Genomic DNA, 56,259 nt, shown 5'->3' with positions numbered 1-56,259 from the left:
GATCGGGCGATTTGGAGCCGAATTTCCGGATGAATTTGCTGACGACTGGTTTCGTGTTGGCGCTGAAGAAGCGATGCATTTTGTACTTTTGGACCGGCGATTGCGTGAAATGGGCAGCTTTTATGGTGATCTGCCGGCTCATGACGGCCTTTGGGATACTGCAAAAGAGACAGCCTATGATGCTTCCGCAAGGCTGGCGATCGTCCCGATGGTTCTGGAAGCGCGTGGTTTGGATATCACGTTAGACACGGTCGAACGCTTCAAGACACAGGGTGATCTGCTGACCGCGAAAGTATTAAATCGTATTTATCACGACGAGATAAATCACGTCTTTTTTGGAACAAAATGGTTTGAATATTGCTGTGAACGGCAAAAAACCGACCCTCATCGCCACTGGAAAAATCTTGTAAAAACGCACTTCAGAGGCGGTTTGAAGCCTCCATTCAACGACTCAGCGCGCCTTGCAGCCGGTTTAACCCAAGAATATTATCTTGGTATTGAATAATTAACCAAAATAAACCTACTTCTTTTCTCACAGGAACGGGGCAGACTTTCTGTCAAAAAAACAGAGCCGGGATGTATTTTTGGTTCGTAGTAGCAGGATTCGATCAGTTTATGACCGATAGCGTAGTAGGTTTGTATCAAGGGGTTGTGAAAAAAGTCACAGCAGTTGCGATTTTAGGATCGGCAATAACTTTTTCTTCCACAGCAATGGCAGCCGAGGCGGCGGATGCGGACTCAAGTCTTCCGCTTGATGTCCTCAAAGGCAAAACGGATAGCTCCGACAATGTCCTGGGTGAAGCAGATCCGGCCTTTCGGCTCCTTTTTAACAAATGGTCTGGTCAAGGCAAAAAGCAACCCGTCAAACTGACCATTCCTTCCCGCAAACCCGTTGAAAATTATAGACTAACCAGTTCTTTTGGTTTCCGGTCTGATCCCTTCAAAGGTCGCCGCGCCCGTCATAAGGGCATTGATATGGCTGGACCAGTGGGTACGCCAATCTATGCGACAGCCGATGGCATTGTTGGCCGATCCCAATGGGTTCGCGGTTATGGCAACTATATTGAAATCAATCACGGCAATGAAATTCAAACACGCTATGGTCACATGTCGCGACTGAATGTCAAAGCCAATGCCCGCGTAAAGAGCGGCGATCTTATCGGCTTTATGGGCTCTACCGGCCGTTCAACCGGTAGCCATCTGCACTATGAAGTGCGTATTGCGGGCGAAGCGGTTAACCCGGTCCCGTTCATGCAATCAAATGATTTCCTGCTGGCAGAAAAGGCGACGCCGGGCGTTGCACTTGGTGGTCCGGCCGAGTAATTTCATTCCGACACACCTTTGGGAGAGGGTGCCTAAGAGGGCTGGTGACGCTGAAACGCTTGCCGGCCCTTTTTAATTCCCAGCTTCTTTTGACAGTGAGCTATGCAATCCCTATCTTAAGATCATGACCCAAACTGCAGAACAAACCTCTTCCCAGGACATCATCCTGACTCCCAACGCGGCCAAGCGCGTCGCAGCTATTGCCGACAAGCAAGAGAAACCGGCGATATTGCGCCTAGCGGTGGAAGGTGGCGGTTGTTCGGGCTTTCAATATCGTTTTGGCTTGGCTGAAGAAGTAGAGTCTGATGATGTTGCTGTTCAGGAATCCGGTGTGACGCTGGTCGTCGATGAAATCAGCCTTGATCTCGTTCGCGGAAGTGCAGTGGACTTTGTTGAATCCCTGGGTGGTAGTGCGTTTCAGGTGACAAACCCCAACGCGGCCTCTGGTTGTGGTTGCGGCTCCAGCTTTTCTGTCTGATTGCTGCATCGGTGAGAATAGCCAGTTTTAACATTAACGGCATAAAAGCGCGCCTGCCGCGCTTGCTCGAATGGCTCGAAGAGACCAAGCCGGATGTCGCCTGTTTGCAGGAAATCAAAACGCAGGATGAGGGCTTTCCAGCGGCGGAATTCGAGAAAATTGGTTATGGTGCCATCTGGCATGGCCAAAAGAGTTTTAACGGTGTGGCTATATTGACCCGGGATCAGCAACCCGAAGAGACCAAACGCGGCCTTGATGGCGAACCGGAAGACGAACATAGCCGTTACCTTGAAGCCAATGTGAAGAGTGCGAATGGCGAAACAGTGCGCGTGGCCAGTATTTACCTGCCTAATGGCAATCCGCAGCCGGGTCCCAAATTCGATTTCAAACTCCGCTGGATGAAACGCCTTCGTGATCGCGCGGCTGAAATCTGGCAGGAGGAAATTCCTGCGATCTTGGCAGGTGATTACAATGTCATCCCGCGCGATAATGACGTGTTTTCGGTTAAGGCGATGGAAAATGATGCCTTGATGCAGCCGGAAAGTCGGCAGGCCTATCAGCGGATCGTTAATGACGGCTGGACGGACGCGCTGGGTGTTACTTATCCTGCAGGCAAAATCTGGACTTATTGGGACTATCGCAGCGGTGGTTGGCAGCGCGATCAGGGCTTCCGGATTGATCACCTGCTTCTCAGCCCTCCGGCTGCTGATCAGCTTACCCGTTGCGGCGTTGATAAAGAACATCGCGGGCGAGAAAAGGCCAGCGATCATGCACCAACCTGGATTGAACTCAACATCTGATGCGCGCCTTGCTGGCTAGTCTGGCCATTTCTGCGGGGCTCTATTTTGCAATCGTGGCATTGGCTTACAGTTTCCAGCGTGATCTGCTCTATTTTCCTAGTCAAATTGTTCTTTCAGAAAAACAATTGGAGGAGGCGGACTTTGAAGCTGTAAAAATAGCGTCAAAAGGCGCCGCCGAACTATTGTCTCTGTGGCGCCCTCCTGCCGATCCGACGAAACCGGTTGTCATCCACTTCCATGGCAATGCCGGTTCGCTAGCGGTTCGCTTGCCCATTTATCAGGCGATGGCGCAAGATGGCGCAGGCGTGCTGGCTGTCGGATATCCGGGTTATGGCGGCAATCCCGGCGTGCCGAGCGAAGAGACCTTCTACGCGGCGGCACAGGCCCATTATGACTGGTTGCTCGTCCAGGGCTATGGTGCTGACCGGATTGTCGTTGCGGCTCAGTCTTTGGGGACCGGTGTAGCGATATGGCTCGCATCCCGCAACGAAGCATCTGGGCTCATTCTGGAAGCGGCCTATACTGGCATGGATGAGATGGCCCAGCGACAATTCCCGATCCTCCCAGCGAAACTGCTGATAAAGGACCGTTATCGTTCCATCGAGCGGATAGACCAAATTGATATGCCGCTAATCTGGATACATGGCACGAATGATGAATTGATACCCTTTGAGATGGGACAAAGACTGTTTGACGCTGCCAAAGAGCCCAAAATAGCGCAACCCATTGAGAATGGCGGGCACAATGATCTTTGGATGCGCGGGATTGACGCGGTAGTGCGCAATGGTGCCCAGAGCTTTGTGTCCGGAGGCTAACGTTCTGGCTGGGGAGCGGAAGCCTTTTGCCACTCCCGCAACATATTATAGGCCACGGCGCTGGCCGGACCGTCACCCGTCAGCGCAACGGCGGCATATTGGAGTGATGCCGGGTCGATCATTACAAAAGCTTTTATCCCCGGCATTCCGCCTGCATGGCCAATCCAGATAGCCGGTTCACCCTTAGGCCCTGGTGCTCGCATGGCCATGACGCCGAGCCCGTAAAACATGTTCTTGTCAAACATAGGGTAGAGGGTAGAAAACATTACACTGCGCGTGTCAGGGCTAACCAAATCCCCATTTAGAAATGCGCGCCAGAAAAGAACCATGTCTGAAGATGTTGCAGCCATTGGTCCGGCCGCGCCTGGCGTACGGATATCAGACTTTTGGTCGCCACTTGGTCGAGGCTCAGCTATGTCTGATATATTATCATCTACATTGACCATATAGCTGTTTTTAAGACCAATTTTATCGATGATCTTGTTCTGAATAATCTGTGATAACGGTTGTCCATAAACCTGTTCTGCAATTTTACCGAGAAACAGATAGCCGGTGTTGGAATAGCGCCAATATTGCCCCGGACAGAAAAGCGGGCCGTGTTTTTTGAGGATACTGACACTGTCTTTCAGGCTGAGCGCTGCCGGTTCGTTTTTGGCGACGTCCCGATCTTCATTTGCGCTGTAAAGGCCGGAGGTGTGATTGAGCAGCATTCTGACGGTGATCAAGTCACCATTGGGCACGCCATCAATCCAGTTAGACAGTTTGGCGTCCAGTGACAGGCGGCCATCTTCGACCAGCTGCATGATAACTATGGCAGTAAGCTCTTGCCGACACTGGCCCAATAATGGAGTTTTTCAGTATCCTGCAAACCTTGTGTTTTGGTCCAGATGGAACCAGTTTGATTGGCCAGCGCAACAGTCAAGCTGGTTGCTTTGGACTTTGTCAGCATATCCGTGAACAGGGCTGCAAAAGCGCCATGATCCGTTGGTGATGGCCTTGGAGATGCTGCAACCACGGTTGGTATCGCCACCGAAATCGGAGCCGGGCCCACATACTTCATTTCGGCGGAACATTTTTCTGGTTTTTTTTGCAAAAACCTGAATGGGCAGGGCTACTAACGCAGCGGCTGGAACAAGGTGAGAAGCAGCTTTGAAAGCAATCATATGATTTTCTCTTGAAAAAAGCGGGGCAGAGTTGCTTTGATGCGTAATATGATTGCGCTGAAACCGGGATGAATGGGTCGGTTAAATTGCTTTCTCATAAAGTGTATAGACCCGATTGATCTTGGACTCGATGGCATCGGCAATTGCCACCATCCCCTTGTTATCATCCAATATCCATCCGATTTCCCCGCGCGTCGCGCCATAGTTGGCAACGGCTTCCCGGCGGATATATTCGATCATCATAAATGCCATTTGACTGGCCATCCGACTGTTTTGCAAGTCTTTGACGACACCCATTAGCGGTACGCGCATGGTCGGCGACGTCGGAAACTTAAGCCACCAAAGCAGTTTAGCCCAATTGAAGGGCAGCAAACTGCCTTTCATTTTTTTAATTCGGTCATTGAGGTCGGGTAACGACATCATAAAAGCTACCGGTTTGCCTTCCAGCTCGGCGATCATGATCAGGTCTTCATATACAATCGGCTTCAATTTGACGCCAACATGGTCAATCTCATGATCTGTTAGCGGAACAAATCCCCAATTGTCCGACCAGGCATCATTGAGGATATTCATGATGATTTTGGCATCGCGGTCAAAATGTCTCTTATCGACTTTGCGCAATCTCAGCTTGCTGCTGCGTTCTCCCGATTTCACAATTCGTTCAATGAGCGGCGGGAAACCGTCTGTGATGGGCAGATCATAGGTGATCAGTTCTTTTACGCTTTTGTAACCGTCTGCCTCAATCCAGCCTTGATATTCTGCCTTATGATGCCCCATCATCACGGTCGGGCTATGATCATGCCCCATGGTGAGCAGGCCGGGCTCGTCCCATACAGACAGGCTCATGGGAGCGATGATGCGATGCATGCCTTGTTCTTTCAACCATTTTTCCGCTGCAGTGATCAATGCTTTTGTCGTCGCTTCATTCTCTGCTTCCAGCAGACCCCAATTGCCTGTGCCGGGTCCCAAGCCCTGTTCGACGGGCTGTTTCAAAGCCAGATGATCGATATGTGCGCTAATCCGGCCTACGATTCTTCCATCTTGTTCTGCGAGGAAAAGTTGGACCGTTGCATGTTCAAAAAAAGGGTTCTTTTTGGGAGTCAGAAGTGCGTAAACCTCAGATTTTAGAGGCGGCACCCAATGCGGATCATTTGCATTTAAACGATAGGCGAGTTCGACAAAGCTTTTGAGCTGGGCCTTGGTGGTAACGGGTTTTATGATTATATGCGACGACACTGTAATTATTTGCACCTTTTGCGTGATAATTTGCACTTAGCTTTGCCATGCTGTGGCGTTATTCAGACTAGCATGTCAAGCGCTTGGGCCTGTCTCGTCTGTGTTGAAGGCCGGAGCGAGAAACCATAGCAATGCCATCATCTCGCCATGATGTACTGCTGTAGGCATCACATTACGAAGACAGGATATTATGAAACATTCTCCCCCTCAGGCTACAGACGCCGCGAAAGCCCCGGCTTTTGATGACAATGAGCTGATCCGCACTGCCGCGAAAGTCACGCGTGACCTTAATGCCGCTCGCCCGGTGATCTATTGGTCCGATTTGCTAGCTTCCACTGTAATTGGCTATGCTGCCATGGTTGCCGCAGTCATGCTGGACAATATCGGTTTAGCAATACTGTCAGCTATTGTCTCGGTTCTGGCGCTGTATCGGGCAGGCAGCTTCATTCATGAACTGACCCATATCCGACGTGGTGCGCTGCCAGGTTTCCGCTTCGCTTGGAATGCCCTGATAGGTGTTCCGCTATTGCTTCCGTCTTTCATGTACGAAGGGATCCACAATCTCCACCATGCTCGCACGCGCTATGGTACCGTTGAAGATCCGGAATATTTGCCGCTGGCCCTTATGAAACCCTACACTGTGCCGTTGTTTGTGCTGGTATCGGCATTGGCCCCGGTTGGTCTGTTTATTCGCTATGGGCTGCTGGCGCCGTTATCCGCAGTGATTCCGCCACTTCGAAAACTGGTTGTTGAGCGTTATTCCGGTCTGATTATCAATCCGGAATTCCGTCGCCGTCCACCTGAGGGCGAGTTTAAAAAGCAGTGGTATGCGCAGGAAATTGCGGCAAGCATCTGGGCCATTGTTGTCTTGACCGCCGTGGCTACCGGGTTTTTGCCATTAAGAGCATTTTTGATTGCTGTTGCGATTGCCGCGGGCTCGGTGGTGCTCAACCAGATTCGCACGCTGGTTGCTCATCTCTGGGAAAATGATGGCGAAGTCATGAGTGTGACCGAGCAATATCTCGACAGCGTCAATGTTCCACCTCCCGGACTTCTGCCAGCTTTGTGGGCGCCAGTTGGACTGCGCTATCATGCGTTACACCACTTGTTGCCGGGCGTTCCTTATCATGGACTGGGTGAGGCACATCGGCGTATTGCCGAAGCGTTGCCGAAAGGATCGACCTACTATCGGGCCAATCATACCAGCTTATGGGGTCTGGTGATGGGATTGGTGCGGGGCAGTTCTGGTCACGCGGCGTCGAGCCAGTCAACCGCCGCCAACTAAGCTTATTCTTCAGTTCTTATCAGTACTGTTTCGCCGATCAGAAAGAACAGAATGAACGGCGCCCAGGCCGCCAATATCGGCGGGTAGGCGCCAATTGTTCCCATGGCCAGCGAGAAGTTATCTGCGACAAAATAGGCAAAGCCAAGCGCCATCCCGAGTACCGCGCGGACGAATAACTGTCCTGATCGCGCCAGGCCAAAAGCGGCCACTGCGCCAAGTAGCGGCATCAATACCGCAGACAAGGGCCCTGAAATCTTGTGCCATAGACTGGCCTCCAGCGCCATTGTTGGCCGTCCCGCCTCTTTCAATTCCGCAATAGCGGATCTCAACTGCGGGAAGGACAAGCCATCTGCTTTAACATCGGCAAGCGTGAACTGGTCAGGGCGCAAAGTATCGCCGACTGTGATGCTGTCCCTTTTTTCCTCCGTGCCGGTCAGCACGTTAAACTGTGTCACCCCCGTCACGGTCCAGGATGACCCAGTGAACCGTGCTTCGTCACCCTGCATCAGGTTGCGCAGGCCGCTGTTGGTCCGGTTATAGACAGTTATGTCTTCCAGAACCACATCCGTACCGCGGCCGGTCACGGTCTTTGCGTTGATCAGATTGTCTCCGTCTTTGACCCAAACGTTGGTCCGGACATTGCTCGCGGCCGGTACTGGTCCATAATCAACCTTCTCCCAGGCTGAGAGCTTGGCTGTAGCCGGTGCCACGACAATTTCGTTGAACAGAAAAGATATAATGGCGACGAACAGGCTCGTAATGATTAAAGGCGCCAGAATTTGATGCGCGGAGAGTCCGCCAGCTTTCATCGAAATAACTTCGCTATTCTGGTTTAGCGTCGCGGCAGTTATGATTGTACCCAACAGCACTGCAAAGGGTAAAAAACGTTGGATGAGCTGTGGTGCCCGCCAAGTAACGTAAGTCCACAGTTCACTCTGCCCATTTCCTTCCTGCGCGAGAATGCGCCCGCTTTCACCGAGTAGGTCCAGCGCCTGCAGCACCAGCACCAAAAGCGCGAGCACGGCCAAGGTTCGTAACATCAGCATTTTTGCCATGTAAAGGGCGAGCGTTCGCGACGGGAAAAAATCCATGTCTATGCGTCTCCGTTCATGTCGCTGAGGCCATAAGGTCTAATCCCGAACATCGGCGCGCTTTCGATTGAAATTGAGAATGCTTTTGAACACACCGCCAAACTTTGAAAAAGCCTTTTCCAGTGCAGCGATTGGCTGTCCGCCTGGAACATTCGCGACCATATGATACATCCAGATAATGAGCCCGCCGAACAGCGCGAATGGAACCCACAGAGCGATAATGGGGTCAACAATGCCGAGCGCTCCCAAGTCTTCGCCATATTGGTTGACCTTGTGATAAGTCACGATCATTACGATCGAAATGAAGACACCAAGCGCGGAATTGGATCTTTTTGGCGGTATTGCCAAGGCCACAGCCAATAGTGGCATCAACAACATCATGACCACTTCGACCATCCGGAAATGGAAGTTTGCGCGGCTTTGATTGCGCTCGGTCTCGGAGCGATCTTGATCCAGTCCCACTCTGACAAGCTCCGGAATTGTATATTCCAAGTCAGCACCACCTCTCGACCGAAAGGCTTCGATATCCGGAAGGTCGATAGGAAGATCATGGCTGCTGAAGCTTAATATCCTCGGTTTTTCGTAAGTTGGCGCATCATGGATCAGCACACCTTGAGACAAACGCAATATGATTGTATCGGGATCATCAGTCGCCAGAAACTGGCCATTTTCTGCGGTTACGGATACGATTTGACCGGATTTGTTTTCAGCCCGGACAAACATACCGCTTAATTTGGTTCCGTTATCACGGCTTTCTTCGATCCGCATCGTCATTCTGGAGCCCAAATTGGTGAATTCACCGACTTTTATCGACGCTCCCAGCGCACCGGAGCGCAATTCAAAGCGCAGTTCTTCATAATAATAGCGCGACAGCGGCTGGATGAATCCGACCAATGCAAGATTCACCAGCATCAGTGACACTGCGAACATGTACGGCACTTTCAAAAGACGGGCATATCCCTGACCAACCGCCCGAAAAACATCTAGTTCGGAGCTTAGGGCCAGTTTTCGAAAGGCTAGCAATATTCCCAGCAGCAGGCCGATAGGAATTCCGAGTGAGAGATATTCTGGAATAAGGTTGGCCAGCATTCGCCAGACCACACTGACCGGTCCGCCCTCTGCCGCAACAAAGTCAAATAGCCGCAACATCTTTTCGAGTACGAGCAACATAGCCGCGATAACCAGCGTGCTAAAGAGCGGAACGGCGATCAAACGGGCTATGTAGCGATCAGTGGAACTGAGAAATTTCAACTTATCGTCGCCCTCTTACCATGTTTCTGCCGCAAATCATTTTCATAACCACATTTATATCAGGGGGTTGATTCTCTATCCGCAGCAGTTTGAACGCGGGTATAACGACTAGGAGTATTTTCGTCATGTTGAAAATTGCAGCGTCTTTTGCGCTTTCAACCGCCCTTTTGGCCATGCCAGTATCGGCAGCGACCGCTGGACAGAAAATTTCGAATGATTTGAGCAGATGTCAGGCCGGAAATGGTCCTGCCGTCCTGGTGAATATAAGTGGCGTCAAGGCGGCATCCGGAAAAATCCGGGTGCAAAGTTATCGCGGGACCAAGGCAGAATGGCTAAAGAAAGGCGCCTGGATCAACCGGATTGAAGCGCCGGCAAAGAACAACAATATGACCTTTTGCGTGCCCGTCCCATCCAGTGGGATGTATGGCATTGCCGTGCGCCATGACGTGAATGGCAATGGCAAGACCGATATTTCCAAAGATGGTGGCGGTATGTCGAACAATCCGAGCATCAATATCTTTAACCTGGGGAAACCCAGTTACAAGAAGACCAAATTTGCGGTCGGTGACGAAGTGAAATCTATCAGTATCAAAATGAAATATCTGTGATGGGCAGATATTAAAGAGAAACAGGCAATCGAATAATGGCCAATGTAGCGCTACTTTCTAATCCAAATTCCACGGGTAACCGTGCGATATTGCCGGAAGTGCGCTCTTATTGCGTCAAAAACTGCGATGTTTTCCACTATGAGGTGGATGCTGTTGATGAGATCACCAAGGCGCTGCAAACCATCGCCAGAGTGAAACCCAAGGTTCTCGTGATTAACGGTGGTGATGGCACCGTTCAGGCCGCTCTCACCGAATTGTATCAGGGCGGGCATTTTGGCGACAATCCGCCGCCAGTTGCTGTACTGCCCAATGGCAAAACCAACTTGATCGCCCTGGACCTTGGCGCAGAGGGTAATCCATTAAAGGCGCTGGAACGTATTGTCGAAATGGCAAAACATGATCTGCATGAGCATCTGGTCGACCGCGAACTGATTGCCTTGTCCGATGGCAACAAAGATAGCAAGGTCGTGCTTGGCATGTTCTTGGGCGGCGCTGGCCTGTCGGAGTTTATTCTTTATTGCCGTCACAAAATCTATCCTCTGGGGCTGCCCAATGCGGCTTCCCATGTTTTGACGGTTTTTGCGGCGCTGGCCTCGGTTCTGTTTGGAATAAGAGCGAAGTTTCTGCCGAACCGGCCTTCACCGATCAGTATCTCGCTGATCAAAAAGGGGCAATATCAAGGCAATTTTGCAATTCTGATCGTAACGACACTGGAAAAACTATTGTTGATGCGCCGTTTTACACGTTCACGGAGCAAACGCGGACGCCTGCAATTCATGGCGATCGACCAGAAACCAATGGTGCTGGTCCGATTCATCTTGTCAGTGTTATTTGGCCGGCTGGGTAAAACCGTGCAAAAAGGTATTCATCTCGAGCAGGGCGACATGATCCGGATTGAGGGTAAGAATAGCAATGTTGTTATGGATGGCGAACTTTTCCGCGCAAAGGAAGGCCAGCCGATTGTTTTGAAATCGACCAAGCCGGTATCTTTCCTTCGCCTCGCTGCTTAGGCTATCATCCGCCGGGTGAATCATCTGAAACCCCTTGTAGAAGAGGAGCTGGCAGAGCCGGTTGATCCTCGTGTATCTGCTTTCGCAGAGGCGGTCGCTGCGCAATATGGCGATGCGTCCCGTGCGGTTCTCTTTTATGGTTCTTGTCTTCGAACGACGGAGCTGGAAGGGCAGATGCTGGATTTCTATCTGATCGTGTCCAGCTATGAAGCAGCCTACGGCAAAAGCTGGCTGGTCCGAGCAAACAAGCTCCTGCCGCCGAATGTGTTTCCGGCCGAGCATGACGGGCTGGTCGCCAAAATTGCAGTGCTGAGTGAAGAAGATTTCCACAAGTTAAATGGACTGGAGGCTAGCGCTGTGAGCGTATGGGCGCGCTTTGCGCAGCCGTCGCGCCTGGTCTGGTGCGCCGACGACGCAGCGCGTGAGAAAGTTGTGGCGGCGATTGCCTGTGCGCCCGTGACCCTGTTTGAGCTCACCTTACCGGTGCTGGGAATTCAGCCGCAGGCGCCCATACTGATCTGGCATCGTGGTTTCGAACTGACTTATGGTGCAGAGTTACGGGCTGAACGGGCCAATCGCCCTGGCTCCGTCGTTGATGCTGATCCCGAGCGCTATCAACGATTTGGTCTTGCCACGATGGTAACCCTGCAAGATCAGGATCCATCAGAATCTGGCGAGCTGTCGACCGCAGAAGCGGAGAAACGCTGGAAGGTGTTGCGCCGCAATGGCAAGCTACTCACCCTCGCGCGGCTGGCAAAGGCATCTGGGACCTATGCTGGCGGGATTGATTATCTTGCGTGGAAGATTAACCGTCATGCTGGTACCGACTACGTAATCAAACCGTGGCAGCGCAAGTGGCCGATACTAGGCGCGCTTACCATGTTGCCAAGATTAATTGCCGGTGGTGCGATTAAATAGGGTAGAATGTGCACCTGTATTTCAGGGAGGCGCTACTATGGCTGACAAACTAACCGATAACCCGATTCATCTGGGACTAGGTGCAACAGCATTTTCCGAACCTCGTTTCACTGGCGATCCGGACTGGTATCAGGCCTATGGTGAACGTCATGCCGATGACGGAGCAGAGGGGCGCCTTGTGTCGCTACACCATTTTACTGAACCGTGGACAGTATGGGAAATGCATCCTGTCGGTGCTGAAGCCGTCGTTTGTGTCAAAGGCGAAATGTCCCTCATTCAGCAAATGGAAGATGGGTCAGAGAGACAAATCGCGCTCGAAGAGGGCGAATATGCGATCAATCCTCCCGGCGTCTGGCACACGGCAGATGTTGAAGGGGAGGCAACCGCGCTCTTCATCACGGCAGGCCAGGGCACCGAAAATCGCGATCGTTAAGCGATCGGTCTAGCGGTCCTTATAGTCCGCCTTGCGCTTGCTGAAAAAGGCCTTGGCGGCTTCGCGGCTGTCTTCGGTCATGCTGAGCATGGCTTGCTGTCGGTCTTCAATCGCCATCGCTGCTTCAAAACTCTGAGCATCGATATTGCGGTTAAGCGCATCTTTGGTCAGACGCAGGCCCATGGGCGCTGTATCGAGCATTTCTTCCGCGAGAGAGAGGCCAGTGCTGACCAATTTGTCTTCGTCAGCAACTTCGCTGATTAGCCCCAGTTTTTCAGCGCGTTCAGCATAAATGAAACGGCCAGTTAACAGTAATTCCGATGCAAGTGACGACCCCACGAGCCGGGGCAGGAAATAGCTTGATCCCATATCGCAGCCACCCAGACCGATCTTGATGTAAGCGGCGTTCATTTTCAGGCTGGGTGCGCCATAGCGGACGTCACTCGCCAGCAGCAGAGAAAAACCGCCACCGCAGGCCGCTCCCTGAGCCAATGATATGATCGGCTGCGGACATTGCCGCATAAGTTGCATGACCGTGGCGATGGATCGCTGAGTGCGCCAGATATGTTGAACCTGCCCACGTGAACCATCATTTTTCCAGGCACCGATATCTAGGCCTGCGCAAAAGGCCCGTCCTTCTGCGCGAAACAGCACGACCCGGATATCATGCCGGTCCTGCAGTCCGCGAAAATAATCCTGCAGTGCGAAGATCATGTCTTCGTTCATCGTATTGAGCTTGTCCGGCCGATTGAGCGAAAGAATTTCAATCGCGCCGCGTTGTTCGATGAGTATGGGGTTAGTCATTCCTGTCTCCCGCGAGGAGGATTAGATCGCTCCAACCGCTTTGCCAGCTGCCTCAAACATGCCAAGAATCTGATCGACTTGTTCGGTTGTGTGCTCAGCACAAAGTGAGCAGCGCAGCAATGTCATATTGGCTGGTGTCGCCGGTGGTCGTGCCAGATTGACGTAGAGTCCTTCTGCTAGCAGAGCCTCCCACATCATCGCGCCGCGTTCGAGGTCCGGCATGATGACCGCGATAATCGCGCTTTGCGCCTCCGGTGTGCCGAGTTCAAAGCCCAGATCGCGCAGGCCTTTGTGGAGTTTCTTGCTGTTTTCCCATAAATGCGCGCGCTTGTTGCCGCTGTGCATCAGCTTACGGATCGAGGTGCTCGCAGTCGCCATTACGCTCGGTGGTAGAGAGGCCGTGAACACATAGGGGCGACAAACCAGCCGCATGATTTCAAATTTTGGATGGTTTGAGACGCAGAATCCGCCGACTGTTCCCACTGACTTGCTGAACGTTCCAATGATGAAATCGACATCGTCGATAACGCCTTGTTCTTCACAGACGCCGCGGCCATTTTCACCGATAAAGCCCATTGAGTGCGCTTCATCAACCAAGGTCATTGCGCCATTTTCTTTGCAGATACGGATCATTTCCTTGAGCGGTGCAACATCGCCAAGCATCGAATAGACGCCTTCAAGCACGACAAGCTTGCCAGCGTCTGCGGGCAGGCGCTTCAGCCGTTTTTCCAGTGCTTCGACATCATTGTGGCGGAACGCGACAATTTCTGCATTGCCCATGGAACAGCCATCATAAATGGACGCATGGCTGTCGATATCCAGAATAACATAATCACCCTTGCCGGCCAGCGCAGAGATAATTCCCAAATTTGCCTGATAGCCCGTGGAAAAGACCATCGCATGGTCCATCGCGTAAAATTCTTTGAGCGCCTCTTCGCAATCTTTATGCGGGCTATATGTGCCGTTGAGAACGCGGCTGCCGGTTGTTCCAGAGCCAAAGTCCTTGAGCGCCTGAAGTCCGGCCTGCTGGACATCATCGTCAAAGGTCATGCCCATGTAATTATAGGTGCCGAGCAGAATGGTTTCCTTGCCATTGCATATGGCAACAGTAGGCGATTTCACTTCTTCCATTACCAGTGAAAAAGGGTCCTTAACGCCGGTTGCAAGCAGGGTTTCGCGTTCCTGAATCAGCGGATCATATTTACTCAGAAGGTCGGTCATTATACTCTCGTGTTTTCGTCATCTTGAAACGGGTTCCGGATGCCGATTATGCTGTTACTGATCCATCAACTTGGCAACGGCGTCGGCAAGCTGACCGACATTTTCGATTTCGGCCTGCATGTTCATGGTGATGATGATGTCAAATTCATCTTCCACTGCAGCGACAAAATCCATCACCGTCAGGCTGTCCCACTCCAGATCTCCTGCAAAGGTGGTGTCGTCTTTCAATTCGACGCCCTTATTGTTGAATGGTCCGATCAAGGCTTCCACCTTGGCCATAATTTCTTTGCGACTTGCCATGTTTAATTCCCCAATATTCCGGCCCGGTTTCTTCAAACAACCTTTGCCAATGTGAGGCCCCCATTGGCAAGCGAATAAGGCCGAAACAGGGCACAAGGGTGGGCATATGCGCCGTAACTTGCCCAATTGCGCCGATTATGTCACTCTCGCGGCGCATCGGGTCGCGCCTGTGCGGAGGGTGAAACATGACCGAGGACCGAAAATGGCCGGATGAAGTCATCCAATTGCTGCGCACGACCCAGCAACATCATGTTCAACTCAGCCTGATGGCTGATCACAAGGCCAATATGCTGATTGGCGCGACATTCGTGGTTTTTACTCTGGCCATTGGACAAAGCCATGCGAGCAGCTTTTCCTTGCCTCTGCTGATATTAGCGATTTCGGCATTTTGCGCGGCTGGCCTGGCCGCGATTGCCGTGATGCCGGCAACAAAGATACGGGCCGGTGCCAACCCCAATATGCTGTTCTTCGGGGCATTCTCAAAAATATCCGAAGACGAGTTCAAGGATCAGCTTTTGACAGAAAACTTCGTTGATCAAGAGACGGTCTATCGCACGATGTTGCGCGACATTTATCAAATGGGTATCGTGCTGGAGCGTAAGAAATATCGCTATCTTGGCTTGGCATACAGGGTATTTCTTCTCGGTTTATCAATGACTTTCGTGACATATCTCGCAGAACAGTTTGCTGGACCGTTGTTTTAAGGTCATTCTATTCCCAGCTGAGCCAGAGTTCCTCAATTGCCCAAACCACACCACCACGCATCGCGCCCCGCGGTTTGTCCGGGTTCAGCCCAAACCGGCCAATCTCCCGGAACCAGGTCTCATAGAAAATATGCAGCTCCATCCGTGCGAGATGCAGCCCCAGGCAAGTATGAATGCCCGAGCCAAAAGCGCCATGGCGATAATGCTTGCGATCCACCGAAACGGTCATCGGATCTTCGTTGAGTTTGTCCTCCCAACCGATCATTGCGAGCGGGCAAATGATCTTTTCACCTTTGGACAGTTTCTGGCCGCCCAATATCGTGTCTTCATTGATCTGGCGGGGCAGATTGACGAAGCTGTAGCGGCGCAGCAATTCTTCGGTAACATCGGGGATGCAGGTGGGATCATTAATAATTCTGGTCTGCAACGCTGTATCTATCGCGAGATGCTTCATGCTGAAACTGAGCGCATTGACCACAGTATCCAGTCCCGCCAGAAATAGCAGATGCGCGATCGAAAGTAATTCTTCGAAAGACAGGGCGCGCCCGTCAAGATCGGATCGGATGATATGGCTCATCATATCGTCCTTTGGATCTGCCTGACGTTCTTTCACAAAATCCGCCAGCATCGCGACGATTTTCTGTTGAACCTGCGCGACTTCGGGTGTCCCGGCCAGCGCAAAATTCTCGTCCACAAGAGCTCGAAATTCATCAAACCGGTCAAGCGGCAGTCCCAGCATTTCCATGAAAACCGATACCGGAAAGCGCGATCCGACCGCATCGATAAATTCACAACTCCCATCCGCCTTGACCGCACCGATAAGCCTGTCTGCCCATTGCTGAATCCGCTCTTGCAGGGGTGCAATTGCCTTTTTTTCGAAAAACGGCCGCATCATCTGGCGATAGGGGCGGTGTTCTGGCGGATCGAGAGACAGCGGGATTGTTTTGGGTATGTTCTCGATATGGGGAATTGAGAAATTCTCGTTGGAAAAGATATTTGGCTTACGCAGTAAATCGATCATCATGTCGCTGTCAGTGACAATCCAGTGCCCGCCATTTTTGGGCGTCCAGAACAGGGGAGGTGCTTCTTTTTTCAGTGCCAGAAAGGCATCATGCACATCAGCCTTGATCGCCGGTTCGCCATATATGTCGAAATCATAAGTGGGCACGTCATCGCGCACCGCAGCATTGCTTCCCATAACATCTTCTCCCAGCCGCAATTATGCGCTCGTTTGCTGGAGATGGCAGCTAGTGATTTTAGGAGGCGTCAGAGCCAGTCATTCTGCCGGTACCATTTTGCGGTGTCTTTGAGACCCTGCCGCGTTTCGATTTGCGGCGTCCATAATTCGGGCGGCAGGCGCTTGGCGGGATCGACCGTCCAGTCATCATGACAGAAATAGCTGACGCGATCTTCGGTAAGCTTGGCCTTGTCACGGCGGAAAAAACGATCGGCTTTTGCACCAAATTCCAACAGAAATCTTGGTGTTGCTATTGGCCTGATCCGTTTGCCGATTGCCCATCCGACGGCTTTGGCGAAGCTGGTCTGGGTCCAGCCGCCGGTCTTGCCGTCGTCCACCTCAAAAATCTGGGTAGTCAGATCTTCATGCTCTGGAATGATGGTCATCAGAGCGCGGGACAGGTCGTCAACATGGATCGCCGATAGCCGCCCGTCGGCATCGGGGGGCAGGGTGATAAAGCCGGTTTTTGCCATCTTGAACAGCTCCAGCATTTCCCTGTCTCCGGGCCCGTAAATGGCAGGAGGCCGGATGATCGTCCAATCGAGTCCGCTGGATGCGACGATCTTTTCCGCTCTGGCCTTGGTATCGCCATAGATAGACAGCTTTGGCAAGGTCGCCGCGAGCGACGAGACATGAATGAGGCGGTTGCATCCCGCTTTCTTGGCCGCCTCTACGACCGCCAAGGTGCCAGCGACGTTACCAGCTTCAAAGCCTTCTCGCGTTGGGGCATTTACAACCCCGGCGATGTGGATCACTACATCTGCCCCCGTGCACAGCACGCTAAGGCTGGCCGGGTTATCCAACGCACCGCGCACCCACGTCACATTGGGGCGGTCATCCTGTGTCCGGCGTGTGAGGGCGCGCACGGGAAAACCGGCGCGCACCGCTAGGTTGAGCAGATGGCTACCCACAAAACCGGTCGCACCGGTGATTGCCAGAGTTGGTTTCGTCCGCATGCGGTTACCTGTCCATGCCCGGCTTCACACCAGCACCATCTGGTTACGGTGCACCACAGCACTGCGCGGAGCGTAACCGAGCAAGGCTTCGAGTTCCGAGCTGCGCCGCCCGATAATCTTTACGCAGTCCAGTGCATCATATTCGGCCAGCCCGCGTGCAATCACCTGACCATTGGGATCGGTAATATCGACAACATCACTGCGCGCAAAACCGTCGGTTACCGAGACGATGCCAGCCGCCAAGAGACTGCCACCATCTTGAAGAGCTGCGGCAGCGCCAGCATCGACCGTGATAGTGCCAACTGACGTAAGCCGGCCGCCAAGCCAGCTTTTACGGGCATTTTTGCCTCCGTTCGCTTTGAACAGGGTTCCTATACCGTTGGTTTCATAGCGTTGCAGCGGATGATCGTCGCGTCCTGATATGATGGACAGCGGAATCCCGGCCATATTGGCAATTTGTGCCGCTTCCAGTTTTGACGTCATGCCGCCAGAACCCAAGCCGGATGAAGAGCTGCCATCAGCCATGGCCAATATACGCTCGTCGACCTGCTCGACGGTATCGATCAATTGGCCCTTATCGGTGCTATGCGGGCTTCGGTCATAAAGACCATCAATGTCGGAGAGCAAAAGCACGTGATCCGCCCCGGCTGCCTGAGCGACCCGTGCAGCGAGCCGGTCATTGTCACCAAATCGGATTTCATCCGTCGCAACGCTGTCATTTTCATTGATCACGGGTACTGCGCGTTTGTCGACCAGCCGGTCAAGCGTCGCCGTGGCGTTCAGATAGCGCTTGCGATCTTCCATATCGTCCAGTGTCAGCAGCATCTGCGCGGCGGTGATGTTGTGTTTTGCCAGCAATTCGGACCACAGGCTGCTGAGGGCAATTTGTCCGACTGATGCTGCCGCCTGAGCATCAGCCAGATTGGCGCGTCCGCCTTTTTCAAAACCCAGTTTGCGTGCACCAAATGCGATGGAACCGGACGATACGATAATGACAGACGCGCCAGCCTGGTGGCGCTTCGCAATGTCCGTAACCAGTGTTTCCAGCCAAGCGCGCCGCGTCGTTCCATCGGAATCGATTAGAAGTGATGAGCCAACCTTTACGACAATCTTCTTCTTATCCTGCAAGCTCACAGCGGTGACCAGTCTGCTTTTTCCTCCTCATCGCCATCGCTATCGCTGGCGAGTTGGTCAGCCTTTTCGATTGAGCTATTTGCCCCGACTGCTTCAAGTACTTTGTCAAGTACCGCATCCATGCCTTGGCCCGTCGCACCTGATAGTGGCAACACTTCCGCCGCGCCTGCGGCACGCAGATCATCAGCAATTGCGTCCATTAGCTCGTCATCAAGCAGATCGGCCTTGTTGAGTGCTAGAATCTGGGGTTTTTCGGACAAACCGCCACCATATTGTTCCAGCTCTTTGGTCACGGTTTTCCAGGCAGCTACAGGATCATCGCCGGTTGCATCGATCAGGTGGAGTAGCACTTTGCAGCGCTCAATATGACCGAGAAACCGGTCTCCAATGCCGGCCCCTTCGGCAGCGCCATCAATCAAGCCTGGAATATCCGCGAGAACAAATTCGCGGCCTCTGTGCTGGACGACGCCCAATTGTGGATGGATAGTAGTAAAGGGATAAGCGCCCACTTTGGCCTTTGAATTGCTGACAAAGTTGATCAGCGTCGACTTGCCTGCATTGGGCAGGCCAACCAAACCCGCATCGGCAATCAGTTTGAGCCGCAGCCAGACCGCCGCTTCTTCGCCCGGTTCACCGGGTTGGTGCTGTCGGGGCGCGCGATTGGTCGCGCTTTTATAGCTGGCATTGCCGCGGCCACCGATGCCGCCTTCGAGGAACAGTTCTTCCTGTCCTTCGCGGGTGAAGTCGAGCAGCACATGTTCCTTGCCTTCGGACAGAATCTGCGTGCCGACCGGTACTTGGATGACTCGATCTTCACCGCCCGCACCGGTGCGATTGCGGCCAGCGCCACCTTTGCCGCGCTGTGCCTTTATATGCTGGGTATAGCGAAAGTCGATCAGGGTGTTGAGACCTTCGACCGCTCTGAAGATAATGTCGCCGCCTTTGCCGCCGTTGCCGCCGTCCGGACCGCCATATTGAATATATTTCTCACGCCGAAAACTGACAGCACCAGGGCCGCCCGCGCCCGAGCTCACATATATTTTGGCTTGATCTAAGAAATGCATGGTTGTGCATTTAGGGAAGGGTGAAGGGAATAGCTAGAGGCTTGATTACCCAGTGCTATCACTGGCGGCATCATCCGCAGATTTTCACTCCGCCGCCTGCAATTGCTCCATTTGGGTCACGCGTGGATCATTGGGATGGACCCATTCTTCACCGATCACCTGTTCCACTGCAAGCTCGTCCGGCACGTTATCGAGACCGATCATCTTGTCGCAGGTCTGATGAAAACTGTAGATACGCGCTTCCTGATAGCTCAAAGGCACACTCTTGAACCCGTCACTTTCCATGGATTTCTGGATCATCTCGCCAAATTGCGTGTCTTCCAGGATAATCGGGCTCATATCCCTGCCATTTGGCTTGCTCTCATCCGGTACCGTCCATAAGTCTGGCGCTGGACCGTCCCCCCAGTCCAGCGCCATCGTGACGAGTTCCAACCGGGTTGTATTCAGCCCGGTCGGCCAGAAAACCAAAGGCGGTACAAAATAATTTGATAGCGGCGACACCCAGTTGGGGAACATGGTGTAGCTTTGCGTGCAGGTGCGGCCCAGTTCGCCGACCGTATCAATCTCTTGCCATTCCGGGGGAGAGTCAACGGCTCTGACATGCTCGCGGTCGGTTTCCTGCGGGGCAGGGGCGAGCATCCGGGCATGGCCATTGGGGAAGATGGTGTTCACATTACGTTTGCTATCAACCAGTGGCGCAACGGTTTCGGGATGGATGAAGGGGACGTGATAGACCTCCATATTGGCTTCCATCGCCACCTTCCAGTTGCAGTTGAGGTCAAAGGAGTGGCGCGCGGCGAGTTTGACCTTGTCGAACTGAAATTCTTCCCAGTCATTCCAGACGGGGCCGAGCCACTGCTTCAGCGGCATTGCGTCATCATCAAAGTTCACAAAGATTACATTGCCCAGCATTTCGCATTTGACCGGGATCAGGCTGCGGCAACTAAAGTCGAAATCGGCTGGGAAATCCTGTTTTTCCGGCACACCGACAAGAGTGCCGTCGGTTTTGTAAGTCCAGTTGTGATAGCCACACATTAAACGCGGTGAGCGGCCCTTTTCTTCGGTAACAACAGGCGCCCCGCGATGCCGGCAAGTGTTATAAAATGCCCGTACTTGACCGTCCATGCCATGGACAATGATAACCGGTGTTCCTGTATTCTCCCATTTCATGAAGCATCCCGGTTCCGGGATTTCATCAATATGCGCGGCGAACAGCCAGCTCTTTTTCCAGATATGCTGTTGTTCCAGATTATAATATGCTTGTGAAGTATAACGACCCGCAGGAAGGTCAGGCAGAGACGGAAAACCGTCCGGCGGCGCAGAGCGCGATGCTTCCCACTCCATCAGGCGCTTCATCTGCGCAACATAAGCTGCATCCATCGACATCAGTCTATTCATCTCTCCCAATATCGCTTCATGGCATAACGACGACCATATGGTCGATTGGCAATAGTGATAGAAGAAAGACAGCGGCGCTATGGTATCAAAATCGGCGGCGAAAACTATGGGACCTGTTCATCAGAAAGTCTTGTCACGTGGTCTCGGGGCGTGACTATCAGTGGTTCTATACTTTAAGATTTCTCCGAATAACCGGGTCAATAGTTTGTGGGAGGACATATTGAACGAAGAAGAAGATACAGAGAGTGTTCCAGGCAATGACAACTCCAGTTATTCTGATGTCACCCATCTCAATTTCACCGCGCATATCGCTGAGCAAAACAAATTACGATCCGAATACTTCAAAGGCCTGACATTTGGCGACCCTATTTGGGATGTTTTGCTGGACATATATGTTTCCGAAAAAACGGATCAATCAACGACAATTGGCGCGATATCGGACCGTCAGGAGAGGTCGAAGTCCTTGTGCCAAAGATGTGTAGATTACCTTCTCGAACGCGATGCAGTTTTTGAGAATTTCAATCGCTATACGGCACCGAAATTTCGCTATCTTGCCAGCGAGAAAACCAAGCAGCAAATCGCTGCTTGGCTCAACAACTGTCTGGCGTCAGCGCCGTGATTTATTGTACTTGAAGGATACGCTTTTTTGATAAACGCTGGTTTTGACTGCCTTACGTCCTCACCAGGTCCATGCTTATTGCTTTTACTGATGCTGATGTGCGATCATGCACGTCCAGTTTGGTAAATGCACGGCGCATGTAACTGTCGATAGAGCTTTCTGATAATTTTAGAATTGTACCGATTTCGGAGTTTGATTTTCCTTTTGCGGCCCATGCAATGATCTGCATTTCTCTCTTGGACAAAGACTTGTCTATTCCATAGAGATCAGGTGTTAGCTGACAAAAGCGCAAATGCGCCATCTGCGCAAAAATGTGGAATTGCAATCCAGCTTCGCTGTCCATGAGCCGCTCGCTATTGGGCTTGCCGTAGGAGGCCAGTCCGTTGCGGGACTGCGGTCCGAAGACAGGAAATATCCAACCCTCGTCAATATCTGCGCTATTGGCGTCTTGCTTAAGATTTTCGAACAGTTGTCGGCTGTTCGTTAAATTGGCAATTTCGGTCCAGCGAAATGCCGAGCCTTTTGAAAGGCTGTTCTCGGTTGTGATATGACCCTGTTCGATCAGTCCTGTGATGGCGAATTTCTGGAATTGTTCATCTGAGAGACCAACATATCTAATAATGGTATCGGGATGTGTTGGCTTTCTGTGGGGTGGCGGGCAAGCATATACAGTGGCTCGAAATCCATATTGTCGAGCGATTTTCAGAACATATTTCCATAGACTGGCCGGGTTGTCACATTGATCTAATTTGCCAATTTCATTGAAGGTTAGCATTGGTCCTCACTTGCAACAATTTGAAGCATATCCACAGATTTTCCTCTGGTCTGCCCCGCGATCACGTGGCGTTCTTTTGGGCATGGTGGTCTTCAATTGCGTCTGATCAATTTGGCATTTGATGATCAGGGCGCCAAATATTGCCCTTCGATCCCCACAGATCTCAATATTCATTGCTCTATTCCGGAATATTTCACAGCCTGTTAGAAATTTTGGTCAAGTCTTAATTTACCAGATAACAATTTGTTGAGGTGGAGCGGTACCTTGTCCGGATAAACTCAACTAACATGTTGAAAAAAAGCCTTTAAGTGATTGAAACATGGTCATGGTTAAGGTGGTAAAATCCCCTAGTAATCATGAATGTTGACAGAAACGTCCTGTTTCAGTTATTAAGTATCCACTGGATACATAGAAAATCAATGAGAATTTAGAAGGAAAAATCATGTCCCCTCATGAAGTGAAAACGCGTTTTGGAACATCGCGGCGCAAGGTTCTTGGTGCTTCGATGCTTGGTGCCGGAACGATGCTTGCCGGCATTGGTGCCAGCGCCGCCGGCGCCACGCTGAAATCAAAAGGTAATATCTTGCTGAATCGCGTTCCTGACTTGCCCAAGGGCCTTGTCGACGCAGTGAATTTCCCTTTGATCGAGGCCATTCACGGCCGTCGGTCGCGGCGCTTTGCGCGCGGTGCATCCATCTCGGACGGGCCGCTTGCTTATACGTCAAAGCAAAAGCCGGAAGCTCTGTCAGAGCTGGAGCAGATGTTGTTGCTGACGACCGTTGCAGGCAATACCGGCTGGTCAAACCTGATCCCCCATAACCCCAATTATCTGCCGCACATCCCCAACTATGCCGGGGCCGCGGGCGGACGAACTTTTCCATCATGTGCGGGGTTCCAGATTACGGAATTTTTCTACACTGATGACAAAGGCGTCTATTTCCTCCCCACTCGCGACATGCCGGCGACGAGTGCGACCAAACCCAATGGCGATACTGATCTCAAAGCCTATCTGGATGCGCACAAGTCGCGCATCGTCAAGATTGCAGATGGTCGCTTGAACATTCCAACACGCCCTGAGCATATGGAAATGCACAATGAATGGTGCGCCAATGTGCCGGGCAGCACGATGATCTTCCCGGTCGCAGATCTGGCGCAGCATATCATCATGGCGCTGTGCTATTTCGTTCAGGGCGGTGTGTGCATCTATGATGATATCAACAATCGCCCGATCCCGGGTCTGGAGAAATTCAAACATCTGGTTGACCTGGAGAACCCGTACCCAATGACTTTTGTTGAGCAGGTTAGCGCGAATGAAGTGACGGTAGAGCTGTCCTGTTCCTGCTATGCCGGTGCACTCATGTTGCAGGCTATGGGGCTTGGCGGCTGGATGTATGACGGCCTCAATCCGTTCAGCGTGCTGGGCGCCAGCGGTGATCCGGATGTCCCCGGTCTGGGCTTTCGCTTTGACATGTTGCCGGATCAGCCGTTGCCGCACGTAACTGGACTGGAGGGCATATTGGAGGGGCATTGCCAGCCCCATTTCAAGGATATGCGCGCTGCAGTAGAGTCAGTGGTTGAACGCAAGTTTGGTAAAGGCGGTCCATTCAACAGTAATACGCCTGGCCACTATAAGGAGACTGACGCTGTCCGCCGAAGCGCGGCACCGATCAACGATGAGTTTGTCGATTGCGTGGCGACGATGGCGCAATATGTGCAGGATACGTTCGGCCGGTTTCCAGCTAAAGTTCCGGCTATCTTGACGCTGATGTATCTTCAGGCGCACAAGCTCGATACCGGTTTTTATGACACTTATTTTGATCACAGCGCCTATCTGAAAACCCACGCGGATCATCAGAAAAACTGGTCATAGGTCTATCGCGAGCCAAAGGAATACGGATATGATACGCAAAAGCCTGATGCTGATTTACGCCCTCGGTGCCTATGCCCTCAGCATGGCCGTGCTTGTCTACATCATGGGTTTTCTGATCGACTTTGGCGTGCCCAAGGGGATAAGCGGCCAAAGCGCAACGGATGACGAATCCCTTGCGCTTTGGCCCGCCATATTGGTCAATGCCGGACTGATCGCGCTTTTCGGTCTGCACCATTCGGTTACTGCGCGGACGTCATTCAAGCGCTGGTGGACCAAGATCATTCCGGCGCCGATCGAACGCGCAACCTATCTGTATATGACTGCGGCGATGACGGCATTGCTTGTCGTGTTCTGGCAGCCCATTCCGATCACGATATGGCATGTGGAGTCCGGGCTGGCGGCCGGTTTCATCTATGCCGGATATATCAGCATATGGATGATGATGGTCGCGGCGACGTTTCACTTCGGCCATTTTGGTTTTCTGGGGCTCGCGCAAGCCTGGCAGAATTTCCGGGAGACGAAGCCCGCGCCATCCAAAATGACCGCGCGTTATCTCTATGCGCTGGTCCGTCATCCGATCAGTCTCGGCTGGATGCTTGCGCCTTTCATGACGCCGCATTTCACGGTCGGCCATTTGGTTTTTGCAGGCGCGACCCTTGCTTACATCCTGTTGGCGACACCGTTTGAGGAAGCGGACCTGATTGAGGAGATAGGAGAACCTTATCGCGATTATCGTGACCGTGTCCCGACTTTTGTGCCGTTTGCCAAGCGCCCGTCAGTTCAGGTTGTCTCGGAGCGCAAATCCTGATCAGTAATCCAACAAACGGATGCAGATTTAACTTAGAGTGTCTTTTTTGTCGACCAGAGCGCCTGCGAAGCTTCGTCGGGTGGGGGTCCCAAGTCAGCTACTGCAAGCAATTCCTTGATAAAGTCTTCGTCCGGGCGGTCCTTGAGTGTGCCCGAGCTGTGAAGTCCAACACCGCCATGAACGAGCATCCAGTAACGCATCACAGCCCTGCGTTTGTCATCGTCGCTGCCTTGGTCGGGCGCAAGCACGGCTATCGACGTAGCGATCATCGCATCAGCACCGGTGCGTAATTCGGGCACATTTTCAAACTGTGCGTAACTGCGGTTCATCATGGCCGTGTAAAGGTGACGGTGGTTCAGTGCAAATGTCGCATAGGCGCGGACAAATTCCGCGGCATTCCTGGTCTTGGCGAGAAGACCGGAAAGCTCATGATAACCACCAGCAGCGACCGCCGACAGCAACGCGTCCTTGTCGGCAAAGTGATTGTAAATCGCGCGGTGTGCCACGCCGATCTTGGTGGCCAGAGATCGCATGCTCAGCTTCTCTGCGTCGCCTTCATCAATACGCCTGCGTGCAAGGTCGAGCACTGCCTGGCGCAAGTCCCCATGATGATAGTTATCGCGGGATTCTTTGGTCAAGTAGCCGCCTTCGAAACGTGCCAGTCGACTTGCATGGTCGCAACTTCTTCTTCCGCCTCGTCACGCATGGAAACTTCCACGGCAAACTGGACCTTGCCAGCTTCATCCAGCGCGCTCAGCAGATTTTCTGCCGGCTGGGACAGTTTCGCAAACGCGCGGATCGGACCCTTGGCCACTTTTACATATCGGATGGAGGCATTGGCCGCCACCGGCCTTACCGTCATCAGAACCGATACAAAACCTCCCGCCATCGCAGCACCGGATGCCGCTTCGCCGAGCGTAAACAGCGCACCGGCATGCTGGCTTCCAATGTGGTTGAGCGTCACGTCTTGCGCAGGCAGTAATGCTTCGCCCACGCCATCTTCTATTGAAATCAGCTCAACCCCGGTATGGTTGGCAAATGGAACGGTTTGGGAAATGCTTTCCCGGATCATGTCATATGGTGTCATAGCGGCCCTTATATATCCAGTGGATATATTTATTGCAGGCAGCTGCTCGATTGTCAATTGAAGACTTTTTAAAGGCCGGAACGAGAGAGGGCTACTCCAATTTCCTGACTTGGTGAATCAAGCCGCACTTACCCGCACTGGAATCGCGCTTTGCACCGCCTGACCGGTAATCGGATCGAGATGATCATTGTCGACAATCAACCGGTTGGTCGATCCACCCTTGGTCATCACATCAACCTTGCCTGCCTCACTGTCGCCAAAGGCATGACTCATAGAGATGACGCCGGGGCGGACTTTTTCGTCTGCTTTGGCCATGCCGAAGATAGATGCAGTGGGCGAGGTGATTTCGATGATCGCGCCATCATCAATGCCCGCCTTGGCCATGTCATCGGGATTGATAAAGGCGGGATTAGTCGGCATTTTCTCGACAAGTTTAGGGAAGGGATGGCCGTTGCTGTTATAGCGATGCTTCGACCGGCGGGAAATCAGGCGGAAGTCAAAGCCATCTTTCACCGGATCATTGGCCGCATAGTCGATCAGTTCGCTCGGCATAGCTCCGGCATTGAGATCAAAACGGTTTTCGCTGTCCGGGTCAGCAGGGCCGACAACCGGGTGCAACTCGTCATAAGTGATCGCCGCGCCCTTGCGTTCGAGTGCCGCCGCATCTGTTTTCGCCTTACTGGGTTTCAGCAACGAGCCTTCGGTTATCAAGTCAAGAACTGTTGCCTTGTCGGGGCATTCGTCCATTGAAACCGGGCCACCGGGATAGTTCATCTCGATGCCCATATGCTTGGCCAGCCACCAGAGCATTTCATATTCATCCATCGTGTCGCCGGGGGCGGGGACCATGGCTTCTGTATAATGGGCATAGGCCTCCTCCGTGAACGCATCGGAGACATTGTTGATGTCTTCACGCTCCAGACACATGCTGGGTGCCAGGATGATGTCGGCGCGCTTGGCGCTGGCAGACATCCATGGATCGATCTGGATGAAAAGTTCGCATTCATCCAGTGCACGGCGGACCTTTTGTTGATCGGGGAAAGCTATTTCGGGATTACCGCCAATCGAGATCAGCGCCTTGATCTGGCCTTCGCCGGGGGTGAGGATTTCATCGGCCAGCACATTACAAGGCATTTCCTTGCCCAACATGCCCAAACCGCGAATGCGGGACTTGGCAAAGCCTTCACCGAACATCGGGGTGGGCGGTGCGACCTGAGCCATTTTGGGCGCACCGCTCAATGGATTGAAAACCATCGGGGCGGATACTTTCTCGCCTTCCTGATTGAAACGCGCGCACAGGATATTGAGTGAGGCGACGAGATATTCGGTCAATGTGCCATTGCCCGCCATTTCCGGGCCTGTCCCCGTGACAACGCGGCCTTTATTGGCGCCGGCAAACATGCGGGCGGCCTTGACCAGCTCTTCCTTATCCACACCGGCACGCTGTGCCGCAACATCAGGCGTCATCGGTTTGACGGCGGCTTCCAGTTCCTCAACGCCATCAACATGGGCGGCGACGAAATTCTGGTCATAGAGTTTCTCCGCAAAGATGACATTGAGCATGCCAGCGAGCAGGGCAGGGTCTTCGCCCGGTTTCACGGGCAGGTAAATGTCTGCCAGCCGCCCCATGTCGCTGACCCGCGGATCGGCAACAATCACCTTCAGACCGCGTTCCTTGGCATCGCGCAGGCCGCGAGACGGAGAGGATGTCGGCATGCCCCCGGAATAGTGGGAGACGATCGGATTGTTACCAACAAACATCGCGACATCTGATTCCGTAAAGGCATTACCGCCACCCATCCACATGCCATAGCGGGCCGTGGTGAACACTTTGGCGGGTTGGTCAACCGTAACACTGGTAAACCAGTTGCGGGAGCCAATGCCCTGCGCAAAGGCGTAAGATGTACCAAGCACAGCGCTATTTTGAAACGCATTGGTGCCGCAATAGACTGCGATGCTGTGGGGGCCGTGTTCCTCGACCATCTTTTTCATCTGCGCGCCGGCCAGTGCCAAGGCATCTGCCGTTGTAATGTCCTTGAACGTGCCGTCTTCCTGACGGATTTTGCTGGTGATCATCCGGTTGGGCAGGTTGTGCATATCGGTGAGCTGACGACCCTTGATACAGGTATAGCCGTTGAACAAATGATCTTCCTTGTCGCCGCGCACGGCAACGACCTTGTCATCCTCAACATCCACCAGCATTGCGCAGCTGGCATGACAAAAACGGCAAAAACTTCTCTTGGTCTCGACGGCCATAGTAATCTCCTATGACAGTGAGTTTATCATGGACTTCCATGGGAGCGACTGACAAAACTGTTTGGATCATCCGGCAGGAAAACCGCCGGTGTCGGTGCGCCTGTTTTCCCAATATCATATATGTTAGATGACGGACGGGAGATGGGAGCCGACAATGTCATTGATAAGCGACTTTATCGCGGGACGAACACCGCCGGATCTATATGAAAGCTATCTATCGGAGGGGCTGTTCATGCCTTGGTCCGATCCGCTTATCGAAGCTGTTGCGGCTTCGGGTGCCTGTCTCGACATTGCCTGTGGTACGGGTGTTGTTTCCCGCAAGCTTTCTGATTTGCCTGAGGTGGCAACAATATCGTCAGTAGATGTCGCACCACCAATGATCGCCAAGGCGGAAACCCTGCAACGGGAAAAAGATTATGCGCTGCGTGCGAAGTTTCAGGTCGCGAGTGCTCTCGAATTACCCTTTGATGAGGACATTTTTGATGTGGCGCTATGTCAGCAGGGGTTACAGTTTTTCCCAGATAAAGTGCTGGCATTGCGCGAAGCGGCACGGGTGTTGAAGCCCGGGGGTCGATTGGGAGCTGCTGTCTGGACGTTGGCGCATGATGGCAATCCGGTCTTTGGCGCTTTCGAGGATATATTGGCGCGCAACATCGGCAGCGATATTGTCCCGATCGCGCCGTTCTCTTATGGCGATCCGGAGGAAATCCGGTCGGTCGCCGAGCAAGCCGGACTTGACGTACAAGCGGTTGAGCGCCGGGAGATGATAACGACTTTGCCAGCGGTGCGCGACTTTGTGCTGTTCGATGTAATCTTTCTTGGCCGTCCAGATGCCGACGGCGCGTTACAAGCGGTCATTGATCCGGAAGATGACGCGGCGGACGAACTGATCGAGACGATTATCGCCGAGTTAACCGATGCGGTCCGCCAATATGTGCAAGATGATGGAACGTTAAGATCGCCAACCACGACTCATTTTCTTCTGGCAAAAAATACCTAAAACTCGACGCCCAAAGCATCGGCGACAAATCCCATTAGCGGCGCGACCTTTTCAAACTGCGCCTCGACCGCGTCCTCAAACTTTGCTGATGTTGCGATCTTTTCATCCGCATCCTGAAAACTGAAAAAGCTTTTGCGGCGCAGGTCGTTGATCAGGGGGTGGTCGGGATCGAAACCCTTGGGTGCGCGAACCAGTTGATCACCGCGAAGATCAATGCCCTCGACGGCTTCTTCCCAGCGCGCCGGTTTGTCGACAATGCGTTGACGGATGCTGCGCAGCGCTTCTCCCTTTGGTCCCCAGACGCCGCCACCGAAGAAAACTTCGCCCGGGCCGAGATGGACATAAAAGCCAGGCGCATGGGCATCCTTGCCCGCTTCGTGGCGAAACTGGCAGCCGACATGGGTTTTATAGGGGCTCTTGTCTTTCGAGAAACGCGTGTCGCGATAAATGCGAAAACGGCTGCCGCCATTGGGACGGGGATCAACTGTTATATGCGGGCTTATCGCCGCGATCCGGGGTGCCATGTTGACGATGAAATCGGTGACCGGATCGACGACTTCCGCTTCATAGCGTTTCTTGCGCGCCTTGAACCACTCGCGGTCATTATTTTGTTCCAGTTCCCGCAGGAAGTCAAAAAGTTCCGGGCCAATCATCGTAGTCTCCCATTGGAAAACTAGTCTGTCAGCCCGAAAGGGGGGAGTCAATTCAGGTGGCTATCCCATTTTTCAAACTGTCGGTTTCCGACAAATCCAATTGCCTGAACACCGGATCGTTTGACGGTGGCTATGGTGTGATCAAATACCTCATAGCGCGCATTGGCATCGGTCTGCATATGGAGCTGTGGCTTGTCGGGATCCTTGATCATCCCCGCAAGTCGCGATTTAAGCTGCGTTTCACTCACAGCTTGGCCATTCCAAAGAGTTAGTCCTGCATTGTTTATGCGCAGAACATTAACCTTCGGCGGCTCACCGGTACCAGGGATCGGCGGTGGCAAGGCGATCTCGACTTTGTGGGTAGCGATGGGAATGGAGAGCATCAGCATGACCAAGAGGACCAGAAGCACGTCAATGAGCGGTGTGATATTCAGTTGCGACATCGGCTGGCTGTCGGAAGCGCGGATACCATGTTGGCGAAACTTTGGTCGATAAGTTGGCATTTTATCTCTCTCCCGTTTTGATTATTACTCCGATAAATGATTGTAATGATATAACATCATACTTAAATTTACGAGTTATGCAAGTTTAGCGGGTGATCGACTATCCTCCGGCCTAATGTTGTTCTAACGAGACACCTGTCGCAGGTTGCTATGCGTTCGGGTTGTCTTTTCGTCGAAACTCTTGCCGAGTGCGGAGCCCGAAACCGCGACTTTAGAGCTTTTTACATAGGTCCGCCCGTCTGGCGCTCTGGCGCAACTTGTTTGTAGATTAAACTGATTAATTCGGGCAAAAATGACTGGCTTGAAAGATTTCGAGGCCGTCAAGCTGTAGGTTAAGATTGCAGGAGCCTTTTTGTCCACTGTGACCCGTCCGGTCAGATGCTTGACAAATTTCTTGCTGGCCTTTTCTTCCGGGTCCGGTAGCGGCTTGAAGGCGTAGGTCGCAGTCGTGGCGGTTTGACTGACGAGCCGCGCGCTTGCCGGAATACTTTTTGCCATTTCGCTGCACCAAAAGCCCTTATAACCGTTATTCTCGATCTCCTTGACGGCTTTTTTGAACTCATCGGTCCAGGTGGATTTTGCCGGTCGGGACACTTTTACCCGCTGACCAGCAGGGCGGCTGGGATTAATCCGTCCGGCTGCATTCATTTCGCGCGTCACATAGCTGATATCATAGGAATAGGCTGGACCGTTTTCTGCTGCGTTCAGCGCGCGCTTTAACGGTGTTTGAGCTATGGCAGGGGCGGATGCAAACAAGCAGGATGAAATCAGCGCAAGATGCAGCGATACAGAGCGGAGAGTGAGTTTCATTGTAGCTTTTCCGTTTCTGAACTGAAAGAACATGGTCGCAGAGCCATAGAAACAGGACGATCCTGCAATGTCAAAATCGCAACGCGTTTATTTTCAGGTTATCCATTCTGACTGATCACCGGATCGCTCTACTGCCGCAAGAATGTGATCAAACAGCTCAGATCGGCCTGTCAGGGTTTTCGATGGTTATGAAGTCCCTGATCTCTACCGAGCTGGGGCCAAGGGTTATGGGATTCTTTACACCCGGCAGGACGCAAATGTCGAACAGCTCCGTAATCGCGCCGTCAAAGCGCAACCATTGAGCGATATTGCCGCTGCCCAAGGATATTATTTGAATACCGCACCAGGGGTCGGCATCTTTTTCCTTCATCCTGTTGTCGAGCTCCAGTCCTTCGAAACGTTCATGCCGCGGCTTGGACAATGTCACAAAGGCATGCTCATTTTGAAAAACCAGCCCTCTCAAGAAACCGGGGAAAAAAGCAAAGGGCGTGAAGCTATTATCGATGGGATCCAGCCACCCCAGCTCACCCGTGCCTGAGTTTAACAGCCAGACCTTGCCATCATATTCGCGGGGGCTATGCGGCATGGACAGCCCATCGGTCAGGATTTTGTTACTGCCAACATCAATGATAACTCCACCATCATGCCGGCGATCGCGCCAGCCATCAACCACATCGGACTGGCAAACAGCGCTCACATATTTGGGTTCGCCTTGGACCATCGCCAATCCGTTGAGATGGCAGCGGTCCTCTGGCACCAGTTTGGAGATAAAATCCGGTTTCCAGATGGGTTTGAAACTGTGCGTTACACTGGGTTCGCACAGACAGCTATGTCGGGTGTTCACGAAGATAATATGACCGTTTTTGCGGATACCGATTTCGTGAATATCGACATTGCCCGTGGTCTGCATATTTCGCGGAACAAAGACCTTGTCATGTGCGTTATTTGCCAACTGGTTGGGTGCCAGCACATTTTCCATGCGAACCACCTGGGTCAGCGTGCCTAGGTAAATGCGATCGGCGTCGCCGGATAAACCCATGGCCTGGGGGTACAGGGCTTCATGCAACGCCAGCTTTCCATCTGCCCCGTGACCGGCCAGATAAAGCCGACCGGTCTGGTAAGAGGTAAAACCTATCGAGATATTATTGGCCGCCAGAAATGCGGCCAGACCTTGTGAGAAACTAATATCAATCTTGCCGGCTTCTTCTGCCGGTGTGGGGGGTGCCTGGGTCGGTTTGTTGGTGTTGCCTGGCTCTACGGTTTTTGTATCACTCACGCCAAGCCTCCGATCCCCAATCGCTTTCAGTTGGCAATGTGGTTAGGCAATACCTCCCACTAGGCAAGCCAAATTTCACTTCCTGGCCACGTGCAGAGGAAAGGGAGTCCGGCGTCCGCATTGTCAATCGACATCCCGCCACCATTTTATGTTCACATGCGGTTGATCCGCCTCAACCACCTCACCAATAGTCGGCGTCAGTATTTCAACTTTCTTGTCGGAGGCAGCTTTCAGGGCACGGTCGATCGGCTCATCCCAATCATGAAGAGCCAGATTAAACGTCATCCAATGTACCGGAAGCATGCGTTTGCCGCCCACATCCAAATGGACCTGGACAGCCTCTTCTGGCGTCATATGAATATCACTCCACGACTGACCGGGACCATAAGCACCCACTTTTATGATATTCAAATCAAATGGACCCAGCTGCTTTCCTATTTGGGCGAACAGTTTGGAATAACCACTATCACCACTGTAGAAAACTTTGTGAGCTCCTCCCGAAATTGCCCAGGAACTCCAATGCGTCGCTTTGTTGTCCAGCAACCCGCGACTTGAATAATGTCTATTGGGCGTGGCGACAATCGTCAGTTCACCGATACTGGCACTTTGCCACCAGTCCATTTCCATCACCTGGGTCGCTGGAATGTCCCAGTCTTCAAGATATTGTCCCACCCCCAGTGGAACAAAAAATTTCGTACCTTGGGTCGCCAAATGCCGGACTGTCGCTTCATCCAGATGATCATAGTGATTGTGGGAAATTACGACCGCATCAATACCAGTCAGTTGTTCCAGCTCAAGCGGTGCTTTGTGCGTTCGTTTGGGCCCGATAAACTGGAAAGGTGACACTCGTTGCGACAGCACCGGGTCGGTCAAAATGCGATAACCGTCAATTTCTACCAATACGCTGGCATGCCCAAGCCAGGTAGATCGAAGACCCGGTCGAGGACTATTCTGCAAATCGCTGACATCTATAGGAGTTACCGGAACGGAACCTTCCGGTTCTCGCTGCTGCTCGCCAAAAAACTGTTCCCCAAGGAAATCCATGCCAAGCTCGTTTTCGGCCTGACGTTCCTCATTTACAAATGCACCATCGACATAATGCTCTGAATCTTGAAGTCGGGTTTTTCGTTCTTTTGAAATATCGGTGTGAAGATACCATGCCAATATTCCAACGAAGACAGCGATACCAAGAAACAGGAATGCGATCCATTTTAGAACATTCAGTAATTTTTTCATTTTCGGTTTCCTGCCCCCGCTTGATCCTGCGTTGTTCGAGCAAGATTTAGTGTTTCTAGCACGGTGGTCACTATCTCCAAATACCGATGTTCCCTTTTGCGGCCCGGAGCAGAATTTCCGAAAACAAACTGCTGCGGTGTTCCTGCCAGACACAAATTCCCACAATTTTTCTGTTCCACAAGACCGCTTTTGTGCGACCATGGCTTATGTCTGTTGCATGCCTATCTGATTCCCGAGTTCCATTCATCATCGAGATCGCTCGACTCAATCGAATTTCAGCCCCATATCGCGTATAATTTGTCTCCTTTCTGTGTGGAGTAACCTGCAATGATCGACCTTTATTTTGCTCCCACGCCCAATGGCTGGAAAATCAGTGTGATGCTGGAGGAATGTGGGCTCGATTATAATGTCAGATGGGTGAATATTGGCGCTGGCGAGCAGTTTGAACCGGAGTTTCTGGCAATCAGCCCCAATAATCGGATACCGGCGATAGTCGATCATGATCCGATCGAAGGCGATGAACCGGTCAGTGTTTTCGAGACGGGTGCGATTCTGCTCTATCTGGCGAACAAGGCAGAGAAATTCCTGCCGGCCGATCTGCACGGCCAGATTGCTTCAACCGAATGGTTGATGTGGCAGATGGGTGGGCTCGGCCCGATGATGGGGCAGCATGGGCATTTCAAACTCTACGCACCGGATCGTATTGCCTATGCCACCGAGCGCTATCGCAATGAAGTGCTACGGTTGTTCGGTGTGATGGATGGTCGGCTCGCGGGTCATGATTATCTGTCGGGAGAGGATTACAGCATTGCGGACATGGCCTGTTTCCCGTGGGTGCAAACGTACAAGCGGCAGGAAATTGATCTGGCAGATTTTCCGAGCGTGAAGCGCTGGTACGAGACGCTGAAACAACGTGAGGGATTGCGGCGCGGCATGGCGCTGGGCCGTGACAAGATTAATCGCAATCCACAGGATGATGCCGAAGTGCGCAAGACATTATTCGGAATAAGGGAATGAGCATGACTAAAGTTGAATTTTACTTCGATCTTTCATCCCCATGGACCTGTCTGGCCTTCCACAATATCCAACCGATTATCAAAGAAAACGGCGCAGACATTGTCTGGAAGCCGTTTCTCGTCGGCGGAGTGTTCAACGCCGTGAACCAAAGCGTCTATGCCGCGCGCGAAAATCCCGATAATCCGAAATTCGTGCACAGCTTTCGGGTGATGAAAGACTGGGCGGCATTGGCCGGTGTGCCGATGAATTTTCCTAGCGAACATCATCCGGTGAAATCCGTGCACGCGATGCGCGCATGTTGCGCGCTGGAAGACGATCAACCGGCGCTGCATGAATTCGCGACTGCGGCTTTCAATGCTTATTATACCGATCAGCGCAATCTGGATGACCCAGCGGTATTGGCGGCAATTGCCAATGAAATCGGTATGGACGGTGAGGCACTGGTTGCGCGGACGCAGGAACAGAAGGTGAAGGACAGGTTGCGCGCCAATACCGAGGAAGCAATTGCCCGCGGCGCCTATGGCTCGCCCAGCATTTTTGTGCCTTATCAAGGTGGCGAACGGATGTATTTTGGCAATGATCAGTTGCCGTTGGTTAATCGAGCGATTAAACTGGCGATTGAATAACTGAACGAATCCAATCATAGCCCAGAAATACGGGAGCCTAATCATGTCAGAACGCGTCACCATTTCGGTTGAAAATCATATTGCCGATGTCCGGTTTAACCGGCCGGACAAGATGAACGCGCTCGATCCGGAGCAGATTGATGCGATCATCGATGCGACCGACAAGCTTGCCGAGATGAAGGATGTGCGGGCGATTGTGCTGTCGGGCAATGGCAAAGGATTTTGCGCCGGACTGGACATGGCCAGCTTCACGCAGTCGAGCACGACCGGCAGTCTGGTCGATCGTAGCTATGGCAACGCGAATAAATATCAGCATGTCGTGCTGCAATGGCGGCGGCTTCCCGCGCCGGTAATCGTGGCCATTCATGGTGCCTGTGTCGGCGGCGGCCTACAATTTGCCTCGGCTGCGGATGTCCGGATTGCCACGCCGGATTCCAAATTATCGATTATGGAAATGCGCTGGGGCCTGATCCCGGATATGGGCAGCTACTCGACCTGGCGGAGCTTTGTGCGGGATGATATCTTGCGGGAGCTGACCTACACCAACCGGATTTTCTCCGGCGAAGAGGGCAAAGAGCTGGGCTTCGTGTCGCATCTTGCCGATGATCCGCATGCAAAGGCAATGGAGCTGGCGGCGGAAATTGCGAGCAAGAATCCCGATGCGATCAAGGCCGCGAAGCGGTTGATGAACCAGCTGCCGGACATGAACGAAGACGAGATCCTGATGATGGAAAGCGTCGAACAGGACAAGGTGGGCAGGGCGCCCAACCAGAAAGAAGCTGTCATGGCCTTCATACAGAAACGCGCGGCCAACTTTAACGACTAGTGCCTAGCCGCGCTTTACCATCTGCGCTTCGAGCAACGCCCGGAATTCGCCGTCAATCACCTTGGCACCCTGCGGGTTGGTCAGCACCAATGTTGTGGTGCAGGTGGCGACGCACAGGTCCTTCTGGAAGGCAGCCGACAAGATATCCCATGACGAGTTACCGATGCGTCCAATGCCGCTGCAAATCTCTGCATCCTCAGGAAAATGGGCTTCCCGCAGATAGTTGATCTGCACCGCAGCGATCAGCCAGCGGTCGCCATCCGCGCGGTTTTCCATACCCATGGACCGGTTGAAACGGACCCGGCCATTTTCGAACAGATCAGCCATCGCGACATTGTTGATATGACCAAGCAGGTCCATATCACCAAAGCGCGTCTGGGTGACATTGGAAAAGGGATAGCTTGCCTTTGACAGCTGCCAGGGTTCAGGCTTGGACATAGGTACTCTTCGGAATTTTTCTCTGAGCGCTTAGTTCATTTTGGCGAGCAGGTCTTTTTGCAGATGCTTGCAGAGCCATAGATAAGCAAGGCCGGAAAGCCCGTAAATCATGGCTGTAAAGCGCAGTGCATCCCGAACACCTTCACCAGTAGTTTGACGACAGGCTTCCAGTACCGCCTGGCTGCCCGCGGCCAAAATGTCCGCATCGGTGCCCTTGCAGAGTTCCAGTGTCATCTGACCACCCAAAGCGGCATTGCTACCGATATAGGATGCGGACAGATAGTCGCTGATCGCTCCAACAAACAGAGGGCCAAGGCCATATCCGATCAAGTTGACCACGAACAGTAATATGGCGATTGCCGTCGCCCGTGCTTTGACATCGACCACACCTTGAGCAATCGTATATTGCGAACCCAGATAGGTATAGTGCAGGAAGGCGGCTACGATCAGCATGACCAATGCCGTCGCTTGGCTGTTTGTTGAAAAGCCAATCCAATAGAGCGGCAGCGACAGGATAAGCGACCAGCCTGGGACCCAGGCCACGGCGTTGACGAAGCGACCACTTAGCTTCTCGATCGCATATCCTCCTCCAAAGGTTCCGGCCGCTGCTGCGAGCGATACGGGAAGAACCAGCTGGAGGGCGGCATCGGCAATGCTCAGTTCATGCACACGAACAAAGAACGACACCTGGAAACTGGAAACTCCGTAACCAACAAAGGCGACAATCGTCGCAGCCAAGGCGTTGATCCAGTAGCTGCGGTTTCCGCTCAGTCTTTTCAGTGTTTCGCCAAAGCCCAGCTTCTCAACCTGCGGCGTGCCGGGAGGGTCAGAATAGCCGCGCGGTGGCTCCTTGATCGTGAACAAAACAACCAGGCCAATGAGAACGCCCGGCAAACCCAATATTATAAACGCCTCACGCCAGGAAAAAATCTCTGCAATCGGACCGCCAAAAGCCGCCGCCAATGCACTACCGAGGGTAACGCCCATCGCATAAATGGCGAGCGCTCGCGCCCGGCTTCGCGGTGGAAAATAGTCTGCGATGATCGAATTGGCTGGCGGCGTGCAACCTGCTTCACCGATTCCAACACCGATACGAAACACCAAAAGGGCAAGAAAGCTTCCTGCAAGACCGCATAGTGCGGTCATGACCGACCAGAAGATGACGCTGAATGCAATGATGCGAACCCGATTATATCGCTCTGCAAACCGTGCGATCGGAATTCCGAAAAGCGTATAGGTCAGGGCAAATCCAAAGCCCGAAAGCAAGCCGAACTGCAAGTCCGTGAGCTGAAATTCCTGAATGATTGGTTCTGAGATAACGCCAATCAAGGCGCGATCGATAAAGTTGAGCGTGTAAACAACAAGTAATGAAAACAGAACGTAGTTTCGATAACCACTCGTACCAAATGCCTGTCCGGTATTCGTGGTGGGCGAGCCCTGGGCCTGGGTTGCGCTCATATCATCTCCTAAATCTGTTTTTTGAGATGATGGCCTGATCTGTCTTGCAAGTCCAGCACGCATTGTCTGGTTTTTCAATAAATTGCTTTGAAATATGTTACATTATGTTACATGGATATATATCTCGGTAGGCTCATTTCCGCAGGCAGCGGTTGCAGCATTGTTGTTTCAGGCGAGGAATTGGACTGGTAATATTGCTGAAACGACGGGGGCGTCGCAACAAATGAATGATTATTTTCTACCGGCTGTTGAGGTCGTACAAAAGGAATTGCTGCTTTTCGCAAGCTTGTGTTTCATCATCGGATCCATTGACGACATCATATTTGACATGATGTGGATCGTTCATTCCGCGAAACGAAAATTCCTGATCTACAGCCAATATGATCGTGCCGTTGTCGAGCAACTGCCGTCTTCGGACCAGGATCAACCGCTTGCCATATTTGTGCCGGCATGGCGTGAGGCCGCCGTTATAGGGATCATGCTGCGACGATGTTTGGTGCAATGGGGTCAGGGCAACTATCGTATCTACGTCGGCTGCTACCCCAATGATGATGAGACAATCGCGGCGGTAGCGGATGTGGCGGCCGGTGCGCGGAACATCCGTATCATTATTTGCGACCATGATGGCCCGACGTCCAAAGCGGATTGTCTGAACCGATTGTGGCGAGCACTATGCGAAGACGAGATTCTTGAATCGACCGGCTACAAGGCCATCATTCTTCAGGATGCGGAGGATCTTGTGCACCCCAATGCTCTGGAATTGTTCGACTATCTGATCGACCGCGCATCACTTGTACAGATACCGGTCATTCCGCGCCGCGCTTCGCGCTCGACATGGGTGGCGGGTCATTATGGCGACGAGTTTGCTGAACTGCACGGCAAACAAATGGTGTTGAGAGAAGCGCTTGGTGTATCCATCCCGGCGGCAGGAGTGGGATGTGCTTTCAGCCGGGGTGCTCTCGGTAAGCTGTCCGCCCGAACCCAGGGCAACCCGTTTGACGCGTCCAGTCTTACTGAGGATTACGAACTTGGCATCAACCTTACCGAAGGCGACGCCCGCGGAATTTTTGCGCGGCTCAAAGATCGACATGGTCAATGGGTGGCTACACAGGAATTTTTTCCGGACAATTTTGAAGATGCGATAAGACAGAAAAGCCGCTGGATGATCGGCATCGCCTTGTCAGGCTGGGATCGGCTCGGATGGAAAGCCTGTTGGCGTGAAAACTGGATGCGCCTGCGCGATCGCAAAGCCAGTTTCGCAGCCATAATTCTGGCATTGGCCTACATCGCAATTCTGTTGACGGGATTGTTATATGTTGTCGGCCTGACCGGCTTTTATCAGCCCGGACCGGTTTCTGGTTTGCTGAAAACCATGCTTGCGTTCAATGCCCTGTTTTTGTTGTGGCGACTGGCAATCAAAGGCTATTTTGTATTTGCGCTTTACGGATTGCGCGAAGCCTTGCTCTCGGTTCCTCGAACATTTGTAGCCAATATGATCAACATATTGGCGGCCAAGCGTGCGCTTGTTCAGTATCTGCAAATTCTTTCCGGTGCTCCGGCCAGATGGGAAAAAACAAACCACTTTCATCCCGATACTGCCAACGTCAAGCGGCTAAGAGCAACCGAAAACATCCGCCGGAGCCAATAAACCCATGTCCATCAATAAAGGTGCTCCTTTGAGAGCGCTCTCCACTATTGCTATCTTCTGGATAGCGGTCCGGATTGTTTGGGAAGCGATATTTCCCTCTGCGAATTTGCAGCCAGCAATGGCCGCAAAAATTGATGCTAGCGTGCCGCAAGGTGAAAACGCCGTCAAACCCTTGATCCCGCCACCGGCTGTTTTTGATAAAATTGCCTTAATCAGCCGTGAGCCGGAACCGCTAGGTGATCGAGGGCAAGGACAGGCTCACTTCCAAAAGGCGCCGTCTTTGGTGGCGGGCATTTCCGGCAAATGGCTACAAAGGGCGTTACTCGTGAAAAAACAATCTGAACCGTTAAAACCGCCCAACTCCAAGGGTGTTGGGGAGTCGATACCGTCAATATCACCAATTGAGGTTTCGGCTTCCAAAAGAGCTGCCGGCTTACTTCCGTCATCAAAGCCTCTATCTGGCTACCTCTGGGCCTTTGCTAGGCAAAATAACGGTCTGGCACAGTTCGGCGCGGCGGCACCAATTGCGCAATCGCCGGGCGGACAATATGGCGGGAGCCAGGCAGGAGCCATTGTGGCCTATCGACTGGCGGGGAACCAGCGGCGCAGCCTATCGACTTTTGTTCGCCTGTCGACTGCCCTGTCCACCGCTGGTGAAGAGGAATTGGCGATCGGTATAAGGGCCAAGCCTATCACCAAGCTGCCCTTGTCCGTATTTGCTGAACAACGGCTAGGTGCAAAGAATTTTCGCAATCGCGGGACATCGGTCTACTTGGCGGGAGGAACCGGGCCGGATAGGCTGTTGGCCGATTTCAATTTGGAAACCTATGGGCAGGCAGGTTTTGTCTTTGCCGATGATAGCAGCTATTTTTTTGATGCTTCGGCGACCTTACAGCGCAGGTTATGGGCGCGCGGTGACTATAAGGTTACGGCCGGGGCCGGGATCTGGGCTGGAGGGCAAGAAGGATTGACGCGCGTCGATATCGGACCGCGGGCCAATCTTCATATCCCGCTAGGTAAGTTGGATACGCGACTTTCACTAGATTGGCGGCAGCGAGTTGGCGGGAATGCACTGCCGGATTCCGGATTGGCCGTAACTGTCGCAACGGGGTTTTGATGATCTTGTGTTTCGGGTTTCTCAAAGATTCTTGACCATAGTTAGGTCAAGTCCCTTTATCCTGTAACGAAAAGGGATTAGTCCTTGGAAATATGGATATTTACCTCCCAATAGCCAATTTGTCGGTCGATGCGTTTGTTATCGTGTTGCTCGGCGGCCTGGTGGGTATCCTGTCCGGCATGTTTGGTGTTGGTGGTGGTTTCCTCACCACGCCGCTTTTGATCTTCTATGGCATTCCGCCAACCGTCGCTGCCGCATCGGCATCAACACAGGTTACGGGTGCCAGTATTTCCGGGGTTGCGGCCCACATGCGCCGGAAGGGCGTTGATTTTCGGATGGGAGCAATCTTGGTGGTTGGCGGGATTGTTGGTACCTTGATAGGCACTGGCCTTTTCCAGATTCTACAGCGCTGGGGTCAGATTGATACCGTAATTTCCGTACTATATGTCCTGATGCTCGGCAGTATCGGCGCAATGATGGCCAAAGAATCCTGGGGCAGCGTCAAGGCGGTTCGCTCCGGCAAGCCGTTACCAGCGCGCAAAAGGCGGCATCATCCGTTGGTCGCGAACCTGCCGATGCGATGGCGCTTCTATCGTTCCGGGCTCTATATCTCGCCCATCGCGCCTTTCGTGCTCGGCCTGATGACCGGGATATTGACAATGCTACTTGGTGTTGGCGGCGGATTTATAATGGTTCCGGCGATGCTGTATCTGCTCGGCATGGGCGCGCAGGTCGTGGTTGGCACTTCGCTTTTTCAGATATTGTTTGTCACCATTGCCTCAACCATGATGCACAGCATGACAACGAGAGCAGTAGACATCGTTCTGGCCAGTCTGCTGCTGATCGGCAGTGTCACCGGCGCGCAGCTTGGCGCGAAATTTGCGCAGCGGATGCGGCCGGAATATCTGCGGCTGGCCTTGGCTGTCATGGTGTTGTTGGTTGCCATTCGCATGGCGTTGGGGCTTGGTTTCCAGCCGGACGAGATTTACACGGTGCAGTTGTTATGACCGGGCTGAGATCAAAATTCGCGACGATATCATGCGCTCTTGGTGCCCTGTTTCTGACCGCGGCGAACACGCCGGTTCTGGTGCCTGATGTGTCGCAGGACAAGATCAGTATCCAGGGTGATTTTAACGGCGCGCAGCTGCTGTTATTTGGTGCGATCACTTATCCACCCGGCACGCCCAACCGTGATCAGGCCGATATTGTCGTCGTGCTCAAAGGCCCGACAGAATCTATTGTACTGCGCGAAAAGCAGCAGGTAGCGGGAATCTGGATCAACGCTGCAAGCAGCGAATTTCGCTCCGCCCCCGGTTATTATGCCGTTGCTTCCTCGCGGCCGGTGGAAGAGATTGTCGATGACAAGACGGCCGATATTTATGAACTTGGTCTCGATCATCTGCAATTGTCACCCGCCAGCGCCATCGACAGCAAGGAACTGGACCGGTTTACCGATGGTCTGGTGGATTTGAACACGCGCGGCAGATTGTACAAGAATCTGCCCAACAGCGTCGAAATTACTGATTCCGTCCTTTATCAGGCACGCATCAATTTACCTGCCAGTGTGCCCGTTGGTAAATATTCTGCCGAGACGTTCCTGATCATTGATGGCCGCGTTGAAGCGGCTGAAATCAAAGACATTACCATCGAAAAAATCGGGTTGGGACGGTTCATCACTAACCTGTCACAGGAAAACGGTTTTATCTACGGCCTTTTGGCGGTTCTGATTTCCGTCATTCTGGGCTGGGCCGCAGGCTATCTGTTCCGGAAAATCTGACGCAAAGGCATAGTTCGCCAACAGTTTACCTTTTTGAAACGCCGGTAAATCTTCCTTAACCATGATGGCTTAATCCTGCCGGTAGATAAACAATACAGGATTGTGCCTTCATGTCTGATATGGGTTCTCATAGTTTTCCAGCCGCTCGCCCGCTTCCTTCCGATGATGATGACGTAGCGGCCGAACCGGTGGCCACATCTGCGCCAACAGCGACGCCGAAGCGGTCTGAAGGGCACAAGATTGGTGAAGTCATTGAAATTGCCGGATCAGGCTCTCGCATCGTCATGGATGCAGCGGTTCTGGGCAGTTTGACTGAACATCCCGACGCAACCGTAAAAATGGCTGGGCAGGTCGGTAGTCAGGTTAAAATCCGTGTCGGACAGACATGGTTGCTCGCCAACATCCGCACGCAGAAACTTTACGAAGGTCAGGCCGGCCTGATCATTGCCGAAATTGACTTTCTGGGCGAGGGCGATGAAGAACGGCTCACCGGTCATATTTATAATTTCCGCCGTGGTGTGACCCGTTATCCGGTTCCCGGTTCGCTGATCTACGCGGTTACGACCGCTGATCTGAAACAGGTTTACGCATCCGATGGCCGCGCCAATGTTGAAATCGGTACGGTATATCCCACCGACGACATTCGCGGTGCGCTATATGTCGATGCCATGCTCGGCAAGCATTTCGCGCTTCTGGGATCGACCGGTACCGGTAAATCGACATCGGCCGCGCTGATCCTGCACAAGATTTGCGACATCGCGCCAGAGGGTCACATATTGATGATCGACCCCCACGGTGAATATTCAGCAGCCTTTAAAAGTAACGGACGCCTGTTCGATGTGAACAATCTGAATCTGCCCTATTGGCTGATGAACTTTCGCGAGCATTGCGAAGTATTTGTGCAATCCACTGGTGATGCCAAACAGATGGATTGTGACATTCTCGCAAAATGTCTGCTGGCCGCGAAGGCCAAGAGCCAGGCCGCGCAGGGTGTGGCTAAGCTGACCGTGGATAGCCCGGTACCTTACCTGTTGTCCGATCTGACGACGATCATCCAAAATGAAATGGGTAAACTGGACAAGTCCACCAATTCGGCGCCTTACATGCGGCTGAAGACCAAGATTGACGAGATCAAGGCCGATCCACGCTACAGCTTCATGTTCTCCGGCATGCTGGTTGGCGATACGATGGCAGACTTCCTGTCGAAAATTTTCCGCCTGCCTTCCGACGGCAAACCGATTTCGATTATCGATGTATCAGCCGTACCTTCGGAGATTACACCGACTGTGGTCGCTGTCTTGAGCCGTCTGGTTTTCGACTATTCCATCTGGGCAAAAAATGAACCCCAGCGTCCGATCCTGCTGGTCTGCGAGGAAGCCCACCGTTACATCCCCAATGATGATGTCGGCGGCGACAGCAGTGTCCGCGATATTTTGAGCCGGATTGCAAAGGAGGGCCGTAAATATGGCGTCTCGCTGGGCCTGATTACGCAGCGTCCATCGGATTTGGCCGAGGGTGTGTTGTCGCAATGTGGTACCATATTGTCCATGCGTCTGAACAACGATCGTGACCAAGCCTTCGTGAAAGCCGCCATGCCAGAGGGTGCACGCGGTTTTCTCGACTCCATTCCTGCACTGAGAAACCGAGAGGTTATTTGCTGCGGTGAGGGTGTCGCGATTCCCATTCGCGTATCGCTTGATACGCTGGTCGAAGAACGCCGTCCTGCGTCGGAAGATCCGATGTTCAGCGAACTGTGGCGCGAAAACGGCGGCGAGGAAGAGATTATCCAACGGGTTATCAAGCGCTGGAGAAGTCAGGGGCGTTAATCCCCAGGCCAACTTTTATCTTTGTTCATAGGTTGTTGGTCGAAGACCAATAGCGCGTTCGATCCATTCGATTACATCTGTAGTCAATGGGCCGGACATGATGCCCGGTCAGTTTGGATGGAGAACAGAAATGACAAATGCAAAATTCACGGGAGCAATTGCAGGGCTGGCGCTGATTGCCATGACGTCCGTGATCCCGTTTGCGGCTAGCAAGGCGCATGATGGCAAGCATAAGTTCGACAAAAAATGGAGCGAAAATCTGGCTAAGAAGATCGAAGCCAAGGTTTCCGCCGGTATGGCAAAGGGCGCGATCGGAATGGAAAAAGGCGCGGACAAAATGCTGCGCGGCGCCGACAAGATGGAAGCCTATGCCGACCGGCTGGAAAGTGATGCGGCCTTTCGTGAGGCTGAAGCCGCCAAACGGAACAAGTGGAACGAAGGCAATTTGACGGCAGATGAACTGCTGGCACAAGCGCCCGAGTTTCGCCGCGGTGCCGCCGAGATGCGCGAAGGTGCGGCGGAAATGCGAAAAGCGGCTGAGAAAATGCGGCGCGGCGATACGAATTAGGGCAAGGCTAAAACCAGACCGTCTTGACCATGCTAAATCAAGTTCAAGATGACGGATCTGGCGGTTAGCGGCTAACCCAAACGTGCAAGCGCCGCCCGCAGCCGTTCCGCTTCCGCGCTTTTGTCGGCGAGATCGGCACGGGCTTTTTCCACCGCTTCCGGTTTAGCTTTCTCAACAAAATTGGCGTTGCCTAACCTGCCTTCGAGAGACTTGGCTTCTTTGGACACGCCTTCCAGCGCTTTGCCGAGACGTGCTTTTTCGGCATCAATGTCAATCGCACCGGCCAGCGGTAGGACATAGGTAGCACCATCGATAACAATCTGTGCGGTTGCGCCCTCAGGTGCTGGATCAAAGGAGAAACTCTCCAAACGACCAACCCGATCCAGAGCAGATGCCTGCCGCTCAATCCGCTGCTGCAGGGCATCATCGCCATCACGAACATGGGCAGTCATCTTCGTGCCCGGCGCGATATTGAGTTCGACCTTTGCTGTACGGGTTGCCGAGATCAGGCGGATGAGCCAGTCGACTTCTGCCTTGGCATCGGCATCGATTTCCGCTTTCGGTTCCGGCCATTTCGCGACAATCAGATCATAGTTCCGACCACCGGTTTCGGAAGCCATGCTGTGCCACAGTTCCTCTGTGATAAACGGCATGAACGGGTGCAGCATCACAATGATCTGGTCGAGCACCCAACCGGCAACCGCCCGCGTTTCATCTGCCGCAGCCGCATCATCACCTTGCAGCAGTGGTTTGATTAGCTCCAGGTACCAGTCGCAGAACCGGTCCCAGGTGAAGTGATAAATGGTGTTGGCGGCTGCATCAAAGCGGAGGTCACCCAACGCTTTGTCGAGGGTGGCCAGCGTTTCGGTCGCCTCGGAAATGATCCAGCGGTTGACCGGCAGCTTGGCCTGTGGCGCGCGGAGCGTTTTGCTCGCGCCAATGCCATTCACTTCACAAAAGCGCGAGGCGTTCCAGAGCTTGGTCGCAAAGTTGCGATAGCCTTCGACCCGTTTGTCATCCATTTTGATATCGCGGCCCTGGCTTTCCATTGCCGCCATGAAGAAACGCAAGGCGTCTGCACCATATTGGTCAATCAAGCCGAGCGGATCGACAACATTGCCCTTGGACTTGGACATTTTCGAGCCGTCTTCGGCGCGCACCAGCCCATGCAGATAGAGCCGCTTCCAAGGTACGTCCTTCATAAACTGTATGCCCTGCATCGCCATTCGCGCATCCCAAAAGAACAGTATGTCAAAGCCGGAGATCAGCAGATCATTCGGGTAATGGCGCTTCAGGTCTTCGGTTTCTTCGGGCCATCCGAGCGTTCCGAAAGGCCAGAGGGCAGAGGAGAACCATGTGTCGAGAACGTCGGGATCGCGGGTCAGCGCGACACCTTCGCCGGCTTGTGCTTGCGCGGTTGCCTCATCCTCAGCGACATAGATTTTACCGGCTTCATCAAACCAGGCTGGTATCCGGTGCCCCCACCAAAGCTGGCGCGACACACACCAAGGCTGGATATTTTCCATCCAGTTGAACCAGGTTTTCTCCCAGGTTTTCGGGACAATCTCGATACTGCCATCGCGGACGGCCTTGATCGCTGGCTGCGCCAATGTCTCGGCATCGACATACCATTGATCGGTCAGCCAAGGCTCAATCACCACACCGCCGCGATCGCCAAAAGGCGTTGCAATGGTGCGCGGCTCGGCATCATGCTCTTGCGTCTCACCGTCCTTGTTTTTAGAAACATGCGGGATCAGGAAGCCGAGTTCCTTCATCCGCTGCACCACCAGTTCGCGCGCGCCATCGATGCCGTCTTTCTTGAACCGGTGAAGGCCGATAAATTCGTCCGGCACCAGACCGTCGGCCGATTGGCAAACATTGGCTTCGCCATCAAGCATGTTGAGCATCTCGCTGGCCGCAAAACCGGCGCGCTTCCCGACTTCGAAATCGTTGAAGTCATGGCCCGGTGTGATCTTCACCGCGCCGCTACCCAGTTCTGGGTCGGCATGTTCGTCTTCAACAACCTTGAAGCGGCGTCCTGTAATCGGCTGCTCGATCTCTTTGCCGATGACGCTTTTATAGCGCTCATCGCTGGGGTGCACGGCGACGGCCATATCGGCCAGCATCGTTTCGGGCCGCGTGGTCGCGACCTCAATATAGTCCTGTCCATTGTCGAGTTTTACGCCATCAGCCAGCGGATATTTGAAATGCCAGAAATTGCCTTTCATATCCGTAGTCTCGACTTCCAGATCGGAAATCGCGGTTTTCAACGACGGGTCCCAATTGACCAGCCGCTTGTCGCGATAGATCAAGCCATCATTATAGAGATCAACGAACACCTTGAGCACGGCTTCGTTCATGCCGTCGTCCATGGTGAACCGCTCGTTCGACCAGTCCATTGAACAGCCCAAACGGCGGAGCTGTCCGGTGATCGCACCGCCGGATTCCTCTTTCCATTCCCAGACTTTTTCGACAAATTCTTCGCGCGTATAGTTGGTGCGCTTGTCCTGACGTTCTTCCATCTGCCGCTCGACAACCATTTGGGTCGCAATGCCGGCATGGTCCATGCCGACCACCCAAAGCGCATCCTTGCCCTTCAGCCTTTCGTGACGGATGATGATATCCTGCAACGTGTTATCGAGCGCGTGGCCAATATGCAGGCTTCCGGTGACATTGGGCGGCGGATTGACGATCGTAAATGGCTCCGCATCGCCGCGTTCAGGGCGAAACTGGCCGGATTTTTCCCAATGTGCATACCAGCGCGCTTCAATGGCCGCCGGGTCGAAATTTTTATCTAATGTCATGCGCTGCCTTTGCCAGCGCTTGCGCTGTTATTCAACCGTGCAAAATTGCGTCAATTTCGGCATTGGCTTTGGCCCGTAATTGCCGTTTGCAGGCGGCAAATCCCGGTTGTGCATTTAACTCTTGCGCCTTTGCCACTGACTTTTCGATCAAATCGCCAGGCATCAGGGTCGCTTCGACCATGCCAGCACCAATGGCCTCATTGGGTTTCAGCAACATGCTCGACAGTGCCAAGCGCCGCCGCCATGAGGGTTCCAGCCAATGATCCAATATCGCTTGCGGCACGGGCGGGAAGGGCAGTCCGGCCTTGGCCTCGGGCAGTCCGATTTTATAGTGGCCAGAGGCGGCATAAATCCAGTCAGCGCACAACATCATGATCCCGCCAGCGCCAATGGCGTTACCATTGACCGCGCATACAAATGCGCAGGGCAGGCGATGGAGCGATGCGGCATAAGCGTTGATCGCAGCAATTGCTTGCTTTTGCCCAGTCTCATCGAGGGATGCTGCAATTTTGGTGTCCATGCCGCAGGTAAAATGTTCGCCCGCTCCCGTTAGCACCACGCCACCTTTGGGTTTGTCCTGTGACAACTTCCGGAATACTTCCGTGCCCTCGTTGAGCAACTCAGTCGACAACGTATTGCGCGGCGCGTTGGTGAGGGTGACGATTACGGTGTCGCCGTCAGTTTCGGTGGGAAAAAAGCTCATTCGCTTTGGCCTTCCTTGGTCCAGCGGCCCATCCAGTCGAACACCGCGTTGTGCCATTGGATGCTATTCTTGCCTTTGAGCACCCAGTGATTTTCATCAGGGAAAATCAAAAGCTTGGATGGGATATTTCGTTCCTGTGCATAGGTGAACGGCATTATTGACTGCGTATAGGGAATGCGGAAATCCTTCTCGCCATGGATGAACAAGGTCGGTGTCTTCCATTTGTCGATATGCTGGACCGGATTCCATTTTTCCGGATCAGCGCGTTCCCACCAGGGCCCACCATGATCCCACTGATCGAACCACAATTCTTCGGTGGAAAAGGCAAAGCTGCGCAGATCAAATATGCCGGCATGGTTGATGATGCAGTCAAACCGATCCGGCCATTGGCCCGAAATCCAGTTCATCATATAGCCGCCATAGCTGGCACCCAGTGCGCAGGATCGTGTCCCGTCTATCTGTTTGTCAACTTTCAGTGCCGCTTCGTAACCCAAACGCAGGTCCTCAAGCGGCTTTCCGCCCCAGTCCTGATTGATGCTGTCCATGAACTCCTGACCATAGCCCGATGACCCGTGGAAATCGATTGTCACCACAGCATAGCCTTGCGCGGCCATGACCTTGGGATTCCAGCGATAAGACCAGCTATCGCCAAAGCTGCCCTGCGGCCCGCCATGCACCAAAAACGCCATCGGTAGCTTTTCCTTGGTGCCTTTCGGCTTGATGATCTGACCCCAGACCTGATGGCCTCCAGCACCTTTGAAGCTAAAGCGTTCCACAGCAACTTTGCTAATCTCCGCCAGCCTCTCGCCATTAATATTGGTAAGCTGCGTAACCTTTCCATCAGCATCCCGGCGATAGATATCATCCGGTGCTTGCAGGCTTTTTCTGGTGAAAATCATCGATCCGTCTTTTAACGGCGTGATATTTCCGACACTGCCACTTCCGGTCAGACGAGTGACCTTGCCATCGGCAATGTCCACTCGAAAGGCTGCATAGTCGAGAATTTCCTGAGCCGTCACAATCAGCGCCTTGCTGTCCGGTGTCCATGTGATCGAACTGACAGAGCGATCCCAGTCGCCGGTTAGTATCCTGGGTTCCTCTTCACCTTTGCCGAGCAGTTTGATGACCTTGCGATCACTTTCGTAACCCGGGCGTTCCATTGCCGCCCAGGCCCGCCATTGGTCATCCGGAGAGAAAGCAGGCAAGGTATCTGTTGCGTCTCCGTTTCCTGGCATGAGTTTCGGTTCGCCGCTGGAAAGGGCGACGCCGTAAATGTCGAGATCGGTTGATTTGGGTTCATTGCGATCTGCTTTGCGCAGTGTGAAGGCCAAGCCCCTTCCACTTGGAGACCAGGAAATTTCTTCTCCGCCGCCAAAGGGTTTTGAAGGACTATCGCCTATAAGATCGCCATCTAGTGCAGTTCCCTTGCCGGTGAGCTTGCCATCTTGCAAATCAAAGGCAAAAATCCGGCTGTAGTTGCCGGGCTTTTCCCAACTCGACCAGTGGCGCACGAACAGATTTCCATATTCACGGCCTGTACCAGGACCGGGCAGGGCTCTATTACCATCACCACCTTCAGCTTTACCACAACCAAATGTCGGGCAATCTTTGGCGATATCTCCCCAGACCGCAACCTTGTCGCCCTTGGGGGATAGTTTGAAGCCAGCGATATCGGCTTGGAGGTTGCTAGCCTGCACCGGTTCGTCCTCCTGTCCATCAGAAGTTATCGCAGCCTTCCAAAGCTGTTCTGTTCCACTGGCATCGGAAAGGTAGTAGAGCAAACCTCCATCAGTAGAAAAGGAAGGGCTGTGTTCACTTGCGCTCGCTTTGTCGGCAATACGCAAGGGAACCGCATCTGGCTTGGTCAGGTCAAGCAGGTAAAGCCCCTTTGAGCGTTCATAGCTTTCCGGATCAGTTTCAGTTACGCCAAAAGCGGCCCATTTCTCATCGGGCGAAACAGTCACAGAACCAACGCGTTTCAGCGTGGCGAGGTCTTCTGCTGTCATTGATCGAGCAAGAGCCACGGGGGTGGACAAAAGCGCGCCTGTGATCAACAAGGCGATACATGATGCTTTGGATAGATTGTTCATAAACGCCGGTTTAGCAGGCCTGCGCGCTATAGCAATTGGGATTGAAATTACTTGTCGTTCAGCCTTTGAATTTCACGAGCAACCATTTCCTCGACCAGCTTTGGTAAATTCTCATCCAGCCACTCTTTCAGCATCGGTCTCATCAGGTCTCGGGTGAGGTCTTCCAGAGAGGTGCCACGACTGGGGTTTGTTGGAGCCGGGGTGCTGGATCCCTCCATAGCGACCAACGCTGACAAGGACTGACGCATAGAATCGAGCTTCTGATCATTAATCAACCGTTCTTCCTTACGGCGATCTCCGAAAACACCTTGAGCCGAGGATGGTCCGGTGTCCTTCACCTCATTGGTTAGTTCGAGAACGCTGTCATCATCGCCGGTGGTCTTCACAGTGGGTTTTTTGGTTTTACTGCTTTTGGTCGCAATATTTTTTGGCAGCGGTGCGATAGGTGTTACGTTGTTGGGAACAGGCTTCAAGTGCGATGCAGCATCTTCGCCTTGCTCAGTATCTTCATTTTTTTCGGCAGAGCGGTCTGTGTCAATCGCCTTGTCCTCGGCAATGATTCGCTTAATCGACGACAGAATTTCTTCCATGGACGATTCTTTATTTTGTTCTGCCATTTGCAAAAGCCCCAAACTCAAAAAATGTTAAAGCCGCTAGTTGTCCAATCTCTTTAGCGCATTAACCTCTAGATCGGCAACCGTTAGCCGCCCGGTCTTATTCGCTTTCTCTCGACTCCGGCAAGGGCTCTATGTCAGCCGTTTGTGCGGGTGTATCTACAGTCCGGGTCGCCTGGGGTTCAGGATTTGGGTCCGATTGAAAATCGTAGAACTGGTTTTTAACTCGGTCATAGTTGACTTGCGGGTCATAGAGTGGGCCGCCTTCAAGACCCAGATCACGAGCTTCCGCACGGCCCATGGCAGCCAGCAACGTAAAGCCTGCCACATAGCTGTTGCGCCGCGCTGTTACCAATTGCACCTGTGCGTTGAGCAATTCCTGTTCCGCGTTCAAAATGTCGAGGATGGTTCTGTTGCCTACGCTATTTTCAGCTCTGACGCCTTCCAGGGACAGCGCGCTGGCTGCCACGGCTCGCTCCGACGACTGGATGACTCGCTCGGATGCGCGCCAGCTGGAATAAGCGGCGCGTGTTTGCGCGATGATGTTGCGTTCTGTCTCTATAAGCTGTTCATAAGCCTGACCCGATCGCGCCTGTGCCTGTCGCACCTGCGCCGCTGGCCGTCCACCCTGATAGATTGGAACAGTCATGCGCACACCAGCTTCTGCGTTCGATTGCTCTTGAACAAAGTTCACGCCCGGAACATTGCCGCCGAGCGTGTTAAGGAAATTGACATAGCTACCCTGAGCATAGGCCTCGACTGTAGGTTTGACCGCGCCTTTTGCAGTTTTGATATCGATTTCAGATGCTGCGCTTCGTTCTTTGGCTGCAAGCAGGTCGGGATTGTGTTGTAAGGCAATATCTACGGCTTCATCGGGTGATTCTGGTAGATTGGGAAGTGGTGGTGGTGATTGCAGCTCACCGGGAACCTGTCCTACTAAGGCAATATAATTTTCTTTGCTCGTGATCAGGTTTGCGCGTGCAGATTCCAATTCTCCCTTGGCAACTTCCAAGCGCGATTCGGATTGGGCAACATCGGTACGCGTGAGATCACCGATTTCAAAACGGTCACTGGTCGCTTCCAGATTGACGGCTAGAACACCGACATTGGCGCGATTGAGCCGCACAACGGCCTCATCCCGCATCACATCCATATAGGCGGCGACTACGTTGCTGAACAAGCTGGCCTCGGTACCTCGCAGGCTAAATTGACCGGCGACAACCCGCGTTTTAGCAGCACGCACAGCATTTTTTACCCTGCCTCCGGAATAGATTGGCACATTGAATTCACCTCCTGCGCTTGCTTGCCGAAGAGGTGCGTTAAAACTGTTCGAGTTTCGAAGAAAATTTTCCTGAAAGGTGAAGCGGGATCCTGAATTCGGCCGCCCATCGGCTTTGGCGATAGCAACATTCTCATCTTCCGCGCGCTGCCCCGCTTGCGCTCCGGACAATGTCGGGTTCGTTTTGTAGGCAGCGACAAAAGCTTCACGCAGAGTGTCAGCATGGGCAGGAGTAGAGAACGTCGCAACGGCGACGGCGCTAAGCAACAGATGGCGCTTACACATTGAAAAACGTCTCCCTGGGAAGTTTTGCAAGAATACCCGCATCTTAGAAGCTGAAACTCTTGGCTTGTTCAAAGCCGGGCAGGGCGACGCCACCGCAATCTGCGAAATATTGATACCCAATAGTGCCACCTGCCTTGTGCCCGATGACAAGACGCGCGACGCCGTTATCCATGATCGCTCCCACTAGCCGGCCGTCGGGTTGCAGTTGTTCGACCAGCGCGTTCGATATGGCATCAACGGTGCCGTCAATAATGATCACAGAATAAGGTGCGCTTTCAGCAAAACCATCACTATGGCTCGCTTTTTCAACCTGGACATTGTCGAGTTCGCTCAGGTTGTTTTTCGCCTTAGTCGCAAGCTTTGATGACTGCTCTACGGCGACGACCGAACCCGCAAGTTGTGCGACTACCGCAGCGGTGTAACCTGTCGCGGCCCCTATCAGCAGAACATTGTCGTCCTTTTTCAATTCGGCCGTATTCAGCAGGCGCCCCGTGGCGAGTGGCGCGTTCAATGCGCGTCCGTCGCCGATGGTTACACCACGGTCGGAATAGGCGACACTGCGTGATGCGGCAGGCACAAAATCTTCCCGTGCAACATGGCTCATCGCGGCAATGACACGAGGGTCGCTGACATCGGTTGTCCGCAGCTGGCTGACAACCATCGCTTTGCGCATTTCCTTGAAGTTCTCGTGACCCACTTTACCACCCTTGATGTGTATTAGTATATTTCAAAAACGAACCATGCCATCTCTGTATTATTAACGCAATACAGTATGGAAATATTCTGTTAGCTTCTAGCCGCACTTGCCGACGCAGCCAAGACGGATTTCGGCGTTTTTCCAATGATAGCAACTTTTGCGTAACATCATGAAACGCACACCGGGATAAGTTAGGGTTGACATTGCCGGCAAAGCGAAGCAATTGCGCCCCCTCTCCGGCCCGATGGCGGAGTGGTGACGCAGCGGATTGCAAATCCGTGTACGCCGGTTCGATTCCGGCTCGGGCCTCCAAAACTTTTCTCAACCACATGCCGTTTCTTGCCAAAAGGCAGAGCGGTTGCAAGCATTGACGTCTGGCGTCGGCGTGAGCTCGCCCAAAGAGATGTAAGAGATGAGGTCAGGAAAAAATCCTGACCCTTTTCCAGACATACAACGGGCAGACAATTAGCTCGGGTCTTTCAGATAGGCGATTACGTCCGCCCGCTGTTGTGCATCCGGCAGGCCAGCAAAGACCATTTTTGTCTTTGGAATCACGCGTTGCGGTTTTTCCAGATACTGGAACATTTTTTCCTCGGTCCAGGTAATACCGCTATTCTTATTGGCATCAGTGTAGTTAAATCCTTCAACTGCACCTGCCTGATTGCCCATAATTCCTGCCATTGATGGACCAATGCGGTTCACCCCTGGGTCGGTGACATGGCAAGTGCGGCACTTGGTAAATACCTTTTTCCCGGCCTCTGCGTCGCCGGTCAGGCTGGCATATTCAACACCATCAAGCGTTGCTATGTCGTCGGCAGCGGGTGTTCCAGAATCAGCAGGCGCAGCAGTCGTTTCAGTTACTTCTGACGCTGGCTCTGATGCTTTTGATTCGGTTGTGTCTGCTGGCGGAGTGGATTCTGATCCTCCACCGGAACAGGCTGCTGCGAGAGCCGACAAAGCAATCACCCCTGTTAGGGTTTTGAACTTGAGCATATTGTCTCCTCTTTCCTGAATTAGATGGCATATTTGATGTGCCAGCCGTGTAGTGCAGAATTCCGAAAAATTGAAGGAAGTTTTTGGTGCTAGCAGCATATCAGTATGCAGGTGATCGGGGCTACCGGAAGTACAATTGCCTCTACGGAATCATGTGCCACCGACATACCGCCAGGCGTCAAAACTGCGATTGGGCTGTCCTTAAAGGTGTTTGCAAATCAAACAACCGACTCTCGTTCGAATATAGATATTCCTCAAGACATTGCTTGTTTTGGATCCCCCGTGAGGATTCGAACCTCAATTGACGGAGTCAGAGTCCGTAGTCTTACCATTAGACGACAGGGGAGTACCGGGGCGCGCAATAGGCCCGGCATGCAAGCTGGTCAAGGTTTTTCAAATCCGCGAGATGGCGGGTCGTTTAGCGCTAAACTCTTGCACATCGAACGCCCCGGGGTTATCTCTACAGTCAAGTACCGGCGGTATTACCCGATCCGGAGAAATATAAGAGTAACGGTTATGGTGGATGAATCATCCCCATCGCCGCAACGACAGGACGGCGGAAAACCGGCAAAGACGGCCCGCCCGAAACATGCGGCGACACATAAAAACGGGAGTCGAAATGCGCCTCCCTATCGAAATAATGGTGCTCGCTGGCCCAAATTGCGGTCTTATGCGGCGATTGATCTAGGTACGAACAACTGCAGGCTACTGGTCGCAAAACCTTCTGCTGATGGTTTTATCGTGACCGATGCCTTTTCCCGCGTCGTGCGGCTAGGTGAAGGCTTGGTCGAGACAGGGCGGATCAGCAACCGCGCGATGGACCGGGCTGTTGCGGCTCTTTCCATCTGTGCCGACAAACTGAAACGCCGCAATGTAACACTGGCGCGTTCCGTGGCGACAGAAGCATGCCGACGGGCAAGCAATGGCGACAAGTTTATCGACCGTGTGCGGCAGGAAACCGGCATTGCGCTTGATATCATTACAGCCGAGGAAGAAGCGCGTCTTGCCGTACTTGGGTGCCAGATTTTGCTGGAACCGGGCAAGGGGCCAGCTTTGATATTCGACATTGGCGGCGGATCAACAGAATTGGTGCTGGTCGATACATCCGGAGCGGCCCCCGAAATCATCGATTGGCTCAGCGCGCCGTGGGGCGTGGTCTCGCTGACCGAGAGCGAGAAATATGATGGCAGCGATGCGAAGGCGCGCGAACAGGCCTATTCCAACATGCGCGCACGGGTCACTGACAGTTTTGCGGAATTCGCCAGTCGCTTGCCATCTTCCGACAATAGTGATTTTCGCTTGCTGGGCACCAGCGGCACCGTGACCACGCTGGCCAGTCTGCACCTCAAACTGCCGCATTATGACCGAAAG

56 protein-coding genes and 2 tRNA genes (2 of these 58 only partly in view) are annotated in these 56,259 nt (G+C 53.0%); 26 read left to right on the top strand and 32 right to left on the bottom strand.

Features of this window, described 5'->3' with window-relative positions; translation table 11 throughout:
• From AC6I9Z_RS13725 to AC6I9Z_RS13705, 5 genes are all read left to right on the top strand, one after another.
• A protein-coding gene (locus AC6I9Z_RS13725) for a ferritin-like domain-containing protein (protein ID WP_461456935.1) crosses the window boundary here: on the top strand, positions 1-505 show its 3' portion. 287 nt of this gene lie to the left of the window's left edge; only the last 505 of its 792 coding nucleotides appear in the window; its start codon lies beyond the left edge, outside the window; its stop codon occupies positions 503-505.
• A 110-nt stretch (positions 506-615) separates the two neighbouring features.
• Positions 616-1,323, top strand: a complete 708-nt coding sequence (locus tag AC6I9Z_RS13720; RefSeq protein WP_254054365.1) for a M23 family metallopeptidase — start codon at positions 616-618, stop codon at positions 1,321-1,323.
• Between the two features lie 124 nt (positions 1,324-1,447).
• Positions 1,448-1,801 carry an iron-sulfur cluster insertion protein ErpA gene (gene erpA, locus AC6I9Z_RS13715; protein ID WP_461456333.1) on the top strand — a complete coding sequence of 118 codons (354 nt, stop codon included), beginning with the start codon at positions 1,448-1,450 and terminating at the stop codon, positions 1,799-1,801.
• An 11-nt stretch (positions 1,802-1,812) separates the two neighbouring features.
• Positions 1,813-2,601: an exodeoxyribonuclease III gene (xth, locus tag AC6I9Z_RS13710; protein ID WP_461456933.1), complete on the top strand. Its 789-nt coding sequence runs from the start codon at positions 1,813-1,815 to the stop codon at positions 2,599-2,601.
• Positions 2,601-3,416: an alpha/beta hydrolase gene (locus AC6I9Z_RS13705; RefSeq protein WP_461456332.1), complete on the top strand. Its 816-nt coding sequence runs from the start codon at positions 2,601-2,603 to the stop codon at positions 3,414-3,416. The genes xth and AC6I9Z_RS13705 overlap by 1 nt, the downstream gene beginning before the upstream one ends.
• Here the strand turns inward: AC6I9Z_RS13705 and AC6I9Z_RS13700 are convergent.
• The 3 genes from AC6I9Z_RS13700 to AC6I9Z_RS13690 all read right to left on the bottom strand — a co-directional run bounded on the left by AC6I9Z_RS13700 (position 3,413) and on the right by AC6I9Z_RS13690 (position 5,815).
• Positions 3,413-4,219, bottom strand: a complete 807-nt coding sequence (locus tag AC6I9Z_RS13700; RefSeq protein ID WP_461456331.1) for a serine hydrolase domain-containing protein — start codon at positions 4,217-4,219, stop codon at positions 3,413-3,415. The genes AC6I9Z_RS13705 and AC6I9Z_RS13700 overlap by 4 nt on opposite strands.
• A 5-nt stretch (positions 4,220-4,224) precedes the next feature.
• Complete coding sequence (locus tag AC6I9Z_RS13695) at positions 4,225-4,476, bottom strand: hypothetical protein (RefSeq protein ID WP_461456330.1); 252 nt, start codon at positions 4,474-4,476, stop codon at positions 4,225-4,227.
• Positions 4,477-4,660: 184 nt separating this feature from the next.
• Positions 4,661-5,815 carry a GNAT family N-acetyltransferase gene (locus AC6I9Z_RS13690; protein WP_109357657.1) on the bottom strand — a complete coding sequence of 385 codons (1,155 nt, stop codon included), beginning with the start codon at positions 5,813-5,815 and terminating at the stop codon, positions 4,661-4,663.
• Between the two features lie 190 nt (positions 5,816-6,005).
• Between AC6I9Z_RS13690 and AC6I9Z_RS13685 the strand changes: the two genes are divergently transcribed.
• Positions 6,006-7,100 carry a fatty acid desaturase family protein gene (locus AC6I9Z_RS13685; RefSeq protein ID WP_461456329.1) on the top strand — a complete coding sequence of 365 codons (1,095 nt, stop codon included), beginning with the start codon at positions 6,006-6,008 and terminating at the stop codon, positions 7,098-7,100.
• 2 nt (positions 7,101-7,102) lie between these two features.
• Here AC6I9Z_RS13685 and lptG read toward each other — a convergent pair whose 3' ends face one another.
• Entirely contained in the window at positions 7,103-8,197 is a 1,095-nt protein-coding gene (gene lptG / locus AC6I9Z_RS13680; RefSeq protein ID WP_109356612.1) for an LPS export ABC transporter permease LptG, read from the bottom strand.
• 33 nt (positions 8,198-8,230) lie between these two features.
• On the bottom strand, positions 8,231-9,442 hold the full coding sequence (gene lptF, locus AC6I9Z_RS13675; protein WP_109356613.1) for an LPS export ABC transporter permease LptF: 1,212 nt from the start codon (positions 9,440-9,442) through the stop codon (positions 8,231-8,233).
• Positions 9,443-9,567: 125 nt separating this feature from the next.
• On the opposite strand from lptF, the gene AC6I9Z_RS13670 reads away from it, so the two are divergent.
• Genes AC6I9Z_RS13670 through AC6I9Z_RS13655 form a run of 4 tightly spaced genes read left to right on the top strand, consistent with a single transcriptional unit; the run spans position 9,568 to position 12,411 of the window.
• Positions 9,568-10,050 carry a DUF2141 domain-containing protein gene (locus tag AC6I9Z_RS13670; protein WP_109356614.1) on the top strand — a complete coding sequence of 161 codons (483 nt, stop codon included), beginning with the start codon at positions 9,568-9,570 and terminating at the stop codon, positions 10,048-10,050.
• Positions 10,051-10,085: 35 nt separating this feature from the next.
• Entirely contained in the window at positions 10,086-11,060 is a 975-nt protein-coding gene (locus AC6I9Z_RS13665) for a diacylglycerol/lipid kinase family protein (protein WP_461456328.1), read from the top strand.
• 15 nt (positions 11,061-11,075) lie between these two features.
• A complete protein-coding gene (locus tag AC6I9Z_RS13660) occupies positions 11,076-11,978 on the top strand; it encodes a hypothetical protein (RefSeq protein WP_461456327.1) in 903 nt (300 codons plus the stop codon).
• A gap of 37 nt (positions 11,979-12,015) precedes the next feature.
• Positions 12,016-12,411 carry a cupin domain-containing protein gene (locus AC6I9Z_RS13655; protein WP_461456326.1) on the top strand — a complete coding sequence of 132 codons (396 nt, stop codon included), beginning with the start codon at positions 12,016-12,018 and terminating at the stop codon, positions 12,409-12,411.
• A gap of 9 nt (positions 12,412-12,420) precedes the next feature.
• Here AC6I9Z_RS13655 and AC6I9Z_RS13650 read toward each other — a convergent pair whose 3' ends face one another.
• Genes AC6I9Z_RS13650 through AC6I9Z_RS13640 form a run of 3 tightly spaced genes read right to left on the bottom strand, consistent with a single transcriptional unit; the run spans position 12,421 to position 14,736 of the window.
• On the bottom strand, positions 12,421-13,215 hold the full coding sequence (locus AC6I9Z_RS13650) for an enoyl-CoA hydratase/isomerase family protein (RefSeq protein ID WP_461456325.1): 795 nt from the start codon (positions 13,213-13,215) through the stop codon (positions 12,421-12,423).
• Between the two features lie 21 nt (positions 13,216-13,236).
• A complete protein-coding gene (gene spt, locus AC6I9Z_RS13645; protein WP_461456324.1) occupies positions 13,237-14,436 on the bottom strand; it encodes a serine palmitoyltransferase in 1,200 nt (399 codons plus the stop codon).
• Between the two features lie 54 nt (positions 14,437-14,490).
• Positions 14,491-14,736 (bottom strand): acyl carrier protein, encoded by a 246-nt coding sequence (locus AC6I9Z_RS13640; protein WP_461456323.1) that lies wholly within the window; start codon positions 14,734-14,736, stop codon positions 14,491-14,493.
• Between the two features lie 185 nt (positions 14,737-14,921).
• Between AC6I9Z_RS13640 and AC6I9Z_RS13635 the strand changes: the two genes are divergently transcribed.
• Positions 14,922-15,440, top strand: a complete 519-nt coding sequence (locus tag AC6I9Z_RS13635) for a Pycsar system effector family protein (RefSeq protein ID WP_461456322.1) — start codon at positions 14,922-14,924, stop codon at positions 15,438-15,440.
• A gap of 7 nt (positions 15,441-15,447) precedes the next feature.
• On the opposite strand, the gene AC6I9Z_RS13630 is transcribed toward AC6I9Z_RS13635, so the two are convergent.
• From AC6I9Z_RS13630 to AC6I9Z_RS13610, 5 genes are all read right to left on the bottom strand, one after another.
• Entirely contained in the window at positions 15,448-16,638 is a 1,191-nt protein-coding gene (locus tag AC6I9Z_RS13630) for a cytochrome P450 (RefSeq protein WP_461456321.1), read from the bottom strand.
• A 68-nt stretch (positions 16,639-16,706) separates the two neighbouring features.
• The gene (locus AC6I9Z_RS13625) at positions 16,707-17,633 is read right to left on the bottom strand and encodes an NAD-dependent epimerase/dehydratase family protein (protein WP_461456320.1); all 927 of its coding nucleotides are present in this window, start codon (positions 17,631-17,633) and stop codon (positions 16,707-16,709) included.
• Between the two features lie 24 nt (positions 17,634-17,657).
• Positions 17,658-18,767, bottom strand: a complete 1,110-nt coding sequence (gene proB, locus AC6I9Z_RS13620) for a glutamate 5-kinase (protein WP_461456319.1) — start codon at positions 18,765-18,767, stop codon at positions 17,658-17,660.
• Positions 18,764-19,831 (bottom strand): GTPase ObgE, encoded by a 1,068-nt coding sequence (obgE, locus tag AC6I9Z_RS13615; protein ID WP_461456318.1) that lies wholly within the window; start codon positions 19,829-19,831, stop codon positions 18,764-18,766. The genes proB and obgE overlap by 4 nt, the downstream gene beginning before the upstream one ends.
• Before the next feature lie 84 nt (positions 19,832-19,915).
• Positions 19,916-21,229 (bottom strand): aromatic ring-hydroxylating oxygenase subunit alpha, encoded by a 1,314-nt coding sequence (locus tag AC6I9Z_RS13610; protein ID WP_461456317.1) that lies wholly within the window; start codon positions 21,227-21,229, stop codon positions 19,916-19,918.
• 220 nt (positions 21,230-21,449) lie between these two features.
• On the opposite strand from AC6I9Z_RS13610, the gene AC6I9Z_RS13605 reads away from it, so the two are divergent.
• The gene (locus AC6I9Z_RS13605) at positions 21,450-21,848 is read left to right on the top strand and encodes a hypothetical protein (protein ID WP_461456316.1); all 399 of its coding nucleotides are present in this window, start codon (positions 21,450-21,452) and stop codon (positions 21,846-21,848) included.
• A gap of 52 nt (positions 21,849-21,900) precedes the next feature.
• Here the strand turns inward: AC6I9Z_RS13605 and AC6I9Z_RS13600 are convergent, their stop codons facing one another.
• Complete coding sequence (locus tag AC6I9Z_RS13600; protein ID WP_461456315.1) at positions 21,901-22,623, bottom strand: helix-turn-helix transcriptional regulator; 723 nt, start codon at positions 22,621-22,623, stop codon at positions 21,901-21,903.
• A gap of 442 nt (positions 22,624-23,065) precedes the next feature.
• Here AC6I9Z_RS13600 and AC6I9Z_RS13595 point away from each other — a divergent pair, with 442 nt between their 5' ends.
• Positions 23,066-24,493, top strand: coding sequence for a hypothetical protein (locus AC6I9Z_RS13595; RefSeq protein ID WP_461456314.1), 1,428 nt, complete (start codon positions 23,066-23,068; stop codon positions 24,491-24,493).
• Between the two features lie 28 nt (positions 24,494-24,521).
• Positions 24,522-25,301 carry a methyltransferase family protein gene (locus tag AC6I9Z_RS13590; RefSeq protein WP_461456313.1) on the top strand — a complete coding sequence of 260 codons (780 nt, stop codon included), beginning with the start codon at positions 24,522-24,524 and terminating at the stop codon, positions 25,299-25,301.
• 32 nt (positions 25,302-25,333) lie between these two features.
• On the opposite strand, the gene AC6I9Z_RS13585 is transcribed toward AC6I9Z_RS13590, so the two are convergent.
• The 3 genes from AC6I9Z_RS13585 to AC6I9Z_RS13575 form a co-directional block, all read right to left on the bottom strand.
• Positions 25,334-25,939 (bottom strand): TetR/AcrR family transcriptional regulator, encoded by a 606-nt coding sequence (locus AC6I9Z_RS13585; protein WP_461456312.1) that lies wholly within the window; start codon positions 25,937-25,939, stop codon positions 25,334-25,336.
• On the bottom strand, positions 25,936-26,388 hold the full coding sequence (locus AC6I9Z_RS13580; RefSeq protein ID WP_461456311.1) for a DUF4442 domain-containing protein: 453 nt from the start codon (positions 26,386-26,388) through the stop codon (positions 25,936-25,938). The genes AC6I9Z_RS13585 and AC6I9Z_RS13580 overlap by 4 nt, the downstream gene beginning before the upstream one ends.
• 117 nt (positions 26,389-26,505) lie before the next feature.
• Positions 26,506-28,644 (bottom strand): molybdopterin-containing oxidoreductase family protein, encoded by a 2,139-nt coding sequence (locus tag AC6I9Z_RS13575; protein ID WP_461456310.1) that lies wholly within the window; start codon positions 28,642-28,644, stop codon positions 26,506-26,508.
• Positions 28,645-28,798: 154 nt separating this feature from the next.
• Between AC6I9Z_RS13575 and AC6I9Z_RS13570 the strand changes: the two genes are divergently transcribed.
• On the top strand, positions 28,799-29,644 hold the full coding sequence (locus tag AC6I9Z_RS13570; protein ID WP_461456309.1) for a class I SAM-dependent methyltransferase: 846 nt from the start codon (positions 28,799-28,801) through the stop codon (positions 29,642-29,644).
• Here AC6I9Z_RS13570 and AC6I9Z_RS13565 read toward each other — a convergent pair.
• From AC6I9Z_RS13565 to AC6I9Z_RS13545, 5 genes are all read right to left on the bottom strand, one after another.
• Complete coding sequence (locus tag AC6I9Z_RS13565; RefSeq protein WP_461456308.1) at positions 29,641-30,297, bottom strand: DUF2461 domain-containing protein; 657 nt, start codon at positions 30,295-30,297, stop codon at positions 29,641-29,643. The two genes, AC6I9Z_RS13570 and AC6I9Z_RS13565, sit on opposite strands and share 4 nt — an antisense overlap.
• Before the next feature lie 47 nt (positions 30,298-30,344).
• Positions 30,345-30,800, bottom strand: a complete 456-nt coding sequence (locus AC6I9Z_RS13560; RefSeq protein WP_461456307.1) for an ExbD/TolR family protein — start codon at positions 30,798-30,800, stop codon at positions 30,345-30,347.
• 123 nt (positions 30,801-30,923) lie between these two features.
• Entirely contained in the window at positions 30,924-31,610 is a 687-nt protein-coding gene (locus AC6I9Z_RS13555; protein ID WP_461456306.1) for a hypothetical protein, read from the bottom strand.
• A 157-nt stretch (positions 31,611-31,767) separates the two neighbouring features.
• Entirely contained in the window at positions 31,768-32,886 is a 1,119-nt protein-coding gene (locus AC6I9Z_RS13550) for a TIGR03032 family protein (protein WP_461456305.1), read from the bottom strand.
• Between the two features lie 123 nt (positions 32,887-33,009).
• Entirely contained in the window at positions 33,010-34,122 is a 1,113-nt protein-coding gene (locus tag AC6I9Z_RS13545; RefSeq protein ID WP_461456304.1) for an MBL fold metallo-hydrolase, read from the bottom strand.
• Positions 34,123-34,449: 327 nt separating this feature from the next.
• Between AC6I9Z_RS13545 and AC6I9Z_RS13540 the strand changes: the two genes are divergently transcribed.
• Genes AC6I9Z_RS13540 through AC6I9Z_RS13530 form a run of 3 tightly spaced genes read left to right on the top strand, consistent with a single transcriptional unit; the run spans position 34,450 to position 36,591 of the window.
• Positions 34,450-35,139, top strand: a complete 690-nt coding sequence (locus AC6I9Z_RS13540; protein WP_461456303.1) for a glutathione binding-like protein — start codon at positions 34,450-34,452, stop codon at positions 35,137-35,139.
• Between the two features lie 2 nt (positions 35,140-35,141).
• Positions 35,142-35,765, top strand: a complete 624-nt coding sequence (locus AC6I9Z_RS13535) for a 2-hydroxychromene-2-carboxylate isomerase (RefSeq protein ID WP_461456302.1) — start codon at positions 35,142-35,144, stop codon at positions 35,763-35,765.
• Positions 35,766-35,808: 43 nt separating this feature from the next.
• Positions 35,809-36,591: a crotonase/enoyl-CoA hydratase family protein gene (locus tag AC6I9Z_RS13530; protein WP_461456301.1), complete on the top strand. Its 783-nt coding sequence runs from the start codon at positions 35,809-35,811 to the stop codon at positions 36,589-36,591.
• Positions 36,592-36,594: 3 nt separating this feature from the next.
• On the opposite strand, the gene AC6I9Z_RS13525 is transcribed toward AC6I9Z_RS13530, so the two are convergent.
• A complete protein-coding gene (locus AC6I9Z_RS13525; RefSeq protein WP_461456300.1) occupies positions 36,595-37,029 on the bottom strand; it encodes an acyl-CoA thioesterase in 435 nt (144 codons plus the stop codon).
• A gap of 30 nt (positions 37,030-37,059) precedes the next feature.
• Positions 37,060-38,487 (bottom strand): spinster family MFS transporter, encoded by a 1,428-nt coding sequence (locus AC6I9Z_RS13520; RefSeq protein WP_461456299.1) that lies wholly within the window; start codon positions 38,485-38,487, stop codon positions 37,060-37,062.
• A 223-nt stretch (positions 38,488-38,710) separates the two neighbouring features.
• Here AC6I9Z_RS13520 and AC6I9Z_RS13515 point away from each other — a divergent pair, with 223 nt between their 5' ends.
• The 6 genes from AC6I9Z_RS13515 to AC6I9Z_RS13490 all read left to right on the top strand — a co-directional run bounded on the left by AC6I9Z_RS13515 (position 38,711) and on the right by AC6I9Z_RS13490 (position 45,423).
• Positions 38,711-40,135 carry a glycosyl transferase family protein gene (locus AC6I9Z_RS13515; RefSeq protein WP_461456298.1) on the top strand — a complete coding sequence of 475 codons (1,425 nt, stop codon included), beginning with the start codon at positions 38,711-38,713 and terminating at the stop codon, positions 40,133-40,135.
• 4 nt (positions 40,136-40,139) lie between these two features.
• A complete protein-coding gene (locus AC6I9Z_RS13510) occupies positions 40,140-41,252 on the top strand; it encodes a hypothetical protein (protein ID WP_461456297.1) in 1,113 nt (370 codons plus the stop codon).
• A 92-nt stretch (positions 41,253-41,344) separates the two neighbouring features.
• Positions 41,345-42,259, top strand: a complete 915-nt coding sequence (locus tag AC6I9Z_RS13505; RefSeq protein ID WP_461456296.1) for a sulfite exporter TauE/SafE family protein — start codon at positions 41,345-41,347, stop codon at positions 42,257-42,259.
• Entirely contained in the window at positions 42,256-43,029 is a 774-nt protein-coding gene (locus AC6I9Z_RS13500) for a TIGR02186 family protein (protein ID WP_461456295.1), read from the top strand. The genes AC6I9Z_RS13505 and AC6I9Z_RS13500 overlap by 4 nt, the downstream gene beginning before the upstream one ends.
• A 110-nt stretch (positions 43,030-43,139) precedes the next feature.
• Positions 43,140-44,855, top strand: a complete 1,716-nt coding sequence (locus AC6I9Z_RS13495) for an ATP-binding protein (RefSeq protein WP_461456294.1) — start codon at positions 43,140-43,142, stop codon at positions 44,853-44,855.
• Positions 44,856-44,985: 130 nt separating this feature from the next.
• Complete coding sequence (locus tag AC6I9Z_RS13490; protein WP_461456293.1) at positions 44,986-45,423, top strand: hypothetical protein; 438 nt, start codon at positions 44,986-44,988, stop codon at positions 45,421-45,423.
• A 71-nt stretch (positions 45,424-45,494) separates the two neighbouring features.
• On the opposite strand, the gene AC6I9Z_RS13485 is transcribed toward AC6I9Z_RS13490, so the two are convergent.
• The 6 genes from AC6I9Z_RS13485 to AC6I9Z_RS13460 all read right to left on the bottom strand — a co-directional run bounded on the left by AC6I9Z_RS13485 (position 45,495) and on the right by AC6I9Z_RS13460 (position 53,895).
• Positions 45,495-48,227 carry a valine--tRNA ligase gene (locus AC6I9Z_RS13485; RefSeq protein ID WP_461456292.1) on the bottom strand — a complete coding sequence of 911 codons (2,733 nt, stop codon included), beginning with the start codon at positions 48,225-48,227 and terminating at the stop codon, positions 45,495-45,497.
• Positions 48,228-48,258: 31 nt separating this feature from the next.
• Positions 48,259-48,930 (bottom strand): enoyl-CoA hydratase/isomerase family protein, encoded by a 672-nt coding sequence (locus tag AC6I9Z_RS13480; RefSeq protein WP_461456291.1) that lies wholly within the window; start codon positions 48,928-48,930, stop codon positions 48,259-48,261.
• Entirely contained in the window at positions 48,927-51,020 is a 2,094-nt protein-coding gene (locus tag AC6I9Z_RS13475; RefSeq protein WP_461456290.1) for a S9 family peptidase, read from the bottom strand. The genes AC6I9Z_RS13480 and AC6I9Z_RS13475 overlap by 4 nt, the downstream gene beginning before the upstream one ends.
• Positions 51,021-51,067: 47 nt before the next feature.
• Positions 51,068-51,637: a DUF2497 domain-containing protein gene (locus AC6I9Z_RS13470; RefSeq protein ID WP_461456289.1), complete on the bottom strand. Its 570-nt coding sequence runs from the start codon at positions 51,635-51,637 to the stop codon at positions 51,068-51,070.
• A 97-nt stretch (positions 51,638-51,734) separates the two neighbouring features.
• A complete protein-coding gene (locus AC6I9Z_RS13465) occupies positions 51,735-53,198 on the bottom strand; it encodes a TolC family outer membrane protein (RefSeq protein WP_461456288.1) in 1,464 nt (487 codons plus the stop codon).
• Positions 53,199-53,241: 43 nt separating this feature from the next.
• Positions 53,242-53,895, bottom strand: coding sequence for a protein-L-isoaspartate O-methyltransferase family protein (locus AC6I9Z_RS13460; RefSeq protein WP_461456287.1), 654 nt, complete (start codon positions 53,893-53,895; stop codon positions 53,242-53,244).
• 238 nt (positions 53,896-54,133) lie between these two features.
• Here AC6I9Z_RS13460 and AC6I9Z_RS13455 point away from each other — a divergent pair.
• Positions 54,134-54,207 (top strand) — tRNA-Cys (locus tag AC6I9Z_RS13455).
• A gap of 153 nt (positions 54,208-54,360) precedes the next feature.
• Here AC6I9Z_RS13455 and AC6I9Z_RS13450 read toward each other — a convergent pair.
• Together AC6I9Z_RS13450 and AC6I9Z_RS13445 are read right to left on the bottom strand one after the other, a co-directional pair.
• Entirely contained in the window at positions 54,361-54,888 is a 528-nt protein-coding gene (locus AC6I9Z_RS13450) for a c-type cytochrome (protein WP_461456286.1), read from the bottom strand.
• 272 nt (positions 54,889-55,160) lie between these two features.
• Positions 55,161-55,234 (bottom strand) — tRNA-Gln (locus tag AC6I9Z_RS13445).
• Between the two features lie 170 nt (positions 55,235-55,404).
• On the opposite strand from AC6I9Z_RS13445, the gene AC6I9Z_RS13440 reads away from it, so the two are divergent.
• Positions 55,405-56,259, top strand: partial view of a Ppx/GppA phosphatase family protein gene (locus AC6I9Z_RS13440; protein WP_461456285.1) — the 5' portion only. It continues 255 nt past the right edge of the window; the window shows 855 of its 1,110 coding nt (coding positions 1-855); its start codon is at positions 55,405-55,407; the stop codon falls past the right edge of the window.

This window comes from Parasphingorhabdus sp., from assembly GCF_059726685.1.
The sequence above is the reverse complement of the archived record's forward strand: the minus strand, read 5'-3'. Positions and strand labels throughout refer to the sequence as shown.

Bases quoted from the DNA above. Each gene is read 5' to 3' on its own strand.
- AC6I9Z_RS13720 (WP_254054365.1), top strand. From the start codon at position 616: ATGACCGATAGCGTAGTAGGTTTGTATCAAGGGGTTGTGAAAAAAGTC.
- erpA (WP_461456333.1), top strand. From the start codon at position 1,448: ATGACCCAAACTGCAGAACAAACCTCTTCCCAGGACATCATCCTGACT.
- AC6I9Z_RS13705 (WP_461456332.1), top strand. From the start codon at position 2,601: ATGCGCGCCTTGCTGGCTAGTCTGGCCATTTCTGCGGGGCTCTATTTT.
- AC6I9Z_RS13700 (WP_461456331.1), bottom strand. From the start codon at position 4,219: ATGCAGCTGGTCGAAGATGGCCGCCTGTCACTGGACGCCAAACTGTCT.
- AC6I9Z_RS13695 (WP_461456330.1), bottom strand. From the start codon at position 4,476: ATGAAGTATGTGGGCCCGGCTCCGATTTCGGTGGCGATACCAACCGTG.
- AC6I9Z_RS13685 (WP_461456329.1), top strand. From the start codon at position 6,006: ATGAAACATTCTCCCCCTCAGGCTACAGACGCCGCGAAAGCCCCGGCT.
- AC6I9Z_RS13670 (WP_109356614.1), top strand. From the start codon at position 9,568: ATGTTGAAAATTGCAGCGTCTTTTGCGCTTTCAACCGCCCTTTTGGCC.
- AC6I9Z_RS13665 (WP_461456328.1), top strand. From the start codon at position 10,086: ATGGCCAATGTAGCGCTACTTTCTAATCCAAATTCCACGGGTAACCGT.
- AC6I9Z_RS13655 (WP_461456326.1), top strand. From the start codon at position 12,016: ATGGCTGACAAACTAACCGATAACCCGATTCATCTGGGACTAGGTGCA.
- AC6I9Z_RS13650 (WP_461456325.1), bottom strand. From the start codon at position 13,215: ATGACTAACCCCATACTCATCGAACAACGCGGCGCGATTGAAATTCTT.
- spt (WP_461456324.1), bottom strand. From the start codon at position 14,436: ATGACCGACCTTCTGAGTAAATATGATCCGCTGATTCAGGAACGCGAA.
- AC6I9Z_RS13640 (WP_461456323.1), bottom strand. From the start codon at position 14,736: ATGGCAAGTCGCAAAGAAATTATGGCCAAGGTGGAAGCCTTGATCGGA.
- AC6I9Z_RS13635 (WP_461456322.1), top strand. From the start codon at position 14,922: ATGACCGAGGACCGAAAATGGCCGGATGAAGTCATCCAATTGCTGCGC.
- AC6I9Z_RS13630 (WP_461456321.1), bottom strand. From the start codon at position 16,638: ATGGGAAGCAATGCTGCGGTGCGCGATGACGTGCCCACTTATGATTTC.
- AC6I9Z_RS13625 (WP_461456320.1), bottom strand. From the start codon at position 17,633: ATGCGGACGAAACCAACTCTGGCAATCACCGGTGCGACCGGTTTTGTG.
- obgE (WP_461456318.1), bottom strand. From the start codon at position 19,831: ATGCATTTCTTAGATCAAGCCAAAATATATGTGAGCTCGGGCGCGGGC.
- AC6I9Z_RS13610 (WP_461456317.1), bottom strand. From the start codon at position 21,229: ATGAATAGACTGATGTCGATGGATGCAGCTTATGTTGCGCAGATGAAG.
- AC6I9Z_RS13600 (WP_461456315.1), bottom strand. From the start codon at position 22,623: ATGCTAACCTTCAATGAAATTGGCAAATTAGATCAATGTGACAACCCG.
- AC6I9Z_RS13595 (WP_461456314.1), top strand. From the start codon at position 23,066: ATGTCCCCTCATGAAGTGAAAACGCGTTTTGGAACATCGCGGCGCAAG.
- AC6I9Z_RS13590 (WP_461456313.1), top strand. From the start codon at position 24,522: ATGATACGCAAAAGCCTGATGCTGATTTACGCCCTCGGTGCCTATGCC.
- AC6I9Z_RS13580 (WP_461456311.1), bottom strand. From the start codon at position 26,388: ATGACACCATATGACATGATCCGGGAAAGCATTTCCCAAACCGTTCCA.
- AC6I9Z_RS13575 (WP_461456310.1), bottom strand. From the start codon at position 28,644: ATGGCCGTCGAGACCAAGAGAAGTTTTTGCCGTTTTTGTCATGCCAGC.
- AC6I9Z_RS13570 (WP_461456309.1), top strand. From the start codon at position 28,799: ATGTCATTGATAAGCGACTTTATCGCGGGACGAACACCGCCGGATCTA.
- AC6I9Z_RS13565 (WP_461456308.1), bottom strand. From the start codon at position 30,297: ATGATTGGCCCGGAACTTTTTGACTTCCTGCGGGAACTGGAACAAAAT.
- AC6I9Z_RS13560 (WP_461456307.1), bottom strand. From the start codon at position 30,800: ATGCCAACTTATCGACCAAAGTTTCGCCAACATGGTATCCGCGCTTCC.
- AC6I9Z_RS13555 (WP_461456306.1), bottom strand. From the start codon at position 31,610: ATGAAACTCACTCTCCGCTCTGTATCGCTGCATCTTGCGCTGATTTCA.
- AC6I9Z_RS13545 (WP_461456304.1), bottom strand. From the start codon at position 34,122: ATGAAAAAATTACTGAATGTTCTAAAATGGATCGCATTCCTGTTTCTT.
- AC6I9Z_RS13540 (WP_461456303.1), top strand. From the start codon at position 34,450: ATGATCGACCTTTATTTTGCTCCCACGCCCAATGGCTGGAAAATCAGT.
- AC6I9Z_RS13535 (WP_461456302.1), top strand. From the start codon at position 35,142: ATGACTAAAGTTGAATTTTACTTCGATCTTTCATCCCCATGGACCTGT.
- AC6I9Z_RS13530 (WP_461456301.1), top strand. From the start codon at position 35,809: ATGTCAGAACGCGTCACCATTTCGGTTGAAAATCATATTGCCGATGTC.
- AC6I9Z_RS13525 (WP_461456300.1), bottom strand. From the start codon at position 37,029: ATGTCCAAGCCTGAACCCTGGCAGCTGTCAAAGGCAAGCTATCCCTTT.
- AC6I9Z_RS13520 (WP_461456299.1), bottom strand. From the start codon at position 38,487: ATGAGCGCAACCCAGGCCCAGGGCTCGCCCACCACGAATACCGGACAG.
- AC6I9Z_RS13515 (WP_461456298.1), top strand. From the start codon at position 38,711: ATGAATGATTATTTTCTACCGGCTGTTGAGGTCGTACAAAAGGAATTG.
- AC6I9Z_RS13510 (WP_461456297.1), top strand. From the start codon at position 40,140: ATGTCCATCAATAAAGGTGCTCCTTTGAGAGCGCTCTCCACTATTGCT.
- AC6I9Z_RS13505 (WP_461456296.1), top strand. From the start codon at position 41,345: ATGGATATTTACCTCCCAATAGCCAATTTGTCGGTCGATGCGTTTGTT.
- AC6I9Z_RS13500 (WP_461456295.1), top strand. From the start codon at position 42,256: ATGACCGGGCTGAGATCAAAATTCGCGACGATATCATGCGCTCTTGGT.
- AC6I9Z_RS13495 (WP_461456294.1), top strand. From the start codon at position 43,140: ATGTCTGATATGGGTTCTCATAGTTTTCCAGCCGCTCGCCCGCTTCCT.
- AC6I9Z_RS13490 (WP_461456293.1), top strand. From the start codon at position 44,986: ATGACAAATGCAAAATTCACGGGAGCAATTGCAGGGCTGGCGCTGATT.
- AC6I9Z_RS13485 (WP_461456292.1), bottom strand. From the start codon at position 48,227: ATGACATTAGATAAAAATTTCGACCCGGCGGCCATTGAAGCGCGCTGG.
- AC6I9Z_RS13480 (WP_461456291.1), bottom strand. From the start codon at position 48,930: ATGAGCTTTTTTCCCACCGAAACTGACGGCGACACCGTAATCGTCACC.
- AC6I9Z_RS13475 (WP_461456290.1), bottom strand. From the start codon at position 51,020: ATGAACAATCTATCCAAAGCATCATGTATCGCCTTGTTGATCACAGGC.
- AC6I9Z_RS13470 (WP_461456289.1), bottom strand. From the start codon at position 51,637: ATGGCAGAACAAAATAAAGAATCGTCCATGGAAGAAATTCTGTCGTCG.
- AC6I9Z_RS13465 (WP_461456288.1), bottom strand. From the start codon at position 53,198: ATGTGTAAGCGCCATCTGTTGCTTAGCGCCGTCGCCGTTGCGACGTTC.
- AC6I9Z_RS13450 (WP_461456286.1), bottom strand. From the start codon at position 54,888: ATGCTCAAGTTCAAAACCCTAACAGGGGTGATTGCTTTGTCGGCTCTC.